Source organism: Saccharothrix sp. 6-C (genome assembly GCF_016695385.1).
Lineage (GTDB): Bacteria > Actinomycetota > Actinomycetes > Mycobacteriales > Pseudonocardiaceae > Actinosynnema > Actinosynnema texasense.
Window position 1 is genome coordinate 8,416,295 of sequence record NZ_CP064192.1, and the last position, 55,731, is coordinate 8,472,025.

A 55,731-nucleotide genomic window follows, 5' to 3' on the forward strand; every position below is an offset into this window, starting at 1 on the left:
CGCGGTCTTCCACCTCTGCGGCCATGTCTCCGTCCGGGACGTTTCACGTGAAACCACACCAGACGCCGGCGGCGGCCGGGTGTGGGCGATGGGGTTGGGCGTCTCGCCAAGGAGGCGGTGAGCCCCACGAGATGTGCCGGCCCCCACTATGACGGATCACCCCGGCGACACGCCAAATCCGAGTCGCGTTTCACGTGAAACTTTCAATCCGACCGTCCTTCGGCAGCACGCGCAGGAGTTCCAGCGCGTAGTCGACCGACTCGACGTGATCCAACCCGGGCACCTCGTCGAGCGGGAACCACGCCGCCCGGTCCGTGCTCCCGCCGATCTCGAACGTCAGCTCGCCTCCGACGACGTGCGCCTCGTACAGGATCCGGATGCGGTGGTAGTCGACCTCGACGCCGTCGCGCACCATCGGGCCGTAGACGTTCTGGATGCCGAGCAGCCGGTCGACCTCCGCCCGGTAGCCGGTCTCCTCGAACACCTCGCGGACCACCGCGTCGTACGGGTCCTCACCGTGATCGAGCCCACCGCCGGGCAGGATCCACCTCGGCCGGTCCGGACCGAGCCAGCGGGAGAGCAGCAACCGGTCGTCTTCGATGATCACGGCGTAGGCGGCGACGCGGAGTTTCCGGGTGTTCCCTGTCATCCCGCGACCGTTTCACGTGGAACATGACGAGGGGAAGAGGTGGCTCGTGTACACGATCAGGCCGGGCTCGCTGAGCACGATGGGACACCCGCACAGCCTCCGGCACATCGCCGACTTGGCGGCGTCCGGTGTGGAGGTGATCGTGTGCGCCCTCACCGAGACGGAGCTGGCCGAGCTCGACCTGGCCGGCGAACCCGTCGCCGCCCGCGCGGCCGGCCTCACCTTCCACTGGCTGCCGATCCCGGACTTCGGCGTCCCCGCGACCGCTCCGGACCTCGACCCCGTGCTGCGCGACCTGCGGGCCGGCCGGCACGTCGTGGTGCACTGCTGGGCCGGGATCGGCCGCTCGTCGTTGCTCGCCGGCGCGCTCCTCGTGCTGGACGGCGCGTCACCCGAGGCGGCGTGGCAGGCGATCTCCGCGGCACGTGGGCGACCGGTCCCGGAGACCGCCGAACAGCGAGCGTGGCTGACCACCTTCGCCCAAGCGCGGTTCTGGGACGACCAGGCCGCGACGTTCGACGAGGAGGCCGACCACGGGCTGCGCGACCCGGCCGTCCGGCAGGCGTGGGCCGACGTGCTCCTGCCGAGGCTCCCACCCGCCCCGGCCGCGGTGGTCGACCTCGGCTGCGGCACGGGCAGCCTCACCGCGCTGCTCGCCGAGGCCGGCCACCACGCGTGCGGCCTCGACCTCTCCGAGCGGATGCTCGCGGTGGCCCGCGCCAAGGCGCCCGGCGTCGACTTCCGCCGAGGCGACGCGGCGGACCCGCCGTACCCGCCGGGCAGCTTTGACGTCGTGCTCGCCCGGCACGTCCTCTGGGCGCTGCCCGACCCGGCCGCCGCGCTCGACCGGTGGCGCGCCCTCCTCAAGCCGGGCGGTCGCCTGGTCCTCGTCGAGGGTCGCTGGTCCACCGGCGCGGGTCTCACCGCCGCCGAGTGCGTGGCGCTGCTGGGGGAGGGGGACGTGCACCCGCTCACCGACCCGGCCCTCTGGGGGCGGGAGGTCACCGACGAGCGGTACCTGGTGCGGGCCTGACCGCCGGCCGACCGCGGGAACGCGAACGGCCCCGATCCCATCGGGACCGGGGCCGTTCGGACGTTCTGCTCGATCAGCCCGCTCAGGGCTTCGGCAGCACCACCACGCGGCGCTGGGGCTCCTCGCCCTCGCTCTCGCTGTGCACCCCCGCCACGGCGGCGACGGCATCGTGCACGACCTTCCGCTCGAACGGGGTCATCGGGTGCAGGCGCACCTTCTCGCCCGTCGCCACCACCTTCTCGGCCGTGGTCCGGCCGAGGTCGGCGAGCTCGGCACGCCGTCCGGCGCGCCAGCCGGCGATGTCGAGCATGAGGCGGCTGCGCACGCCCGTCTCCTGCTGGACGGCGAGCCGGGTCAGCTCCTGCAACGACTCCAGGACCGTGCCGCGGGGACCGACCAGCTTCTCCAGGTCGTCACCGCCGTCGATGCTCACGATCGCCCGACCCGCCTCGACGTCGAGGTCGATGTCGCCGTCGTAGTCGAGCAGGTCCAACAGCCGCTCGAGGTAGTCCCCGGCGATGTCGCCCTCCTGGACGAGCAGGTCCTCCGAACTCCCCGAGCGCGCCGGCGGAACCTTGTCGGCCTCCGGTGCGTCCACGTCGGCCGCCTGCAACGTCTCCGACACGATGTCTCCTCTCCAGGGTCAACGACGCTTCTTGTTGCCCTGCTTCTTGCCAGGGGATCGGTCTGGGCTCAGACCGGGAACCTCGGTGGACGGCTTCGCGGTCGAGGTCGACTCGCTCGCGTCCGGGGTGGCCTTGACCTCCGCGGCGTCGTCGGCGGCGGGCTGGGCGGGCTGGGCGCCCGCGGGCTTGCGCTGCGGCTGCGGCTTCTGGCCGGGCTTGGGTTTGGTCACGGGCTTCACGCCCGGCTTCGGGGCGAGCGCCGACCGCTGCGCGGTGGCCTCCACCTTCTTCGCCTCTTCCTCGCGGTCGATGCTGTGGTACACGACGTACTGCTGGCCCAGCGTCCACGCGTTGTTGCTCAGCCAGTAGAGCAGGATCGCGATGGGGAAGAAGAGACCACCGACGAGCACGCCCAGCGGGAAGATGTAGAGCGTCAGCTTGTTCATGATCGCGGTCTGCGGGTTGTCCGTCGCGGCCTGCGTCTGCCGGGCCACCGAGTGGCGCGCGGTGAAGTGGGTCGCGATCGACGCGATGATCATCAACGGGATGGCCACGTACAGCACCGCGCTGCGCTCGGTGCCGAAGTCCGTCAGCGACGGCTGGTTCGGGTCGTCCCACGGCATCGTGATGAACGTCGACAGGTTCGCGCCGAACAGCTTCGCGTTGACGAACGACTCCACGCCCTGGGCGTCGAAGAAGTAGACCTCGCCCCAGCCGGGCTTGAACGAGCGCAGCACGTGGAACAGGCCGATGAACACCGGGATCTGCACCAGCATCGGCAGGCAGCCGCCCAGCGGGTTGACGCCGTGCTCCGACTGGAGCTTCTGCATCTCCTGCGCCTGGCGCTGCTTGTCGTTCGCGTACTTCTTCTTGATCTTCTGGAGCTCGGGCGCGAACTCCTGCATCTTGCGCATCGAGCGGACCTGGCCGACGAACGGCTTGAACAGGATCGCGCGCAGGGTGAAGACGAGGAACACCACGGACAGTGCCCACGCGAACCCGCTCGACTCGCCGAAGACGTGGCCGAACACCCAGTGCCAACACCACAGGATGAAGGACACCGGGTAGTAGATGAAGTTGAGCACTAGCTACTCCTCGGCAGGAAGGTCGGGGACCGCGTTTCGCCTCGGCGGAACCGGGTCCAGGCCACCAGGGTGCCAGGGTCCGCAGCGACCCAGACGGCGGAGGGTCAGCCAGGAACCGCGCAGCGCACCGTGGACGGTCAACGCCTCCACCGCGTACGCGCTGCAACTCGGGTGGAAACGGCAGGTCGGGGGCAGCGCCGGTGAGATGAACTTCCGGTAGAAGCGCACCGGGAGCAGCAGCGCCCGCACGACGGGGCTCACCTGGACGGTCGTCATCGCAGCACCTTGTGCAGCGCCGCGTCGAGGTCACGGCCGAGCTCGGCGCTGTCCGCATCGGCTGACGGTGCCAACGCTCGCACGACCACCGAAGTTCCGGGCGGCAGCACGGCGAGCCGGTCCCGCACCAGGTGCCGGAGCTTGCGGCTCACCCGGTGGCGGACCACGGAGTTGCCCACGGCCTTGCTCACGACGAAGCCCACCTTGGACGGGTCCAAGGTGGGCTGCGCCGAGGTCCGTTGCTCCGCCGAGGCGCCGTTGGAGGCTGTGGAGGTGCGTTGCTCCGCCGAAGCTCCATCGGGGGCTGTCGGGGCACGTCGCTGCGCCGAGGCGCCGTCGGACGGCGTCGGTGTCAGGACGTGCACCACCAGCCGGGACCGGCCGGCCCGGCGGCCTCGGCGGACCACCAGGCCGAAGTCCTGGCTGCGGGTCAGCCGATTGGCCGCGGGCAGCACGGCGCTGCGGCGATCAGGCGGACAGCTGCGTGCGGCCCTTGCCCCGGCGCGCGGCCAGGATGGCGCGACCGGCGCGGGTGCGCATGCGCAGCCGGAACCCGTGCGTCTTCGCACGGCGACGGTTGTTGGGCTGGAAGGTGCGCTTACCCTTGCTCACGGTCGGACTCCCGGTGCTTAACTGCCAAGCAGGTCTGTGGTTGTCCCCAGCGATCAAGCCTTAGGCGCGCGAAAAGCACCCCACGCAAGCGGGAGACGGTTACGAGGGTACGCAGCCCCGGGGGCGCGGTTCAAATCGGGGTCGCACCCGGGGGCGTCCGGCGGCGTCGCAGCGGCGTCGCGCGCACGAAAAGGGCTTGCGCGGCCGTACGTCTTGTGGCAAGGCCCGCGCCTTGTTAGCGTGCTGCCTTCGCGGGTGGTGCGGGGTGACGCGGGCCGGGCTGACGAGGGACGACAGCCCCCGCCACGCCGGCCGCGGGTGCTCGGGGGCAACGGGGGGATCCGCTGCGCTCCGGGCCGCGTTCGTGCACAGTTGTGGATAACTCTGTGGATGCCTCTATCCTCCGTGTCCACGTCGTGGAAGTTCCCCGGGGACTGACCGCGAAGACGTCACCGAGGGGAGGGGAGCGCGGAGGTGTCCGACCACCAGACCGATCTGGGTCTCGTGTGGGAACAGGTCGTGCAGGAGCTCGCCGCCAGCACGTTGTCCCCCCAACAGCGCGCGTGGATGCGCGTGACCCGACCCATCGGGCTGCTCGACGGGACCGCGCTGCTCGCCGCGCCGAGTGACTTCGCCAAGGAAGCCATCGAGCGCGCGCTGCGCGAGCCCATCACCGCCGCCCTGTCCCGCAGGCTCGGCCGGGCCGTCTCGCTGGCCGTGAAGGTCGACTCGCCCGATCCGCCGACGGCGCAGATCCCGGTTCCGGTGCCCGTGCCTGTTCCCGGACCGCCGCCGGGCCTGGTCTCGATCAACGGCGGCCTCGCCGTCGAGGCGGAGGTCGAGGGCGACACCGAGGGCGAAGGCGACGAGGTCGACGAGGAGGGCGAGGCGCTCGCCGCCGTCACCGAGATCTGGCCGACGTTCAGCGGCGGGCACGCCGCGCCGAGCGGCACGCCCTACACCCGGCCGGCCAACCCGGCGTCCTCGCAGACCAGGCTGAACGAGAAGTACAACTTCGACACGTTCGTCATCGGCGCGTCCAACCGCTTCGCGCACGCCGCCGCGGTGGCCGTCGCCGAGGCGCCCGCCCGCGCGTACAACCCGCTGTTCATCTGGGGCGAGTCCGGGCTCGGCAAGACGCACCTGCTGCACGCGGTCGGGCACTACGCCCAGCGGCTGTTCCCCGGCATGCGGGTGCGGTACGTGTCGACCGAGGAGTTCACCAACGACTTCATCAACTCCCTGCGCGACGACCGCAAGGTCGCCTTCCAGCGCCGGTACCGGGACATCGACGTGCTGCTGGTCGACGACATCCAGTTCCTGGAGGGCAAGGAAGGCACACAGGAGGAGTTCTTCCACACCTTCAACACGCTGCACAACTCGAACAAGCAGATCGTGGTGTCCTCCGACCGGCCGCCCAAGCGGCTGGAGACGTTGGAGGACCGGCTGCGGACGCGGTTCGAGTGGGGCCTGATCACCGACATCCAGCCGCCCGAGCTGGAGACGCGGATCGCCATCCTGCGCAAGAAGGCCGCGCAGGACCGGCTGGCCGCGCCCGCCGAGGTGCTGGAGTTCATCGCGGCCCGGATCGAGCGGAACATCCGCGAGCTGGAGGGCGCGCTCATCCGCGTCACCGCGTTCGCCTCGCTCAACCGGCAGCCGGTCGACGTGCAGCTGGCCGAGATAGTGCTGCGCGACCTGATCCCGGACTCGCACGCCCCGGAGATCACCGCGCCCACGATCATGGCGGTCACCGCGGAGTTCTTCTCCGTGTCCATAGACGACCTGTGCGGCCCCGGCAAGACGAAGGTCCTGGCCCAGGCGCGGCAGATCTCCATGTACCTGTGCCGCGAGCTGACGGACCTGTCGCTGCCGAAGATCGGCCAGACGTTCGGCGGCCGCGACCACACGACGGTCATGCACGCGGACAAGAAGATCCGCAAGGAGATGGCCGAGCGCCGCCGGGTCTACGAGCAGGTGCAGGAGCTGACGTCGCGCATCAAGCAGCGCGCCCGCCACACCCCCTGACCCGCAAACGCTTGCGCTCTGCGTCCGCACCACCCGCACCACCCGCGCCGCGCCCGGCCACGTCCAGGCGCGGCGCCGGCTTTCTCCGCCCCGACCGGCCCGGCGCCTGAGCCGACGCCGACGCCAACGCCAACGCCGAGACCGCCACGCCCGCTGGTCGACCCGCTCGGCGACCCGGTGGCCCGCCTCCGGCACCCCTTGTCCCGGCACGCGTGCTCCAGCCGCCCGGCACCCGCACCCGGCCGCCCGCACCCGGCACGGCCGCGTGCGCACCCACAGCGCCCCGGCGCGCCGGCCGGCAGCCCACCCCCTGAACGGCCCCCGCGCGGAGCCGTCGTCGAAGCGCGCCTCCGGCCGGCCCGGCACCCGCCCCTCCCCGTCCCCGGGTGCCGCCGTCGCACCCGGGGACGGGCCGCACCGCACCCGGGTGCGAACCGGACCCACCGGCGGCACCCGGGTGCCGCGACCGCGCCGGCCCGCCCGCGCCTGCTCAGGCGGCCGCGTCACCCGGGCGTGGCGCCCAGGGCCGACGGGGGTCGTTTCATGTCACCCGTGTGAGGTACCCCCGCCCCACGAGGGCCGAGAAAAGGGCGTTCCCGGTGCGGCCCAACGACCTCGTCGCAGGTGCCGGCGCTGGTGAACCGCGGGCCACGGGTTGTCCACAGGCCCGGAAAAGCGGCCCCTCAGGGGAGATTCGGCCCACCATCACCCTGTGCAGCACCCGGGTACAACTCGGCCCACACCCGGGGATTAACCCGGGGACAACTCGGCCTTCCTGTGGACCGAACGGAGGAGCCCGCGAGTTCTCCCCGGGGACACCGACTTGTCCCCGGGTGACACCCCGTGTCCATCCACACCTCCAAGCGGGCGACACGCTGCGGAAACCGGGGTTGTCCACACAATCCACAGGCCCTACTGCTGTTGCTGTTGTCTTCCCTTGAAGAGAAGAACAAAGAAAAAACAGGCGGCGGTCGGGCCCGGGGACGGGCGCTCGGCAGCGCCTCGTCCCCGGGCAGCCCCGAGGTGACGAAGTCCGCCCCGACGCTCTACGGTGGGGAGCCTCCGCGCCGAGGGTCGGAAGATCCGGCGAGGGCCGCGGCTCCCCAACCCCCACCGCAACGCATGCTGTTGTTGGTCATGCCGACTTGAGGAAGGACGCCTCATGAAGATCCGCGTCGAGCGCGACGGCCTGGCCGACGCCGTCGCCTGGGTCGCCCGCAGCCTGCCGTCCAGGCCGCCTGTGGCGGTGCTCGGCGGCATCCTGCTCGACGCCGGGGCGGAGGACGGCTCCGGCGAGGCGCTGACCGTCTCCGGCTTCGACTACGAGGTGTCCGCCCAGTGCGGCGTCCCGGCCACGATCGCCGACGGCGGCAAGGCGCTCGTCAGCGGACGGCTGCTGGCCGACATCACCAAGGCGCTGCCGAACCACCCGGTCGAGATCGCGGTCGACGGCTCCCGGATGACGATCTCCTGCGGCAGCGCCCGGTTCAGCCTGCCGACCATGCCGGTCGAGGACTACCCGCAGCTGCCGTCCATGCCGCAGCTCGCCGGCGAGCTTCCCGGCGAGCTCTTCGCCGAGGCCGTCACCCAGGTCGCCGTCGCGGCGGGCAAGGACGACACGCTGCCGATGCTGACCGGCGTCCGGCTGGAGATCGGCGAGGGCAAGGTGACCCTGGTCGCCACCGACCGCTTCCGGCTCGCCATGCGCGAGTTCCCGTGGGAGCCGAACGAGTCCCTCGGCGAGGTCGCCGTGCTCGTGCCGGCCAAGACCCTCAACGACTCCGCGAAGACGCTCGGCGCGTCCGGCGCGAAGGTCGAGCTGTCCCTCGCCGCGAACGACGGCCTGCTCGGCCTGTCCGGCACGGGCCGCCGCACGACCACCCGCCTGCTCGACGCCGACTTCCCCAAGTACCGCCAGCTGCTGCCCACCGAGCACTCGGCCGCCGCGATCATCGAGGTCGACGCGCTGGTGCAGGCGATCAAGCGGGTGTCGCTGGTCGCCGAACGCGGCACGCAGGTCCGGCTGGAGTTCGTGGACAGCGGCCTGCGCCTGTCCGCCGGCGGCGACGACGAGGGCAGCGCCGAGGAGGAGCTGCCGGTCGACTACACCGGCGACGCGGTCACCATCGCGTTCAACCCGACCTACCTCCTCGAAGGGCTCCAGGCCGTCCGCACGCCGCGGGCGCACTTGTCCTTCACCACACCCAGTCGGCCCGCACTGCTCAAGCCGGTGGACGAGGATGGGAACGTGGCGCCGGGCTACCTCTACCTGCTGATGCCCGTGCGCCTGCCCGGCTGATCCACAACGCCATCCACAGACGCTAGGGAAGAGGAACGACCGTGCAGCTCGGACTCGTCGGCCTCGGCAAGATGGGCTTCAACATGCGCGAGCGGATCCGCCGCGCGGGGCACGAGGTGGTCGGCTACGACCGCAACCCCGAAGTCTCCGACGCCGACTCGCTCGCCGACATGGTCGGCAAGCTCTCCGCACCGCGCCTGGTGTGGGTGATGGTGCCCGCCGGTGACATCACCCGGCAGACGATCGCCGAGCTCGGCGACCTGCTCGAACCGGGCGACCTGGTGATCGACGGCGGCAACTCGCGCTTCACCGACGACGAGATCAACGCCAAGGCGCTGGGCGACAAGGGCGTCGGCTACCTGGACGCCGGCGTGTCCGGCGGCGTGTGGGGCCTGGAGAACGGCTACGGCCTGATGGTCGGCGGCGACGTCGAGCACGTCGAGCACGCCATGCCGATCTTCGACGCGCTGCGCCCGGAGGGGCCGCGCGAGGAGGGCTTCGCGCACGCGGGCCGCGTCGGCGCCGGCCACTTCGCGAAGATGGTCCACAACGGCATCGAGTACGGCCTCATGCAGGCCTACGCCGAGGGCTTCGAGCTGCTCGAGGCCTCCGAGCTGGTGGACGACGTGCCGGCCACGATCAAGGCGTGGCAGCGCGGCACGGTGGTCCGCTCGTGGCTGCTGGACCTCCTGGTCCGCGCGCTGGAGTCGGACCCCGAGCTGGACGACCTGCGCGGCCACGTCGAGGACTCCGGCGAGGGCCGGTGGACCGTCGAGGAGGCGATCAAGCACGCGGTGCCCGCGCCGGTGATCTCCGCCGCGCTGTTCGCCCGGTTCGCGTCCCGGCAGGACGACTCGCCGGCCATGCGCGCGGTCGCGGCGCTGCGCAACCAGTTCGGCGGCCACGCCGTGCAGACCGCGGGTCCTTCGTCCGGTTCCGGCTCGACCCAGAGCTGACGAGTTGTACGTCCGGCACCTGCAAGTCACGGACTTCAGGTCGTGGGAGCACGCGGACCTGGCGTTCGAGCCGGGCGTGAGCGTGCTGGTGGGGCGCAACGGCCAGGGCAAGACGAACCTGGTCGAGGCGCTGGGGTACGTGGCCACCCTCGGGTCGCACCGGGTGGCCACGGACGCGCCGCTGATCCGGCACGGCGCCTCGCGCGCGGTGGTCCGCACGGCCGTGGTCAACGAGGGGCGCGAGCTGCTGGTCGAGCTGGAGATCACGCCGGGCAAGGCGAACCGGGCGCGGATCAACCGCGGCCCGGTCCCTCGCCCGCGCGACGTGCTCGGCATCCTGCGCACGGTGCTGTTCGCGCCGGAGGACCTGGCGCTGGTGCGCGGCGACCCCGGTGAACGCCGGCGGTTCCTCGACGAGCTGCTGACGACGCGGGCCCCGAGGTACGCCGGGGTGCGCAGCGACTACGAACGCGTGCTCAAGCAGCGGGGCGCGTTGCTCAAGAGCGTGCGCGCCGCGCGCAACGCCGACATCAGCACGCTCGACGTGTGGGACGGGCACCTGGCCCGGCACGGCGCGGAGCTGCTGGCCGCGCGGCTGGACCTGGTCGCGGACATCGCACCGCACGTGGCCGCGGCGTACGCGGAGGTGGCGCCGGAGTCGCGGCCCGCGCGGATCGCGTACCGGTCGAGCCTCGGCGACGCGTTCCCGGGGCCGGCCGGCTCCGCCGGCGGCGAGCCGCACGACCGGGACGTGCTGGAGGACGCGTTGCTCGCCGAGCTGCACCGGGTGCGCGCGCAGGAGGTCGAGCGGGGCGTGTGCCTGGTCGGGCCGCACCGCGACGACCTCGACCTGGCGCTCGGCGACCTGCCCGCGAAGGGCTACGCCAGTCACGGAGAGTCATGGTCCTTCGCGTTGGCCCTGCGGCTCGGCGGGTACGAGCTGCTGCGTGTCGAGGGGGCCGAACCGGTCCTCGTGCTGGACGATGTGTTCGCCGAACTGGACCGCGGCAGGCGTCGCCAGTTGGCGAAGGTGGCCGCCGGCGCGGAGCAGGTCTTCATCACGGCGGCGGTCGCGGAGGACGTGCCCGAGGAGCTGGACGGGCTGCGGTTCGACGTTCGCCACGGGGAGGTGCACCGTGTCTGAGGAGATGCCCCGAATGGGTGTGACCCGACGCACAGCTGGGGACAACCCTGTGGATGGTGTGGATAACTCCCCTCGGGAACCGGACATATCCACAGCCGGGGCTCCCCAAGAGGGTGGTCTGCGGGGTTCGGACCTCGCCCGAGCCGCTCTGGAGGCCGCCCGCGCCTCCGCCAAGGAGCGCGGCGTGCGGGGTGTCCGCAAGGGTGCGACGGGCGCGACCGGCCGTCGTCGGCGTCGCCGCTGGTCCGGTCCCGGCCCCGACGACCGCGACCCGCAGCCGCTCGGCAGGCTCGCGTCGAGGATGGCCGCCGACCGCGGCTGGGTCGAGCGGCTGGCGGGTGGCCAGGTGTTCGCCCGGTGGCCGAAGCTGGTCGGCGAGGACGTGGCCGAGCACGCGAAGCCGGTAGCGCTCAGTGACGGCGAGTTGACCGTCCAGGCCGACTCCACGGCGTGGGCCACGCAGCTGCGGCTGCTCCAGCGCGACCTGCTCAAGCGGATCGCGGCGGGTGTCGGGCACGGCGTGGTGAAGCAGCTGAAGGTGCAGGGTCCGGCGGCGCCCAGTTGGCGCTACGGCCCCAGGCACGCTCCGGGCCGTGGACCACGTGACACCTACGGGTGATGGGCGTCAGGGCCGCAGCGGCGATCCTGTGGCGCGGTGAGCGCTCACCAGTCGATTTTGACCCCGTGAGCAGCGGTCCGGCCACGTCGGCGTTCACTTCGGGCCGCCTGTGAGCGAACCAGGGGTGTCCTAAGTGGGTTTCTGTCGGTCTGCCCCGGTAGAATCGTGGGGTAGCGCAACCCAGCGTCGCCCGGCGACGGTCCCAGTCGCGTGAAGTCCGAGGAGACACCAGGCCCGTGGCAGCCAAGAAGAATGAGTACAACGCGTCCTCGATCACCGTCCTGGAAGGTCTGGAAGCGGTCCGCAAGCGGCCAGGCATGTACATCGGTTCCACCGGCGAGCGCGGTCTGCACCACCTGATCCAGGAGGTCGTGGACAACTCGGTCGACGAGGCCATGGCCGGCTACGCGACGGTGGTGGACGTGACGCTGCTGGCCAACGGGGGCGTCCGCGTCATCGACGACGGCCGCGGCATCCCGGTCGGCATGCACCCGGTCGAGAAGCGGCCCACGCTGGAAGTGGTGCTGACCAAGCTGCACGCGGGCGGCAAGTTCGACAGCGACTCCTACGCGGTGTCCGGCGGTCTGCACGGCGTCGGCATCTCGGTGGTGAACGCGCTGTCGACCGCCGTCGACGTCGAGGTCAAGACCGAGGGTTTCACGTGGAACCAGCGGTTCGAGAACACCAAGCCGGCCCACGACCTGACCAAGGGCGAGCCGACCGACGAGACCGGCACGGCCATCACGTTCTGGGCCGACCCGACGATCTTCGAGACCACCGACTACAACATCGAGACGATCTCCCGCCGCCTGCAGGAGATGGCGTTCCTCAACAAGGGCCTGACGATCATCCTGCGCGACGAGCGCGTCCAGGCGGGTGACGAGGAGGCCGACGCCGAGGGTCACGTCGCGGCCGTGCGCGAGCGCACGTTCCACTACCCCGGCGGCCTGGAGGACTTCGTCCGCCACATCAACCACACCCGCGAGGCCGTGCACCAGAAGGTCGTCTCCTTCGAGGCCAAGGGCGAGGACCTCGAGGTCGAGGTGGCGATGCAGTGGAACACCGGGTACACGCCGTCGGTGTACACGTTCGCCAACACGATCAACACCCACGAGGGCGGCACGCACGAGGAAGGCTTCCGCGCCGCGCTGACCCGCGTGGTCAACGAGTACGCGCGCGAGAAGAAGCTGCTCAAGGAGAAGGACTCCAACCTCACCGGCGACGACATCCGCGAGGGCTTGGCCGCGATCGTCTCGGTCAAGCTGAAGGAACCGCAGTTCGAGGGCCAGACGAAGACCAAGCTGGGCAACAGCGAGGCCAAGTCGTTCGTGCAGAAGTCGACCAACGAGCACCTGGCCGACTGGTTCGAGCGCCACCCGAACGAGACGCGGACCATCGTCACCAAGGCGGTGTCGTCGGCGCAGGCCCGCATCGCCGCCCGCAAGGCGCGCGAGCTCGTCCGCCGCAAGGGCGCCCTCGACATCGGCGGCCTGCCCGGCAAGCTCAAGGACTGCCGCTCCACCAACCCCGAGGACTGCGAGATCTACGTCGTGGAGGGCGACTCGGCGGGCGGCTCGGCCAAGGAGGGCCGCGACTCCATGTTCCAGGCGATCCTGCCGATCCGCGGCAAGATCATCAACGTGGAGAAGGCGCGCATCGACCGCGTGCTGAAGAACAACGAGGTCCAGTCGCTGATCACCGCGTTCGGCACGGGCATCCACGAGGACTTCGACCTCTCCAAGCTGCGCTACCACAAGATCGTGCTGATGGCCGACGCCGACGTGGACGGCCAGCACATCCGGACGCTGCTGCTGACCCTGCTGTTCCGCTTCATGCGGCCGCTGATCGAGCACGGTCACGTGTACCTGGCGAACCCGCCGCTCTACAAGATCAAGTGGCAGCGCGCCGAGCCGGAGTACGCCTACTCCGACCGCGAGCGGGACGGCATCATCCAGGCCGGCCTCGCCGCGGGCAAGAAGATCGGCAAGGACGACAACATCCAGCGCTACAAGGGCCTCGGCGAGATGAACTCCTCCGAGCTGTGGGAGACGACCATGGACCCGGCCAACCGGGTGCTGACGCAGGTGACCATGGACGACGCCGCGACGGCCGACGAGCTGTTCAGCGTGCTGATGGGGGAGGACGTGGAGGCCCGCCGCGCGTTCATCACCCGCAACGCCAAGGGCGTCCGATTCCTCGACGTCTGACCTTTGTCGTTCCCGAACCCGCAGGCGTGCCCTTTAAGGAAGTAGAACTGTGAGCGAGACGACGCTGCCCCCGGCCGGTGGTGGAGACCGCACCGAGCCGCGCGACATCCAGCAGGAGATGCAGAACTCGTACATCGACTACGCGATGAGCGTGATCGTCGGACGAGCCCTGCCCGACGTGCGCGACGGCCTGAAGCCCGTGCACGTCCGCGTGCTGTACTCGATGTTCGACTCGGGCTTCCGCCCGGACCGCAGCTACAACAAGTGCGCCCGCGTGGTCGGCGACGTGATGGGCAACTACCACCCGCACGGCGACTCGGCCATCTACGACGCGCTCGTCCGCCTCGCCCAGCCGTGGTCGCAGCGCTACCCGCTGATCGACGGCCAGGGCAACTTCGGCTCCCCGGGCAACGACCCGGCGGCCGCCATGAGGTACTGCGTGTCACCGGACAGTCGCATTCGGTTGGCAAACGGCTCGACGCCGCGCATCGGCGACATCGTGCCGGACGCCAAGCCGAACAGCGACAACCCGATCGACCTCAAGGTGCTCGACCGCAACGGCAACCCGGTGCGCGCCGACATGCTGTTCCACTCCGGTGAGCACCCCACGCTGAAGCTGCGCACCAAGAACGGCTACGAGCTGACCGGCACGCACAACCACCCGGTCCTGTGCCTGGTGAACGTGCTCGGCGTGCCGACCCTCCTGTGGAAGCTGCTGGAGGAGATCCAGCCCGGCGACCGCGTGGTCGTGCAGCGCACACCGCAGGACGACGGCGTCCTGCCGGAGATCGGGCACTACTCGGCCGCGATCCTCGCCGGCGCCTTCGTCAGCGAGGGCTTCGTGTCCGAGAACCGCGCCGGGTTCAACAACGTCGACGCCGAGTACTTCCAGCGCGTGGTCGAGGCGTACGACGACGCCGTCGGCGGTCCGCGCTACGTGTACTCGCGCACCATCAAGTCCGGATCCGTCCTGCACGAGCTCGACGTGCAGGACCTGACCCAGCTCCGCGAGAGCGTGCTCGGCAAGATGGTGGGCCTGCGCAGCGCCGTCGAGCACGTGCCCGAGTTCGTCTGGTCGGCCGGCGAGGTGATCAAACGGGCGTTCCTGTCGTCGCTGTTCACCGGTGACGGCTCGGCCTCGGCGCTGCCGCGCAACTCCGTGCAGGTCAGCTACTCCACGCGCAGCGTGCAGCTGGCCCGTGAGGTGCAGCAGCTGCTGCTGGAGTTCGGCGTTGTCAGCACGCTGGTGGACTACGAGGACGGCGAGATCAAGGTCGTCATCACCAACCGGCGTGACGCGCGCCTGTTCGCCCGCAACGTGGGCTTCCTCGGCGCGAAGCAGGACAAGCTGAACGCGATCCTGGATGCCGTCCCGCTCGAGAGCCGGGCGATGAGCAGCGATCACGTGCCGTTCGTCGGCGACTACATCCGTGCCCACGGCGCGACCCGCTGGACCGAGCGCGACTGGCTGCGCAGGCACAACGTGGACCGCGTCGAGCGGTGGGAGCGGGACTACGAGGAGATCGCCGCGCGGATCACGAACCGCGAAGTGCTCGACGTGGTGGAGCCGCTGGTCGACGGCCGGTTCTACTACGCGTCCGTCGAGTCGGTCACCGATGCGGGCGTGCGGCCGGTGTTCAGCCTGCGGGTCGACACCGACGACCACGCGTTCATCACGGACGGCTTCGTCAGCCACAACACGGAGTGCCGGCTCACGCCGCTGGCCATGCAGATGCTGGCCGACATCGAGGAAGACACGGTCGACTTCCGCGACAACTACGACGGTCGCATCCAGGAGCCGACGGTGCTGCCGTCGCGCGTGCCGAACCTGCTGATCAACGGCAGCTCCGGCATCGCGGTCGGCATGGCGACCAACATCCCGCCGCACAACCTGCGCGAGGTCGCGGACGGCGTCGTGTGGGCGTTGGACAACTGGGACGCCTCCGACGAAGAGACCCTCGAAGCGATGATCCAGCGCATCAAGGGCCCCGACTTCCCGACCCACGGCCAGATCCTGGGCACGGCGGGCATCGAGGACGCCTACCGCACCGGGCGCGGCTCGGTGAAGATGCGCGCGGTCGTGGAGATCGACGAGGACGCCAAGGGTCGGACCATCCTGGTCGTCACCGAGCTGCCCTACCAGGTGAACCCGGACAACCTGGTGGAGAACATCGCCACCCTGGTCCGCGACCAGAAGCTCACCGGCATCGCGAACATCGCCGACGAGTCCAACCGCCGCTCGGGCATGCGCATCGTGGTCACGCTCAAGCGCGACGCGGTGGCCAAGGTCGTGCTGAACAACCTCTACAAGCACACCCAGCTGCAGTACTCGTTCGGCGTGAACATGCTGTCGCTGGTCGACGGCGTGCCGCGCACGTTGCGCCTGGACCAGATGATCCGGCACTACGTGAAGCACCAGATCGAGGTCATCGCCCGGCGCACGCGCTTCCGGCTGCGCAAGGCCGAGGAACGCGCCCACGTGCTGCGCGGCCTGGTCAAGGCGCTCGACCAGCTCGACGAGGTGATCGCGCTGATCCGCCGGTCGGACACGCCCGACGTGGCGCGCACCGGCCTGATGGAGCTGCTCGACGTCGACGAGATCCAGGCCAACGCGATCCTGGAGATGCAGCTGCGCCGGCTGGCCGCCCTGGAGCGGCAGAAGATCGTCGACCAGCTGGCCGAGATCGAGCTGGAGATCGCCGACTACAAGGACATCCTGGCCAAGCCGGAGCGGCAGCGCGCGATCGTGCGCGAGGAGCTGCTGGCGATCGTCGACAAGCACGGCGACGACCGGCGCACCAAGATCGTGCCGTTCGACGGCGACGTGTCGATGGAAGACCTGATCGCGGTCGAGGACGTCGTCGTCACGATCACCCGGACGGGTTACGCGAAGCGCACGAAGACCGACCTGTACCGCTCGCAGAAGCGCGGCGGCAAGGGCGTGCAGGGCGCCCAGCTCAAGCAGGACGACATCGTGCAGCACTTCTTCGTGTGCTCCACGCACGACTGGATCCTGTTCTTCACGAACAAGGGCCGCGTGTACCGGGCCAAGGCGTACGAGCTGCCCGAGGCCAACCGCAACGCGCGCGGCCAGCACGTGGCGAACCTCCTGGCGTTCCAGCCGGAGGAGGAGATCGCCCAGGTCATCCAGATCAAGAACTACGAGGTCGCGCCGTACCTGGTGCTCGCCACGAAGAAGGGCCTGGTCAAGAAGTCGAAGCTGTCCGACTTCGACTCCAACCGGTCCGGCGGCCTGATCGGCATCAACCTGCGCGACGACGACGAGCTGGTCGGCGCGGTGCTGTGCTCGGCGGAGGACGACCTCCAGCTGATCTCGGCCGACGGCCAGTCCATCCGGTTCCACGCCAGCGACGAGGCGCTGCGCCCGATGGGGCGCGCGACCTCGGGTGTGCTGGGCATGCGCTTCAACACCGGCGACGAGCTGCTGTCGGTGGGCGTCGTCCAAGAGGGTCTGTTTGTTTTGGTGGCCACTGACGGTGGGTACGCCAAGCGCACGCCGATCGAGGACTACCCCGTCCAAGGTCGTGGTGGCAAGGGTGTGCTCACCATCCAGCACGACCGCAGGCGTGGCAGGCTGGTCGGCGCGCTCATCGTCGACGTCGACGACGAGCTGTACGCGATCACCTCCTCGGGCGGGGTCATCAGGACCAGCGCCAAGGAGGTGCGCAAGGCAGGGCGGCAGACGAAGGGCGTCCGGTTGATGAACCTCGGTGAAGGGACCACCCTGATCGCGGTGGCGCGCAACGCCGACGAGCCCGCGGACGTCACCAGTGGTGACGGCGGTGTCGTGGTCGACCCCGTCGACGGTGTCCCGATCGCGGACTCCGCCGAGGTGGGTCAGGACGACTCCGCCGAGGCGGGTTCGGTCGTCGACCCCGCCGACGGTGATCGGATCGTCGACTCCGCCGACGGTGATCGGACTGTCGACTCCGCCGACGGGGACCAGGCCGAACCCGCCAACTAGCGCGAACGAGAGGTTGAGGACTGCTCGTGACTCCACCCGAGAAGCCAGAGGACAAGACCGCGGTGATCACCCGGCCCGGCGCCGAGCCGACACCGACGGCCGGCGATGAGCCCACCGGCGCCGAGAAGCCGGCGGTCGACGCCTCGGGGGCGTCCGAGCAGCCCGAGACGCCCGCGGCCGAGGCGGCGCCGGCCGACGGCAAGACCGAGAAGGTCGAGCGGCCGGCCGCCGACAGCGACAGCCACCACGCCGCGCCGCCGCCGTGGCAGCGGGTGACCAGCGACACCCAGTACGGCGAGGCGCAGCAGGTCGGACCGGCGGACCTGATGTCCCCGCCGGAACCGGCCGAGGGGTCGCAGCCCGCGTACCCGGCCAGCGACCCGGACACGGTGGCGGTGGCCCGTCCCGTGGTGCCGGGCGTGACCCCGTCGGGCGCGGCCCGCACGCAGGTGAACCTGGGCGCGGCGAACGGCCGGCCGGCGGCCTCCGCGCCGTCGGCCCGGCGTCCCGGGCGCGGACCGCGCCGGGCGAGCCTGCAGGTGAAGCGGGTCGACCCGTGGTCGGTGCTCAAGCTCGCCCTGGTGCTGAGCGTGGCGCTGTTCTTCGTGTGGCTCGTGGCGGTCGGCGTGCTGTACGGCGTGCTCAATGGCATGGGCGTGTGGGACAAGATCAACAACACCGCCAGCGACCTGCTGCAGGGCAACGAGACCGGCAGCGACCCGCTGATCAGCGCCGGTCGCGTGTTCGGCGTGGCGGCGATCGTGGGCGCGGTGAACATCGTGCTCTTCACCGCCCTGGCGACCGTCGGGTCGTTCGTCTACAACGTCTCGGCCGATCTTGCCGGGGGCCTGGAAGTGACCTTGTCCGAGCGCGAGTGATCCACGACCAGCCGATTTGGGGCGGCGACGGGAGGTGCTGTAGTCTTGCCGTCGTTGCCCCGAGGGCCTATAGCTCAGACGGTTAGAGCGCTTCGCTGATAACGAAGAGGTCGGAGGTTCGAGTCCTCCTAGGCCCACCGGAAGTTCACAGGTGTTGCAGAGGGGAATCGCCGTGAAGAAGATCATCGCACTTGTCGCAGTCGCTGGTGCGGTTCTGTTCTTCGTCAAGCGCAACCGCTCGGCCAAGGCCGACGCGGACCTGTGGCGCGAGGCCACCGCCCCGACCGACTGACCCGCGAGGGCGGTGGGTCTGCCGCCCCGCGAGGGGACGTAGCTCAATTGGCAGAGCACCGCCTTTGCAAGGCGGGGGTTAGGGGTTCGATTCCCCTCGTCTCCATCCGCTTCAGAACGAGGTGTGCCGACAGACGTCGGCACACCTCGTTTCTCGTTGAGGGGGAAACGCCCCCCTCCCGGTCCGCGGTGTCGACTCCCGAACCGGAGAAGTCCGTATTGTCGGATTTCGGCGTGGAGGCGCAAGAGTTTCGCTTTTCGTGTTTTACTGGGTGCGCGACGGCCGGAGCGTCCCGTTCGTGAGGCAGGTCATCCGATGGGTGCTCCGGCGGTGGCTTTCGCGGTACGGCGACAAGTGAGGGCCCGCACCCAATGCCGCTGGGTGCGGGCCCTCGTCTTGCCCACTGCTATGCGTTGACGAGCGCTTGTTCGTGCTTGCGTGCGGCGAGCACCCTGTCCACGGCCCAAGCGCCGGGACCGGTGAACGCCAACAGCAGGAACACCCACGCGTACACCGCGGCCAGCTCACCCTTGTTCTGGATGGGCAGCAGCCCGGCGGGCTGGTGGACCACGAAGTACGCGTAGGCCATCGCACCGGAGGAGATCAGCGCGGCGATCCGGGTGCCGAGGCCGATGATGATCAGCACACCACCGACGAACTCGATCAGACCGGCCGGGCCGGCTGGCCAGTCGGTGATCGACACGGCACCCTTGGAGCCCAGCACGCCGAACAGCTTCTGCGCGCCGTGGCAGACGAACAACACGCCGATGACAATCCGGAACACAGCGATGGCATGGTCTCGACCGCGGTCAAAGATGTTCATCTTGACTCAGTCCTCACATTGCAGGGGCGGCCGGCAGGGTGAGGACAACCGTAATGTGGATTACGGTGGGTGCCTAGGTGGTCACCGTGTCGATTCGCTGTCTGTCATCTGATTGACTGGCGGCCCTATGAACCGTGTGCTGCTCACCGCCCTGCCCTCCCTGCTGGTCCTCGGCGCGCTGACCGCCTGCGCCGCCGCCGAACCCACGTCGGCGCCCACCGCCGGGACCACCACCAGCGCAGTGGCGAAGACGACGACGACCACGCCCGCCGGGCCGCCGCCCGTGCCGGAGCCCGCCACCGACGGCCAGTGCCCGTACCTGGCGTCCTCGGTGGTGCAGGAGGCGAACGGGCAGCTGGTGCGGAAGGTTCGGCTGTCCGCAGACCAGCCCGACCCCGCCTGCTTCTTCTACGCCAACGCCTCGGACGTGCAGCTGTCCGTCTGGGTGTTCCAGGGCGAGCCGGCGACCGCGAAGGCGGTGGTCGACCGGGCCGCGCCGGTGGCCGACTCGAGCCCGGCGACCGTGCCTGCCGGGTGGAGCGGCGGCTCGCTGACCACGGAGACGGGCGCGGTGTACGCCGTGGCCAAGGGCGGCAGCGCGGTGGTCGTGACCAGCAACCAGAAGCAGACGATCAAGACCCGTCGGATCGCCGAGACGGTGGTCGGCAACCTCGGGCTGTGAGCGCGCACGACTTCGCGCCCGTCCCCTGGCGGGGCGGGCGCGAAGCACCTCTTCCGGTCAGCTGCGGCTGTGCTGGTCGGAGACCTGGCCGTTGCGGGCCGCGTGCGGGCGGACGGACTCGGGGGTGCCGGTCTTGGTGGACTCCGACGTGATCTCCACGTCCTCCTCCTCCAAGTGCACCTCCTGCGGCCGCTTGGTCAGCGCGATGTACCCCGCCACCGCGGCGGCGGCGAACACGCCGAGCACCCACGGCCAGCGGCTCCGCTTGGGCTGCCGGGCCGCGGCCATCTCCTTGCGCGCCTGCTTCGCGCGCACCTTGGCCTCCTTGCGAGCCCGCTCGGCGGCCTTCAGCACGTCCTTGCGGACGCCCTTGGCCCTCTTCGCGAGCTCCTTGCGACCACGCCTGGTGGACTTCTCGTACTCCTCGGCCTTCTCCACCAGCGCGCCCGCCTTGTCGGCGACGATGCCCCGGACGTAGTCCCTGGTCACGCCACGCTCGGCGAGCTTGCCCTCCGCGCGTCCCGCGAGCTGAACGGCGGCGTCCGCACCGGCGTGACCAGCGCGGACGGCACCGATGCGAGCAGCGCGCACCGCCTTGCCGACCGACTCCCCGGCCCGGGTCATGGCGTCTACCTCATCCATATCGCGCTCCAGAAGCTGTCGGTCAGTCACGTTCCAGGCAATACCCATCGTGCCCCTTCCCCAACCACCCCGCGCGGTGATGGCACGATGGGAGGCGTGGCAGACAGCAACGAATCGTTCGTCGGGACCAAGGTGACGGCGACCCTGCACACCTCGCAGGGCGACATCCGCATCAACCTCTTCCCCGACCACGCACCCAAGACGGTGGCCAACTTCGTCGGCCTCGCCGAGGGCACGAAGAGCTACTCCGAGGCCAACGCGAAGGGCGAGCCGACCGGTCCGTTCTACGACGGCGCGATCTTCCACCGGGTGATCCCGGGCTTCATGCTCCAGGGCGGTGACCCCACCGGCACCGGGCGCGGCGGCCCGGGCTACAAGTTCGCCGACGAGTTCCACCCGGAGCTGCAGTTCAACAAGCCCTACCTGCTGGCGATGGCCAACGCCGGACCCAACAGCAACGGCTCGCAGTTCTTCATCACGGTCGCGCCGACCACCTGGCTGAACTTCAAGCACACGATCTTCGGCGAGGTCGCCGACCAGGAGTCGCGCAACGTGGTGGACGCGATCGGCGCCGCACCCACCGGCGCCGGCGACCGCCCGGTCACCGACGTGGTGATCCAGAAGGTCTCGGTGGAGCGGGCCTGAGTGGCCGACTCGCCGATCTCCCCGCCGCCCGGTGAGCCGATCGGGGCGCGAGCGGACCTGCCGGTCTGCGTGCGCCACCCGGATCGGGCCACCGGGCTGCGGTGCGTCCGCTGCGACCGGCCGGCGTGCCCGGAGTGCCTGCGCGAGGCGTCCGTCGGCTACCAGTGCGTCGACTGCGTGAACGAGGGCCGGGCCGCGGTGCGCCGGCCGCGCACGTTTGTGGGCGCGGAGTTCTCCCAGCGCATGGTGGTCACACCGGTGCTGATCGCGGTGAACGTGCTGATGTTCGCGATCACCGCGGTCCAGGCGGGCAGCGTGTCGACCAACCAGCGGTCGGCGCTGTTCCTCGACCTCGTGATGTACACGCCGTCGGTCGCCCTGGACGGCGAGTGGTGGCGGCTGGTGACGTCGGGGTTCCTGCACTTCGGGCCCCTGCACCTGGCGCTGAACATGATCGCGCTGTACGTGCTCGGCCGTGACCTGGAACCCGTGTTCGGCAAGCTGCGGTTCTCCGCGGTGTACGGGGTGTCGCTGCTCGGCGGCGGTCTCGCGGTGTACCTGTTCGGCGGGATCGACACCGTGGTGGCCGGCGCTTCGGGCGCGGTCTACGGCCTGATGGGCGCGATGCTGGTGGCGGTGCTGCGGCTCAAGCTCAACCCCGGCCCGGCGCTGGGCGTGATCGGCTTGAACGTCGTGCTCAGCTTCACCCTGCCGGGTATCTCGCTGCTCGGGCACATCGGCGGGCTGGTGGTCGGCGCGGCGCTGACGGCCGGCCTGGTCTACGCGCCGGCCGCGAAGCGGAACAACTGGCAGCTGGCGGCCGTGATCGGCGCGGTCGTGCTGCTGGTGGTGCTGGCGGTCGTGCGGACGGGTCAGCTGGTCTGACCGCGCGGTCGGCCGTCCCGGGCGGCGTCGGCACGTGGCCGACGGCCGCCCGGACCACCGCGCCGGCCTCGGCGGCCCGTTGCTTCGGGCCCGCGCGCCCGGTCCTTCGGTGCTCTACGCCGGTGGACGTCCGGGGCAGGGCCGTTCAGGGCCTGGCGGTCGGCCTCCGGCGGCTCGTCACGGGCGCAGGGCGTGCAGGACGTCCACCACGTCTCGCGGGTCCGTGCCGAGGTCCAGCGGGGTGAAGACGAACAGCTGCTCGTCCTCGCCGCGGTGCCAGTCCAGCTCCAGCGTGGCCGTCTCGCGGCCCAGCCTGCGGGTGCGGGCCAGGCGCACCTTCACCTCGTGCCACGGCAGCTGCCGCGCGCCGTTGAGGGTGCGCACGGTGAGCCCTGAGTCGTCCACCAGCAGCCTGGGGCGCACGAAGGTGCCGTAAGCGCCCAGCGCGAGCTGGACGAGCGTGGCGAGGCCCAGGAAGGCCCGGCTCACCGGGTCCGAACTGAGGATCGTGACCAGCAGGAACACGGCGGCCAGCCCCCAGGCGAGACCGACGAGGCCGGGCTGGGGCGACCAGGTGCGCGGTGGGTTCACGCTTTCGAGTCTGCCGCACTTGTGGACAACTAGGGCCTCCGACCGGGGCTTGTGCAAATTGGCGCAAAGTTGTCCACAGGAGTTGTCCCCATTGGGGATGACTTACAGCCGTGTGCTTCGGTGACCGCCCGGTGAACCCGGTGAACTACCGGGTGACGCGGAACGGCCCGGACGTGGAGCACGTCCGGGCCGTCGGCCACTTGGCGTAGCGCGTGGTCAGCGCCATTTCATGGTCATCAGCAAGCCGACGATCATCAGGGCGAATCCGATGCCGAAGTTCCAGGACCCGAGGTCCATCATCACCGGGACCTTCTCGCCCGCGATGTAGTTGACCACCAGCCACGCCAGCCCCAACAGCATCATGCCGAGCATCACGGCGACGTAGACGGGGTGCGACGGCCCCGCTGCCTTGACCTTGACCGGGGTGCGGCGATCGGCAGGCGCCGTGTAGACGGCCTTCTTGCGGACCTTGGACTTGGGCATGCTGTCCTCGCCTGACGGGTGGATAGGCCTCCAGTGGCCGCGAGTTCACGTCCACTGCTGGATGAACACGTTAACGTAACCGAGCAGGTCCCTGAAGCACCGTGTAGTCCTGGAACGTTCGGCTTGGGAGGTTTTCCGGTGAGCTACGACCCGCCCCCGCCGCAAGGCGGCCCGCCGGGCCGACCGCCACGACCCAGGCCACAACCGCCCCAGGTCACCGGCGAACCGCCGCTCACCGGCCACCGACCGCCCACGCCGGCAGGCGGTTTCAGCAGGCCACCGACCCCGCCGGGGGGTTTCGACCGCCCCGCGGGCCCCGACCGGCTCGGCACGCCGCCCGGCGGCGCCGACCGCCCGCCGACGCCACCGGGCGGGTTCGACCGCCCCGCGGGCCATGCCGGCGACCCCGACCGGCCGGCGACCCCGGCCGCGGGTTTCAGCCGTCCGGGGGAGTCCTACCCGCCCCGCGCAGAGCCACCGCCGACCGGTCGTCGGGCGCGTCGCGACGACGTCCCGCCGCCGGTCGAGCCGCCGCACGCCGAGCCGTACCGGCCCGGGCCCCGCCCGGCCGAGCCGTACCCCGGCGAGCCGTACGCGGCCGAGCCCTACGGGTCCGAGCCGCCGCCGACCGGCCGTCGGGCCCGCCGGGACGAGGTCCCGCCGCCCGTCGAACCACCGCCCACCGGCCGCCGGGCGCGCCGGGACGAGGTCCCGCCGCCCGCCGAGCCCCGGGTCGAGCCGCCCGTCGCGCGTCGCGCGCGCCGTGACGACGTCGCGCCACCGGTCGAGCCGCCGCCGGTCGAGCCCCCGGTCGCGCGCCGTGCGCTCCGGGACGACGTCGCCCCGCCGGTGGAACCCCCCTACACCGAGCCGCCGGTGGTCCGCCGGGCCCGCCGTGACGACGTCCCGCCGCACGCCGGGCCCCAGGCCGCGCCGCCGTACGCCGCGCCGCCGGTCGAGCCGCCGGCCGCCGGTCGCCGTGCGCGCCGCGACGAGATGGGGCCGCGCGTCGAACCGGCCGCCGCCGAACCTCCCGCCGGCCGCCGTGCCCGCCGCGACGACCTCCCGCCGCCCGTGCCGCCCGTGCCGACGCACGCCGAGGAGACCTCGTACGTCGAACCGGTCCGAGTCGGTCCGTCACCCGGCCGCCGCGCCCGGCGTGACGACGCGCCGCCCGTGCCACCCGGCCCCCGCCCGCCGCCGGCCGTCGTCCCGTCGACGACCCGTCGATCCGGCCCGCGCCCTCCGTCGTGGCCGCCCGCCTCGGCGGCGCCGCGCCGCCGCCCGGCGCGCAGCGCCCCCGGCCCGCGCCGCCGGAAGCCGACGCCACCCGCTACACCAACGCGTTCTCCGGCAGCCTCCCGCCGCCTCCGGGGGGACGCCCGCCCGCGCCGCCGCGCCGTCCCCGCCCGGTCGACCCGCCCACCGAGGTCATCGCACCCGTGGACGACTACGACGACGAGTACGAGGACTACGAAGACGAGTACTACGCGGACGAGGACGACCACTACGACGAGGACGACCAGCCCGCGCCGCCGCCCGACAGCACGGCGCGCAAGGCGGTCCGCACGGTCGGCGAGCTGCTGATCACGGCCGGCCTGGTCATCCTGCTGTTCGTGGTCTACGAGGTGTACGTCACCGACCTCATCTCGGCCGGCAAGCAGGACGACGCCACCCAGGCGCTGGACGACCAGTGGAACTCGAACACCGTCGAGGCCGACGAGCAGCGCGAGGTCCAGTACGACCTGCTGGACGGCCAGGCGTTCGCCAAGATGTACATCCCGGTGTTCGGCCCGGACTACAAGTTCTCCATCGTCGAGGGCACCACCGACAAGGACCTGGAGATCGGCCCCGGCCACTACAAGGGCACCGCGCTGCCGGGCGACCCGGGCAACTTCGCCGTGGCGGGCCACCGGGTCGGCAAGGGCGCGCCGTTCAACGACCTCGACCTGCTCAACTCGTGCGACGCGATCGTGGTCGAGACGCAGACCCAGTGGTTCGTCTACCGGGTGCTGCCGAAGTCCGGCGAGGTGGCGGGCTGGGCGGGGCGGCAGTCCCAACCCCAGTGCGCCAAGGTCTCGCCGCTGGGCGCGCCGTACGACAAGACGGTCGGCCAGGAGGTCGTGCTGCCGACCCAGGGCGAGGTGATCAGCCCGGTGCCGCACTTCGAGGGCGAGGTGCCCGCGGCGCAGCAGGCGGCGCTGATGACGCTGACCACCTGCCACCCGCGGTTCTCCGACAAGCAGCGGCTCATCGTGCACTCGGTGCTGACGATGAGCTACCCGAAGGCCCCCGGCTTCGTGCCCGAAGAGATGAAGGAGCAGTGATGTACGGGTGGATCTGGCGGCACCTGCCCGGCCCGCTGCCCGTGCGCGTCCTCGAAGCGCTGGTGCTGGTGGCCGGCGTGGTGGCGCTGCTGATGTTCGTGGTGTTCCCGTGGGCGGAGCCGAAGCTGCCGTTCAACAACGTGACGACGCCCCAGTGACCCGCCCGCCCGGTAGCCCGGACGCCCGGCGGCCCTAGGACCGGCAGATGCCGGTCATCTCCGCCCGGTCCACGACCTTCACCCGGTCGCGGCCCCGCGCGGCGCCGAGGGCCAGCTCGTGCGCGTCCAGCTTGCGCCACCCGTCCACGGTGGTGAACGGCACGGCGCGCTGCTCCAGGAACCGGACCACCGCGTCGGGCGCGCGGCTCGGCGCGACCGGCAGCAGCGGCGCGTCCGCAAGCAGGCTGGTCACGGTCTCCAGCGCGTCGCCCTTGGTGTGGCCGATGAGCCCGATCGGGCCGCGCTTGATCCAGCCGGTGACGTAGACGCCGGTCATCGCCTGCTCGTCCAGGTCGAGCACCCGCCCCGCCTGGTGCGGCACGGTGCCGGAGGTGTGGTCGAACGGCAGGTCGACCAGGGGCGTGGACAGGTAGCCGATGGCCCGGTACACCGCCTGCACGGGCCAGTCGGTGAACTCGCCCGTGCCGCGCACGCCGCCGTCGCCGGTCAGCTCCATCCGCTCGGTGCGCAGGCCGCTGACCGAGGACGACCCCAGCACCTCGACGGGCGCTTCGAGGAAGTGCAGGTGCAGCCGGCGGGCGCGGGAGCGGACGTCGCGGATCGCCCAGTCCTGCAACGTCCTGACCACCATCTCGACCTGCTTGTTCGACCGGATCGCCGCCAGGCCGGCCGCGTCGAAGTCGATGCCCTCGGGGTGCACGACGACCTCGACGTCGGGCGAGTGGTCGAGTTCGCGCAGCTCCAGCGGGGTGAACTTGGCCTGCGCCGGGCCACGCCGGCCGAACACGTGCACGTCGGTGACCGGGCTCCCCGCCAGGCCCGCGTGCACATTGTCCGGGATGTCGGTGCTCAGCAGCTCGTCGGCGGTCTTGGCCAGCACGCGGGCGACGTCGAGGGCGACGTTGCCGACGCCGAGGACGGCGACCTCGCGGGCCCGCAGCGGCCAGGTGCGCGGCACGTCGGGGTGGCCGTCGTACCAGGACACGAACTCGGCCGCGCCGTAGGAGCCGTCCAGGTCGATGCCGGGGATGTCCAACGGCCGGTCCTTCTCCGCGCCGGTGGAGAAGATCACCGCGTCGTAGAAGTGCCTGAGGTCGTCGAGCTTGAGGTCCACGCCGTACTCGACGTTGCCGAAGAACCTGATCCCCGGCCGGTCCAGCACGCGTTGCAGGGCGGTGACGATGCCCTTGATGCGCGGGTGGTCCGGTGCGACGCCGTACCTGATCAAGCCGTACGGCGCGGGCATCCGCTCGAAGAGGTCGACGGCCACCTCGGCGCCCGACTCGGCCGCGGACTTGGTCAGGGTGTCGGCCGCGTAGATGCCGGCGGGGCCGGCGCCGACGACGGCGACGCGCAGGGAACGGGTCATACCACCAGGTTAGGTGAGCCTAAGCTCACTTCTGGCGAGAGGTTCGTCACGACTACGCTGGCGGCATGCGCGTGCTCGTGGTCGACAACTACGACAGCTTCGTCTACAACCTCGTCCAGTACCTGGCCCAGCTCGGCGTCGAGTGCGTCGTGCGGCGCAACGACGCCGTCGAGCTGGACGAGGTCGCCGAGGTCGGTGGCGTCCTGGTCAGCCCTGGTCCCAGCACGCCGGACAAGGCGGGCCGGAGCATGGACGTCATCCGCCACTGCGCGGACCGGGGCGTCCCCGTGTTCGGGGTGTGCCTCGGCCACCAGGCCATCGGCGCGGTGTGGGGCGGCACGGTCGACCTCGCCCCCGAGCTGCGGCACGGCAAGACCAGCGTCGTGCACCACAACGGCGCCGGCGTGCTCAAGGGCGTGCCGAGCCCGTTCACCGCGACCCGCTACCACTCCCTGACCGTGCTGCCGGACACCATCCCGGCCGAGTTCGAGGTGACCGGGCGCACCGAGTCCGGCGTGGTCATGGCCATGCGCCACCGCGAGCTGCCGGTGGAGGGCGTCCAGTTCCACCCGGAGTCGGTGCTGACCGACGGCGGTCACCGGATGCTGGCGAACTGGCTCGCGGTGTGCGGTTTCGAGGTGCCCGAGGGGACCGTCTCGCAGCTGGAGAACGGCATGCGCGAACTCGCCGCGGCGGCCCACCGGGTCTGAGCGCGCGACCGGATCGAAAAAGGCCCCCTCCGGCGTGGAGGGGGCCTTTTTCGGTGTCCGGCTACCTGGTGGACGTCGGTGCGCCGACCTTGAACTCGGCCAGGATCACGTTGATCCGCGCGTTCTTGCCCGCCGGCGCGTTCGGCTTGATCTCCTGGTCCACGATCTTGTTGTTCTGGCTGATCTCGGAGACCGTCTCCCGGTCGGTGACGGTGAGGTCGTTGCCGGTCCACCCGGCCTGGCTGAGCTTGGTGCGCGCCTGGTTCTCGGTGAGCCCGCGCAGGTCGGGCATGAGGAACTGGTTGTTCTTGGACACGCTCAACGTCACCAGCGTGCCCTTCTCCAACCGGCCCGGCCCCGGGTTCTGGGCGATGACCTCGTTCAGCGGCTCGGCGCTGTCGACGTCCTTGGTCTGCACCTTGAACCCGTTGCCCTCGAGCGTGGCGCGCGCGTTGTCCAGCGTCTGGCCGGTCACGTCGGGCAGCTGCACGGTGTCCGGCGCCTTGCCCAGCGACACCGTGACCACGCTGCCCCTGGCCGCGGAGACACCGGGACCCGGCGTCTGCGACAGGACCTTGCCGACCATGTTCGGGTCATCGGTCTCGACGGTCTCGGTGGACTGCTGGTAGATCCAGCCCTCGGCTTCCAGCTTCTTCTGCGCCTCCGCCGGGGACAGCCCGGTGACGCCGGGCACCGGCGCGGGCTCGGCGGCCTTGCCGATCACCAGCTTGACGTCGGTGCGCTTGGCCACTTCCTGGTTCGCCGGCGGGTCGGTCGAGACGACCTTGCCGATCTGGTCGGCGGTGCAGGGCGGCTGCTGGCCCGGCTGCGGCTGGCAGGCGATCAGCTCGATCGTCGTGCCCAGGCCCTGGGCCTCCAGCTCGGCCCGCGCCGCGCCCTGCTCCTTGCCGATCAGGGACGGCACCTTGACCTTGTCCGAGGCCGCGGTGTTCTCGTCGTCGCCGAGCAGCGTGGTGGTGATCCACGTGGCGAGCGCGAGCACGGCGATGCACAGCAGGACGACCAGGGTGACCATGATCGTCTTCTTGCGCCGGGCGCGCCGCTCCTCCTCTTCCTCGGCCAGCGGGTCGTACTCGGCGGGCTCGTCGCGCTGGGCCGACGGGCGGTGCCGGCCACCCGCGACCGGGGCGACCTCGGTGCGCGGCGACGACGTCTGGTTGAGCACCGCGGTGCGGTCCTCCGCCGTCATCACGGCGGGCGCCGAGGGCCGCTGGCCGGACAGCACGCGCACCAGGTCCGCGCGCATCTCCGCGGCCGACTGGTAGCGGTTGGCCGGTCCCTTGGCCATCGCCTTGAGCACGATCGCGTCCAGCGCGGGCGTCACCTTCGGGTTCAGCGCCGACGGCGGCTTGGGGTCCTCCCGCACGTGCTGGTAGGCCACGGCCACGGGGGAGTCGCCGGTGAACGGCGGCTCGCCGGTCAGCAGCTCGAACAGCACGCAACCCGACGCGTACACGTCGGACCGGCCGTCGACGGCCTCACCGCGGGCCTGCTCCGGTGACAGGTACTGGGCGGTCCCTATCACGGCGGCCGTCTGGGTGACCGCGGCCTGGCCGTCGTGCACCGCGCGCGCGATGCCGAAGTCCATCACCTTCACCGCGCCCGCCCGGGTGATCATGACGTTCGCGGGCTTCACGTCCCGGTGCACGATGCCGTGCCGGTGGCTGAAGTCCAGCGCGGCCGACACGTCGGCCATGACCTCCATCGCCCGCTTGCCCGACAGCGGTCCCTGCGTCTTCACGATGTCGCGCAGCGTGCGACCGTCGACGAACTCCATGACGATGTAGGGCAGCGGGCCGTACTCGGTCTGGGTCTCACCGGTGTCGTAGACCGCGACGATGGCGGGGTGGTTCAGCGCCGCCGAGTTCTGGGCCTCGCGACGGAACCTTTCCTGGAACTGGGTGTCACGGGCGAGGTCGGCGCGCAGGACTTTGATGGCGACGTCCCGGCCGAGCCGGACGTCCCGGCCCTTGTGCACCTCCGACATGCCGCCGTAGCCGAGGGTCTCACCCAGTTCGTAGCGGTTGGAGAGCAGTCGCGGAGTGCTCATCAGTGCTTCGTCCCGCTCCTCGTCAACGGTCTCACCATCAAGCCTTGCGTTCGCTGTCGTACCGTTTCGGCGTTAAGTCGGCACACACGTCACCGTGACCCGTGAGCCGATCGCCACCTCACCGGTCGGCGCGAGGTCCGACACCAGGCACCGCCCGGGATCCAGCGGCGCGCCCCCGTCCTCGGAGTGCACCTCGGGTTCCAGGCCGTGCCCGGAGAGCTTCTTCGCGACTTCGTCCACCGGGTGGTCGACGTAGTCGGACTTCGTGATCGTCACCTTCGGCTTGCCGGGGAGGCGATCGGTCGAGTCGTCCAACGGGCGGGCGCTCGTGGTGCCAGTGCCCTGCTGGTTCGCACCACCGGGCACCTCGTCGCCCTTCAGCGCCCAGCGCAAGATGACCACGCCGAGCACCAGCAGCGCGACCAGCAGCACAGCGACCATAACCCACAGCACGGCGCGGTTGCGCCCCGGCGGCCGCGGGCCGGGTGGCAACGGACGGAAAGCGCCCGTGTGCGGAGTGTTCATGGCTGGTGGCACGGGTTGCATGGCCGGGCGCGACCCGGGATGGGTCACCGGGCTGCCCAGATGGGGGTGCTGCGCGTGCGGCGTGGGCGGTGTCATCGGACCGGCCATCGGCGTGCCGACCGCCATCGCGAGGCCGGACGGCGCGGGCAGCGGCTGGCCGGCGCGCACCGCGCCCACCGCCGACGCGAACTCGCCGCCGTTGCGGTAGCGCTGGCGCGGGTCCTTCACGAGGGTCGTCTCGATCAGCGCGCGCGGGCCCGGCGGCACGTCCGGCGGCAACGGCGGCGCGATGTCCCGGATGTGCATCATCGCGACCGTCACCGCGTTCTCCGACAGGAACGGCCGGTGCCCGGTCAGGCACTCGTAGCCGCACACCGCCAGCGCGTACACGTCCGACGCGGGCTCGGCGGCGTGCCCGAGGGCCTGCTCCGGCGCGATGTAGTGGGCCGTGCCCATGACCATGCCGCTGTGCGTGACCGGCGCCGCGTCGGCGGCCTTCGCGATGCCGAAGTCGGTGATCTTCACCCGGCCGGTCGGGGTCACCAGGATGTTGCCCGGCTTCACGTCCCGGTGCACCAGCCCGCGCTCGTGCGCCGCCTGCAACGCGTTGCCGGCCTGCTCCAGCAGGTCGAGCGTGCGGTCCGCGTTCAGCCTGCCGCGCGAGATGATCGCGGCCAGCGGCTCGCCCTCGACCAGCTCCATCACCAGGTAGGCGGTGTCCTCCGGCCCGTCCGGGATCGACGCGGTCTCGCCGTAGTCGTGCACCGCGGCGATGCCGGGGTGGTTGAGCGACGCGGTGGTGCGCGCCTCGATGCGGAACCGGTTCAGGAACTCGGCGTCGCCGCTGAGCTCCGCCTTGAGCACCTTCACCGCGACCTTGCGGTCGAGCCGGGTGTCGTCGGCCTCCCAGACCTCGCCCATGCCGCCGACGGCGATCCGCTTGCTGAGGCGGTACCGGTCGGCGAGCAACTGGCCGGAGGTCAGCATCATCGTCCCCCGAGGTAGGCGCCGATGACCGCGCGGCCGATCGGGGCCGCGACCCGGCCGCCGGTCGCCGACAGGCCCTGCTGGCCGCCGTTCTCCACGATCACCGCGATCGCGATCTCCGGCTTCTCGGCCGGCGCGAACGCCACGTACCAGGCGTGCGGGTTGGTCGAGCGCACGTCCTCGCCGTGCTCGGCGGTGCCCGTCTTGGACGCGATCGTCACGCCGCTGAGCTTGCCGCCGCCACCGGTGTTGTTCTCCGAGGCGATCATCATGTCGCGCAGGGCCTGGGCCTGGTCGGCCTCCATGGCCTCGTCGACCTCGTCCGGCTTGGTCTCGCTGATCACCTGGAGGTCGGGCGCCAGGATCTTGCCGACCAGGTGCGGCTGCATCCGCACGCCGCCGTTCGCGATGGTCGCCGCCATCACCGCGTTGACCAGCGGCGTCACCCGGACGTCCTTCTGGCCGATGCCGGTCTGGTAGATCGACGGCTTGTCCGACATCGGGCCGAGCGTCGAGGGCACCACGGACAGCGGGATCGACAGGTCCTGCTCGCCGATGCCGAACTTGGCCGCCTGGTCGCGCAGCTTGTCCGCGCCCAGCTCGGCGGCCAGCACCGCGAACGCCGTGTTGCACGACTTGGCCAGCGCCTCCTGGAGCGTGGCGACGACGCCGTTGCCGCACTGGGTGTCGTTGAAGTTCGGCAGCGGGGTGTTCGTGCCGGGCAGCGTGATCACCGGGCGGCCGTCGACCTCGGTGTCCTTGGTCTTGCCCTCGGCCAGCGCCGCCGCCGACACGACCAGCTTGAACGTCGAGCCGGGCGGGTAGTTCTCGTGCACCGCGCGGTTGAGCATCGGCTTGGACTCGTCGGCGTCGTAGCCCGTCCAGGCCTCTTCCTGCACGTCCACGTCGTGGCTGGCGAGCACGTTCGGGTCGTAGGACGGGGTGCTGGCCATGGCCAGGATCTCCCCGGTCTGCGGCCTGATCGCGACCACCGTGCCGGTCACGCCCTGCAGCCGTTCGAACGCCGCCTGCTGGAGCTTCGCGTCGATGGTCAGCTGTAGGCTGCCGCCCTTGGGGTCGCGGCCGGTGATCAGGTCCGACACCCGGCGGGCGAACAGCCGGTCGTCCGAGCCGTTGAGCAGGTCGTCCTCGGCGCGCTCCATGCCGCCCGCGCCGTACAGCGTGGAGAAGTAGCCGGTCACCGGCGCGAACGCCGGGCCGTTCGCGTAGGTCCGCAGGTAGCGCAGCCGGTCGTCGACCCGCTGCACGCTGGCCAGCGGCGTGCCGTCGGCGGCGATGATCTGGCCGCGTTCGCGCGAGTACTGGTCCAGGACCACCCGGCGGTTCAGCGGGTTCTTGCGGTAGTCGTCGGCCTTGATGACCTGCACGTACGTGGCGTTGCCCAACAGCAGGAGCATCATCGCCATCATGGCGAGGCCGACCCGGCGGAGCGGTGTGTTCATTTCGGACGCTCCACCATGACTGTGAACTGGTCGGCGATGGCCGGTTGCTGCGGGCGCGGCTTCGGCGTGGTCTTCGGCGCGCGCGCCGCGTCCGAGATCCGCAGCAGCAACGCGACCAGGATGTAGTTGGCCAGCAGCGACGAACCGCCCTTGGACAGGAACGGCGCGGTGATGCCCGTCATCGGGATCAGCTTCGTCACGCCGCCGACGACGATGAAGATCTGGAACGCCACGGCGAACGCCAGGCCACCGCCGAGCAGCTTGCCGAACGTGTCCCGGACCGACAGCGCGGTGCGCAGGCCCCGCATCGCGAACACGGTGTAGATCAGCAGCACCGCGGCCAGCCCGACGAAGCCCAGCTCCTCGCCGATCACGGCGGTGATGAAGTCGGTGTTGGCCTCCGGGATCTGGTCCGGCCGCCCGCCGCCCAGGCCCGCGCCGAACAGCCCGCCCGTGCCGAGCCCGAACAACGACTGCACGATCTGGTAGCCCGTGCCCGACGGGTCGGCGAACGGGTCCAGCCAGTTCTGCACCCGGATCTGGACGTGCCCGAACAGCTTCCACGCCACGACCGCGCCGACGCAGAACATCATCACGCCCAGCACGACCCACGCGGCCCGCTCGGTCGCCACGTACAGCAGCACCAGCACGATGCCGAAGAACAGCAGCGAGCTGCCCAGGTCCTTCTGGAGCACCATGATGCTCACGCCGACCGCCCACGCGGCGATCAGCGGGCCCAGGTCGCGGGCGCGGGGCAGGTCCAGGCCGATGACCCGGCGGCCCGCGATGGTGAACAGGTCCCGCTTCGACACCAGGAACGCGGCGAAGAACACCATCAGCAGGATCTTCGCGAACTCGCCCGGCTGGATGGAGAACGCGCCGAAGCTCAACCAGATCTTCGCGCCGTTGATCTCCGGCGCGATGAAGCTCGGCAGCACGCCGGGCAGCACCAGCGCGACCAGGCCCAGCAAGCCGGCCGTGTAGCCGTAGCGCGCCAGCGTGCGGTGGTCGGACAGCACCTTCAGCACGGTGCAGAACAGCGTCAGCGCGATCGCCGTCCACAGCACCTGCTTCGGCGCGGCCGAGGACCACACCTGGTTGTTCGGCAGCTTCACGTCCGCCATGGCCAGGTCGATCCGGTGGATCATGACCAGGCCCAGGCCGTTGAGCAGCGCGACGCACGGGAGGATCACCGGGTCGGCGTAGGGCGCCCACTTGCGCACCGCGAGGTGCGCCACGGTCAGCAGCCCCAGGTACGCCAGGCCCAGCCACAGGATCCTCATGCTGAGCTCCTGCTCCTGGTTGGCCTCCACCAGGATCAGCGCGCCGGTCACCAGGGTGGCGGCGAACGCGAGCATGAACAGTTCGGTGCTTCGTCGCGTGGGCGGCCTCAACCCGGGCGACGTGCTGCTCGCCGCCGCGAGCGGTGTGCCCTCAGCGCCGGTGACCGGCGAACCCATGCGACTACTGACCCTTTCGGCAATCCGTGCCCGGCTGCTGCACGGGCGTGGTGAGGGGGGTTCCCTCCACCGTGGTGGACGCCGGCGCCTCGGTCGAGGTCGCCGTCGGTGGTGCGGCGGTGGTGGACGTGCCGGTGCTGGCCGACCCGGGGTTGTTCTCGGCGGTGCCCTTCGGGCAGAACGGCAGCGTCTGCTCGGTGCGCAGCCTGCGGATCGCCTCCCGGGCGCCCTCCAGGCCGTCCACGTCGGTGATGCCGTTGCGCACCACGTCCCGGGTGGCGACCTTCAGGTCCTCCACCGTGATCGCCTCGCACGCCTGCGAGCCCGGCGGGCACGAGCCCTCCACCTTGCGGTGCAGGTCGAAGCCGAACACGCTGCCGGTGACGCCGCGGAACACCGACACCTCGCCGTTGTCGCCCTCGCCGACGTAGTACTGGCGCAGGACGTACCAGCGGGTGCCCAGGCCGGCCGCGACGACCAGCAGGAGCAGGAAGACCACCAGCGCGAGCGCCTTGAGCCGGCTGCCGCGCGACCGCCGGGGGTCCGGCGGCGGCATCGGCTCGACCCGCGGCGGGATCGGCCGGGGCCCGGTGATGGAACTCGCCCGCGAGGCGGGCGAGTCGGGTGGTGGCGGGTCTTCGCTGCCGTCGCCGGCCGCGCCGCCCACTATGGGCGCGTCCTCCCCGAAGTCGACGTCGACCACGTCGGCGACGACGACCGTCACGTTGTCGGGGCCGCCGCCCTTGAGCGCCAGCTCGATCATCCGGTCCGCGCACGCCTGCGGGTCCGGGATGCGGATCGCCTCGTCCAGCGTCTCCATGCTGACCACGCCGGACAGGCCGTCCGAGCACAGCAGGTAGCGGTCGCCCGGCCGGGCTTCCCGCACCATCAGCCTCGGCTCCACCTCGTGGCCGGTCAACGCGCGCAGCAGCAGCGAGCGCTGCGGGTGCGTGGCCGCTTCCTCTTCGGTGATCCGTCCCTCGTCGATCAACGACTGCACGAACGTGTCGTCGTGCGTGATCTGCGTGAACGTGCCGTTGCGGAGCATGTAGGCGCGGGAGTCGCCGATGTGCACCATGCCCAGCCGCGAGCCCGCGAACAGCACGGCGGTGAGCGTGGTGCCCATGCCGTCGAGGTCCGGGTCGCTCTGCACGAGCTCGGAGATGGCGCCGTTGCCGGCGATCACCGCGTCGCGCAGCTGGCCGAGCAGGTCGTCGCCCGGCTCGTCGTCGTCGAGCGGCGCCAGGGCGGCGATGACCACCTTGCTGGCCACCTCGCCCGCGGCGTGGCCGCCCATGCCGTCGGCGAGCGCGAGCAGGCGTGGGCCCGCGTACACGGAGTCCTGGTTGTTCGAGCGGACCAGGCCCCGGTCGCTGCGGGCCGCGTATCGGAGGACGAGAGTCATGAGCGCAGCTCGATCACCGTTTTGCCGATTCGGATCGGGGAGCCGAGCGGAACCCGGAGTGGGGCCGTGACCTTCGCCCGGTCGAGATAAGTGCCGTTCGTGGAGCCGAGGTCCTCCACGTACCAGTCGGTGCCGCGCATCGACAGCCGCGCGTGCCTGGTCGACGCGAAGTCGTCGTCCAGCACGAGCGTGGAGTCGTCGGCGCGGCCGATCATGATCGGCCTGCCGTCCAGGGAGATCCGCGTGCCCGCCAGCGCGCCGTGCGTCACGACGAGCTGTCGGGCCGCCTTGTTGCCCCGGGCGGCCTTGCTAGCCCCTCTGCCGAACTTGGGCGTCGGGACACGGAGCCCCGACGCCGCGTACAGGTCGGAGCGGACCACTCGAAGCGCAGCCAATACGAACAACCAGAGCAGGACGAGGAAACCCGCTCTGGTCAGCTGCATCACCAGCTCTGGCACCGGTTGTAACCGCTCCTGACTTGAGTGCCGTCACGCCTTCGCCCGGATCGACCGCTCAGCCCTGGGTGCGGTAGACCAGCGAGGAGTGGCCGATGCGGACGACGTCGCCTTCCGCGAGCTGCCAAGTCTGCACTGGTGTGCCGTTCACCGTGGTGCCGTTTGTCGAACCGAGATCAGCGAGCATGGCACTGTGCCCGTCCCACGTGATCTCCAGGTGCCTCCTGGAGACCCCGGTGTCGGGCAGGCGGAAGTCCGCTTCCTGGCCGCGGCCGACCACGTTGCCGCCCTGCTTGAGGTTGTAAGTGCGGTTGGAGCCGTCGTCCAGGTGCAGCGTCGCGTTCAGCTGCCGGGGACCGGACTGGACCGCCGGCGGCGCGTAACCGCCCTGCGCCGGGTCGCCGTAGCCCTGCTGCCCGTAACCCTGCTGGCCGTAGCCCTGGTCGTAGCCGGGCTGCTGGCCGTAACCCTGGTCGTAGCCGGGCTGCTGCCCGTAGCCCTGGTCGTAGCCGGGCTGGCCGTAACCGGGCTGCTGCTGCCCGTAACCCTGGTCGTAGCCCTGCTGCTGGCCGTAGCCCTGCTCGTAGCCGGGCTGCTGCTGGCCGTAGCCCTGGTCATAGCCGGGCTGCTGGCCGTAACCCTGGTCGTAACCGGGTTGCTGCTGGCCGTAGCCCTGCTCGTAGCCGGGTTGCTGCTGACCGTACCCCTGCTGGTCGTAGCCCTGCTGCTGCTGGCCGTAGCCGCCCTGTGCATAGGGGTCGTAGGCGGGCTGGCCCTGTCCTTGTCCGTAGCCGGGAGGCTGGCTCATGGATCCGTCTCCTGCAGTGCGAGGTGGTGCTGACCGTCGGCTGGCAACTTTCACGTCGGGGTCGACGGACGAGCTGGTTCGGAACTGTCCCGTGTGCAGCGCGTCGGAGCGCTCCAGGGAGACTACGACCTCACCATAGGTATCCCATCCGCTCTCTTCGAGGTGCTCCCGGATGGAGTCCCCCAGGAGCTGGGTGATGCGTAGTTCATCCTGACCGTCCCCGGCAAGCCGATCGTGGTCCTGCGGACCCAGCAGGACCTTGAAGTGGTTCGGAGCGAGCAACCTGCCACCCGCCAACTCGCGGATGCTGCTCTCCGCCTCCCGCTGCAGTGCCTGGGCCACTTCCTGCGGTACGACGTTGCCACCGAACACCCGCGCGAAGGTGTTCCCGACGATGCCTTCGAGACGGCGCTCGAAGCGCTGTACGAGGCCCACGGCAACCCTCCGACCCGGTCGACTTCCATGACCGATCGTATCCGGGCTGACGTGGCGGTACACGGGGCAATTGGTAACCCGGACGGGGACCATGCTAGTGTTCTCCACGTCGCTCCGGGCGAGTGGCGGAATGGCAGACGCGCACGGTTCAGGTCCGTGTGTCCGAAAGGACGTGGGGGTTCAACTCCCCCCTCGCCCACCAAAACCATGAAGTCCCATCCACAGTCGTGGATGGGACTTCATGGTTTTTCTGCTTTTTCGCGCCAGCGAACGCGTGATGTCTGTCACCCGCACAGCCGCGGCCGAACGTGGTGGCTCGGGGGCGGTCGGTCGATTTCGCGCGGCGAGCGGTCGGTGATGCGGTGGTCGGGGTGGCCGGCGGGCCGGGTCCGGCGGTCGTTCCAGGCGAGCGAGGCACACGCTGAGCAGACTTCCGGCCTTCGCGGAGCACCGGGGTCACCCAGACGGCAGCACCGCCGGACCGAAGTCCCCCCGGCGGTCGCCGACCGGTTACCGACCGCTCGACGCCGTCGATCGCAGGACGCCTTTTGCCCCGGGGGTGCGACCGGTCCCACCTGGTACGCCTTACCCAGAGCACGAGTCGAAACGCGGCGGACAGCCCGTCGTGGTTGCCGAGGAGGCCCTGGCGTGAGCAGCACACCAGCACGGATCGCGGACACCGACGACACCAGGGCGCTGTCGGCGACCGCTGTTCCGGTTCCCGAACTGCCCGGTTCCGTCGAGGAGCTGGCCGCCTCCGCGGCGGTGCGCCTCGGCTGGCACGGCGTGGTGCTGCCCGAGATGGTCCTCATGGGGCGCAAGGTGATCGTGGTGGCGGAGCTGCTGGCCGACGCGCACGCCGAGCGGCTGTGCCTCGGCGCGGCGCCGGAGACGGACCGCGCCACGGTGTCGACCTGGGTGTGGCCGGAGATGGACGGCCGCGTGCCGCCGTCCGCGGTGCGGATCGTGGGCGTCCTGGCGGTGGCCCGGCACTGGCGGACCGCGCTGGCCTCGGCGGTGCCGTTCGCCCGCTTCGGCAACGCCGCCGCCGTCCTGCCCACGTCGGTCGTCTTCACGCACGACTACCTGGCCAACTGCCTGCCGCGGGTGCGCCGCTACGGCGTCTCGGTCCTGCTGGCCGACGAGGAGCTCCAGCTGAGCACGGACGTCGCCGGCCGCAACGAGACCGTGCCGGTCGAGGACACCGCGACCACCCGTTGGGTGAATGAACTCGTGTACGAGCGGGTGCTGGCGACCGCGTCCTGACCTACGGTCGGACCATGCGGGTAGTGATCGCGGGCGGACACGGCAAGATCGCGTTGCGGGTGGAGCGGCTGTTGGCCGCGAGGGGTGACAGCGCCACGGCGCTGGTGCGCAACCCCGACCACCACGCGGACGTGCTGGACGCGGGCGGTGTCCCCGTCCACTGCGACCTGGAGGCGGCCGACGTCGCTTCGGTCGCGGAACTGCTGACCGGCGCGGGCGCGGCGCTCTTCGCCGCCGGCGCCGGACCGGGCAGCGGGGTGGCGCGCAAGGACACCGTGGACCGGGCCGCGGCGGTGTTGTTCGCGGAGGCGGCGGAACGGGCGGGTGTGCGCCGGTTCATCCAGATCAGCGCCACCGGCATCGGCCGGACCACCGGCGACGAGGTGTTCGACGCCTACCTGGCGGCCAAGGGCGCCGCCGAGGACGACCTGCGCGAGCGCGACCTGGACTGGACGATCCTGCGGCCGGGCCGGCTGACCGACGACGAGCCGACCGGCCACGTGGAGCTCGCCGAGAAACCGCTACGGGGTTCCGTACCGCGAGCCGACGTGGCGGCCGTCGTCGTGGCCCTCCTGGACCGCCCCGGCACGGTCCGCCGGACCTACGAGCTGATCTCCGGGGACACCCCGATCGCGGACGCCTTCTGACCGTCCGGCGCGCCCGGCCGCGAGCGGGTGGCGATCCAGACGACCAGGACGAACGCGGCCAGCGCGGTGAGGGTGCGCACGAGGTTGAACGCCTCCCACCGCCTCAGGACCTCGGCGTGGTCGGCCGGCGGGGTCGTCACGGCCCACTGCTTGATCAGGCCGTTGATGGGCACGTTGCCGAACCGCGTCACCAGGAACGAGGTCACGACGAGCGCGCTCGCGGCCGCGGCGGCCCGGCGCGCCCCGCCGCGGGTCAGGACGGCCAGGGCGATCGAGCCGATCACGGCCAGCGCCATGGTGGTCTGCACGACCGGTCCGTTCACCCGCATGAGGGCCGAGTGGAACGTCAGCCGCACGTCGAGGGGCACGACGTTGAACGTGGTGACGAGGTTGACGGCGCCGTAGCCGAAGGTCCCGGCGAGCAGGCCGGTGCACAGCAGCGCCAGTCGGGTGGTGAACCGGGTGGCGCGGGCGGTCCCTAATTGCTGAGTAGTCACTCAGTAAATGTAGCGCGCGTGGCCGCGGTCCGTCCGCGACGAGCGGTCAGCGGGCGAGCAGGGCGGGCAGGAGCGCGTCGGCGACCCGGGCGCCGGCCACCGCCGGCGCGTCGGCCCCGCTCAGGTGCCGGAACACCGCCCGCTGGTAGGCGGCGCCGACGATGAGCAGGGCGGCCGGTTCCAGGTCCAGGTCGGCGCGCACGCGGCCGAGCCGCTGCTCCTCGGCGAGGTAGTCGACGACGGGCAGCAGGGCGCGCTGCGGCCCGACCGCGCCGTCGGCGCCCCGTTCCGCGAAACGCGCGCGCAGGTCGCCGTCGGCCTGCACGGCCGCGAGGATCGGCGCGATCCGGCGGTAGTACGCGTCGAGCCCGTCGAGCAGCCGGGTGAGGTTGTCGCGCAGGCTGCCCGCGCCGGCGTCGCGCACGACCGCTTCCGCCACGTCCCGGTACAGCGGCAGGTGCAGGCGCACCACGGCCTGGAGCAGCCCGAGGCGGTCGGTGAAGTGGTAGAAGATGCTCGACTCGGCCGCACCCGCCCGCCGGGCGATCTCCTTGGTCGACAACCGGGCGACGCCCGCCTCGGCGAGGATCGCCTCGGCCGCCGCCAGGATCGCCTCGCGCACGCCCGTCCCGGGGCGCCCGCGCCCCCTGTTGCCGCCGGTCACCCCGTCATCCTGCCCGAGGCGGCCGGCGGCCCGGTCAGCCGAGCACGCGGTCGAGGTAGGCGTTGGTGAACTTGCCGGTCGGGTCGACCTCGCCGCGGACCCGGCGGAAGTCGTCGAAGTGCGGGTAGCGGTCGCGGAGGGCGTCGGCGGAGAGGGAGTGCATCTTGCCCCAGTGCGGTCGCCCGCCGACCGCGCCCGCGATCCGCTCGAAGGCGTCGAAGTACCGCCGGTACGGCATCCCGAGGTACTGGTGCACGGCGATGTAAGCCGTGTCGCGCCCGTGGGCCGTGGACAGCCAGATGTCGTCGCCCTGGGCCACCCGCACCTCGACCGGCACGATCACCCCGTGCTCCAGGCCGCCGACGGCCGACCGCAGCTCCCGCAGCACGTCGTGCAGCGCCGCCCGCGGCACCGCGTACTCGGACTCGACGAACCGCACCCGCCGGGGCGTGACGAAGACGCGGTGCGACACGTCCCGGTAGTCGCGCTCCGACACCAGCGACCCGCACACCCGGTTGAGCGTCCTGGTGGTCGTCGGCACGGCCTTCGCCAGCTTGCAGACCAGCCCGAACGCGCCGTTCTCCATCACCTCGTACTCGTAGAACCGGCGCAGCGCCGACAGCGGCGCGGCCGGCTCGTCGACCCGGTTGTTCCGCTTCACGATCACCCGGTCGGAGTGCGGGAACCAGTGGAACTCCACGTGGTCCTCGACCGCCGTCAGGTGGTCGAACTCCTCCAGCACCGCGTCCAGCCGGCCGGGGAACTCGCGGGCGTGCAGCACGAACGAGGGCACGCACCGCAACGTGACCGTGCTGATCACGCCCAGCGCGCCGAGCCCGACCCTGGCCGCGTGGAACAGCTCGGGCCGTTCGTCGGCGGAGCACCGCGCCACCGACCCGTCGGCGAGCACCAGCTCCAGCGCCACGACCTGCGTGGCGAGGCCGCCGAGCTTCGCGCCGGTGCCGTGCGTCCCGGTCGAGATCGCGCCCGCCACGGTCTGCGCGTCGATGTCCCCGAGGTTCGCCATGGCCAGCCCGAGCACGTCCAGCAGCGCGTTGAGCTGGTGCAGCGTCGTGCCGGACCGGACCGTCACCAGGGAACCGGCCACGTCCACGATGCCGGTCCACGCGTCGAGGTCGATCGCCACGCCGGGCGCGACCGCGATGCCGGTGAACGAGTGCCCGCTGCCGCGCGGGCGGACACTGGGAGCGCCCACCACGACGGAGGCGAGCTCGTCGACGCTCGCCGGGTGCTCGACCCGGTGTGGGGTCGCGGACGCCGTTCGCGCCCAGTTCGTCCACGGGGTCGCCATGCCCACCTCCGGATGTGACGCGTTCCACGAACCGTAGGTGAAAGCTATTCACCTTTCAAGTACGGTGAGGCCCATGCAGCACCGCACGCGCCTGGACGTCGCGACGGAGGAGCACGACCCCCCGTTCGCGATCGTCGACCTGGACGCCTTCGACAGCAACGCGGCCGACCTCGTGCGCCGCGCGGGCGGGCGGCCGATCCGGGTGGCGAGCAAGTCCGTCCGGGTCCGCGCGCTGCTGGAGCGGGTGCTCGCCCGGCCCGGTTTCGCGGGCGTCATGTGCTACTCGCTGGCCGAGGCGCTGTGGCTGTCGTCGGTCGACCTCGCCGAGGACCTGCTGGTCGCGTACCCGACCGTCGACCAGGCGGCGCTGGCCGAGCTCGTCAAGGACGACCGGGCGCGGGCGCGGATCACCATCGTGGTCGACTCGACCGCGCACCTCGACCTGGTCCACGCCGTGCTCGGCCCCGACCACCCCGAGATCCGGGTCTGCCTGGAGCTGGACGTGTCGTGGCGACCGGTGCCCGGCCTGCACATCGGTCCACGCCGGTCACCCGTGCACACGGCCCGTGAAGCGCGCGCTCTGGCCGAGGCGATCGTGCGCCGGCCGGGGTTCCGGCTGGTCGGCGTGATGGGGTACGAGGGGCAGATCGCGGGCCTGGGCGACCAGCCGCCGGGCAAGCCGCTGCGCGGCGCGGCCCTGCGCTGGATGCAACGGCACTCCGCGGCCGAGCTGGTCGAGCGCCGCGCCACCGCCATCGCCGCCGTGCGCCAGGTCGCCGAGCTGGAGTTCGTCAACGGCGGCGGCACGGGCAGCCTGGAGATCACCGCCGCCGACCCGTCGGTCACCGAGCTCGCGGCCGGGTCCGGGCTCATCGGCCCGACCCTGTTCGACGGCTACCGCGGCTTCCGGCCCAAGCCGGCCGTGCTGTTCGCGCTGCCGGTGGTGCGCCGGCCCAAGCGGCACGTGGCCACGCTGTTCTCCGGCGGCTACATCGCCTCCGGCACCGCGACCCCCGACCGTCAGCCCAGCCCGTACCTGCCGGTCGGGCTGAAGCTGCTGCCGATGGAGGGCGCCGGCGAGGTGCAGACCCCGGTGGTGGGTCGGGCGGCCGACTCGCTGCGCCTCGGCGACCGCGTGTGGCTGCGGCACGCCAAGGCGGGCGAGCTGGCCGAGCGGTTCACCCACTACCACGTCGTGCGTGGCGACGTGGTGGAGCGGACCGTGCCCACCTACCGGGGCGAAGGGCACTCCTTCGGCTGAACCGGCCTAGCTGGGAAGCCGGGTCGACAGGTACCCGCGGACGAGGGCCTTGGCCTCGTCCAGGATGCGCTGGTCGCCGGCCGGGTCGCGGCGGAACGCCAGGTTCAGCACGCCGTCCGCGGCCTCGACCGCGATCGAGATCGGCAGCTGCAGCTCGGTGAGCGGGATGTCGAACTTGGCCGAGATCATCTCCGCGAGCCGGTCGGAGATGACCGTGTTGTTGTCGCGCCGGTCGTCGAGCAGCCGCATGTCGACCACGTCGCCGAAGTGCAGCTTCGAGAACGCCGGCACCTCGCGGTGCATCGAGACGTACACGTCGAAGATCGAGTCGACGGCGTCCCACCAGTGCGCGAGGGTCGTCGAGGTGAACCGGCCGTCCACCGTCTGGATGAACTTCTCCAGGTTGCGCAGGGTCAGCGCCTGCACGACCGCCCGTTTGTCGGGGAAGAACTGGTAGAGCGAGCCGACCGCGACCCCGGCGCGCTCGGCGATCAACGTCGTGGTGACTCCGTCGTAGCCGACCTCCTCGATGAGCTGTGCGCAGGCCTCGAGCATCCGCTCGACGCGCTTGGCGCTGCGCTGCTGCACCGGCTGACGGCGCAGCGGGGTCGTACTGGTCACGGCGACTCCTGCTGAGTGGGTGGCGGGCCTCCATAGTGCCCGGTAATGGACCTTTCCACTTCACTTCACGGCGCAACACGCCTACGATCCGAATCACTTTCATGTTCTGGGAGGTTCGCGTGAGCGTGTCCGATGACTTCCTGGGCGCCGACGACCTGCTCTGGGGCGTGTCGACCTCCGCCTTCCAGATCGAGGGCTCGTTCACCGCCGCCGGCCGGCGACCGTCCACCTGGGACGGGTTCCCGGCGTTCGGGGGTGACGACGCGTCCGTGGCGTGCGACCACTACCGCCGCTACCGCGAGGACGTCGGCCTGATGAGGTCCCTAGGCGTGGGCGCCTACCGGTTCTCCGTGTCGTGGCCGCGGGTGCTTGCGGGCGACCTCGCGTTCTACGACCGGCTGGTGGACGAGCTGCTCGCCGCCGGCATCGCGCCCGTCGCCACGCTGTACCACTGGGACACGCCGCTGGCCGTGGAGCAGGCGGGCGGCTGGCTCGACCGCGACACCGCGCACCGGTTCGCCGAGTACGCCGAGCGGGTCGCCGCGCGCCTGGCCGACCGGGTCGCGATGTGGATCCCGATCAACGAGCCCGCGATGGTGACGCTGCTCGGCTACGCCACCGGGCAGCACGCGCCGGGCAAGGCGCTGCTCTTCGACGCCCTGCCGACCGCCCACCACCTCAACCTGGCCCACGGGCTCGCCGTGCAGGCGCTGCGTTCCGCCGGAGCGCGCGCTGTGGGCACGGCCAACAACCACACGCCCACCTGGCCCGCCTCCCCGGCCGACGCGCCCGCCGCCGAGGCCTACGCCGATCTGCACAACTGGCTCTACGCCGACGCGCAGCTGGCCGGCCGCTACCCGGACTCGCTGGCCGACCGCTTGCCGATCGTGGACGGCGACCTGGCGATCACCTCCGCGCCGCTCGACTTCTACGGCGTGAACTACTACAACCCGACCCGGCTGCGGCTGCCGTCGGAGGGCAACCCGCTGCCGTTCGAGCTGGTGGACGTCGACGAGTACCCGAAGACCGGCTTCGGCTGGCCGGTCGTGCCGTCCGGGCTGTCGGAGATGGTCTCCCTGCTGCGGGATCGCTTCGCCGACCTGCCGCCGGTGTACGTGACGGAGAGCGGGTGCAGCTACCCGCACTCGCTCCAGGACACCGAGCGGATCGCCTACCTGGACGCGCACATCGCGGAAGCCCTGAAGGCGGGCGTGCGCGGGTACTTCGTGTGGTCCTTGATGGACAACTTCGAGTGGGACTCGGGGTACTCGCAGCGGTTCGGCCTCGTCCACGTCGACTACGCGACGCAGGAACGCACCCCGCGTGCCTCGTACGAGTGGTACCGCGATCGGATCAGGCGATGACCGCGGAGGCGTTGGCGGAACCGGTCGTCCCGGTCCGCCGGGCGTGGATGACCTGGCTGTTCCTGGCCAACCTCGGCCTCTGGCTGGCCATCTACGCGCCCATCCAGGTGCTGCTGCCGCAGCAGGCCGAACTGCTCGACTCCACCGCCAAGGAAGCCGTGTTCGGCCTGGTCACCGGCGTCGGCGCGCTCGCCGCACTGGTCGCGAACCCGCTGATCGGGCTGGCGTCGGACCGCACCACGTCCCGGTTCGGCCGGCGGCACCCGTGGACCCTCGCGGGCGCGCTCCTCGGCGCGGTCGGCCTGGTGGTGCTGTCGTCCGCGTCCTCCGTCGGCGTGATGGTCGTCGGGTGGTGCCTGGTGCAGGCCGGGCTCAACGGCATGCTCGCCAGCCTCACCTCCGCCGTGCCCGACCGGGTGCCCGTGCGGCAGCGGGCCAAGGTGGGCGGGCTGGTCGGCGTCTCCCAGATGCTCGGCACCGTGCTCGGCGCGATCGTGGTGACCGTGCTGGTCAGCGGCCTGGCGAACGGGTACCTGGCGTGCGCGGCGCTGGTCGTGGCGGGCGCGCTGGCGTTCGTGCTGATCACCCCGGACGCCCGCCTGCCGCTCACCGCCCGGCCGGCGCTGCGGTGGCGCGAGCTGTGGGTGTCGCCGAGGCGGCACCCGGATTTCGCCTGGGCCTGGTGCGCGCACTTCATGATCAACCTGGGCAACGCGTTCGGCACGCTCTACCTGCTGTACTTCCTCGGCGACGTGGTCCGGCACCCGGCGCCCGAGGACGGCCTGCTGGTGCTGATGCTGCTCTACGGCGTGGCGCTGGCGATCGGCGCGTTCGCCGTCGGCGCCCACTCCGACCGCACCGGCCGGCGCAAGCCGTACGTGCTGGTGGCGGCCGCCGTGATGGCCGTCGCGGCGTTGCTGCTGGTCGCGTGGCCGACCTGGCCGGCCGCGCTGGTCGCCGCGCCGCTGCTCGGGTTCGGCTTCGGCGCGTACTGGGCGGTGGCGCTGGCCCTGCTGACCCAGGTGCTGCCCGCCGCGTCGGACCGGGCCAAGGACCTCGGCGTGCTCAACATCGCCAACTCGCTGCCCCAGGTGATCGCGCCGCTGCTGACGACGTTCGTGCTGGCGTCACTCGGCGGGTACCGGGGGTTGTTCGCCGTGTCGGCGGTCGCCACGCTGTGCGCGGCGGTGTTCGTGACCAGGGTCCGCTCGGTGGCTTGACGCGTTCGACGGCTTGGAGGAGTTCCGGTGCGGTTGGCGGGTAGGACGGTCGTGGTGACCGGGGCGTCGCAGGGCATCGGCGCGGCGACGGCCGCGACGCTCGCGAGGCGCGGTTCGGTTGTCGTGCTCGTGGCACGCAGCGGTGAAGCGCTCGACGAGCAGGTCGAGCGGATCACCGCGACCGGCGGGCGTGCGGTCGCCCTGACGGCCGACCTCGCGGACGTCGACCGGATCGGCACGCTCGCCGAACGGGTGATCGCCGAGGTCGGCGTGCCGGACGTGCTGGTCAACAACGCGGGCGTCGGCCGCTGGCTGTTCCTCGACGAGACGCCGACCGCCGAGCTGGCCGGCATGATCGCCCTGCCGTTCACCGCCGCGCTGCACCTGACCAGGGAGTTCCTGCCCGGCATGCGGGCGCGCGGCTCGGGCCGGGTGGTCAACGTCAACTCGCCGGTGTCCCGCCTGCCGATCCCCGGCGCCACCGGGTACGCGGCGTCCCGCTACGCGCTGCGCGGGATGACCGCGGCGCTGCGGATGGACCTGCGCGGCACCGGCATCGGGGTGAGCGAGGTCGTGCCGGGCAAGGTGAGCAGCCGCTACTTCGCCAACAACCCCGGCGCCGAGGAGCGGATCCCGAGGCTGGCCAGGGTGATCCCGACCGTGACGCCGGAAGCCGTCGCGGCCCGGATCGCCGACGTGGTGGAGCGGGAGCGGGACGAGGCGGTGTTCCCGTGGCAGCTCAAGGCGTTCGACGTGGCCGGCCGGCTGTTCCCCGGCGTGACCGGGTACCTCACCTGGCTGACCGGCACCCACCGCTGAGCGCCGGACCCGACCGGACGGGCCGGAACGTGCCGACGGCCCCGATGTCCGCGCGGGAGGTGCGGACATCGGGGCCGAAGTGGTGCCCGCGGACCAGTGTCGGTCGGGGAGGGAAGGTGTGCACAACACCGGCCCGCGGATGTCTGTGTGGTTGTCGAGCTGCGGTCGTCGAACTGGTGGGGCTTTCAGCTGGCCGGCGATCCGTTCGTCGCGGTCGGGGGTTCGCACGTCCCGGACCGCCGGCCAGTAGGCGGGTGCTCGACCTGGTCGCGTCGGGGGAACGACAGGTCGGGGCCGCCCGTTAGTGGGCTCGAACCACCATTCCCCGGCGCGAACGCGTGACAGGAGGCGTCACCGGCGCCGATCGGAGGTGTCGAGCCGGGCGCGGGGCCAGTCCGCCCGCGACCAGGTGTTCGTACGCGGCGCGCCACACCGAGCAAGGGCTCTTCTGCTGCCGCCACCGTCCGGAGCACTCGGGGCAGTTGCCCTTCTCGTCCGGTTCGTGCGCGGCGAGCAGGGCCCGCCACCCCTCGGTCAGCCGAGGGAGCTCGGAACGTGCCACCGACAGGAGGGACGGGGCGTCGGCCTCGTTGGCCAGCTCCGTGAGCAGGTCCAACCGCTCCCACACCGCGTTGCGAAGAACTTGTCCGAGGATCTCGTCCACCGAAACGTCACCGTCACCTTTCCGCCTGCTCGGCGGCCTCACGTAGCGCGGCCCTGAGTTGTACGAGTTGGTCGGCCGAAAGGACCGCCGTCTCACCGGGAGGACCGACCAGGACCACGCGGCCCCGGTCGACCATCACGGTGAGGCAGCGCTCCCGGTCGACCACGTCGCTGCAGCGAATCCGCCACCAGCGACGTTGCCCGGTCGTGCCGCGCCATCCGGAGCCGAGGTCGGTCGACTCCCGGACAGACAGGGTTGCGGGAGAGGGGGGCGTGGCGACGGCAGGCGCTGCCGGCCCACCCGGGGTGGTCACCGCCCGCTCGATCAGGTCCACGACCATGTTCCTCTCCGTGCTCACTCGCTTACCGGAACCCAGATTGCGATGATTCAACCCGGATCGGGACGTCATAGCGCTGGCCGGTGGTCGTTCCACGGTAAGCGGTCAGTGGAGTTCGGCAGGGCCGATCAGCCTCGCCGATCGGTACTTCTCGCAGTCGGGGGAGTGCCCCTACTCTGCCGTTGACGCCCAAAGGACTGTGAGGGGGCGCAATTGAACACCATCGGTTCGCCAAGCTCTCCTGTTACCCCAGACGTCTGGGACCAGCAGGAGATGCGCGACGCACTGGCCAGACGAGAGATCAGCGCGGTCTACCGGCTGCTCCGACGGCACGGTGTGTCGCAGCGCCAGATCGCGGCGCTGACGGGCCAGTCGCAGTCCGAAGTCTCGGAGATCCTCAAGGGACGCCAGGTCATGGCCTACGACGTCCTCGCGCGGATCGCCGCGGGCTTGGGCGTGCCCAGGGGGTACATGGGCCTCGCTTACGACGAGGCCACGGCAGTGAGGGTGGCCGCCACGGCGGAGTCACCCCATTCTGAGGAGGACGAGTCGGTGAAGCGAAGGAAGTTCCTCGCGCACGCCGCCGCCATCACCGTCGGCGCGGCCGTGTTCGGTACGGACTCCGGGTCTTGGGCTTCGTCGCCCGCGCAGACTCCGGCCCCTGGCCGCATCGGCATGACCGACGTCCGACAGGTCGAAGCGGCCACCAGGGCGTTGCGCACGCTCGACTACCAGTACGGCGGCGGCTCGTGCCGCGACGCGGTGGTCGCCCAGCTCTCGTGGGGCCAGCAGATGCTCGGCGCGAACGCGACCGACCTGGTCAAGGAGCGCCTCTACGTCGCGCTCGCCGACCTGCACAACCTGGCCGGGTGGACCTCGTTCGACACCGGCCTGTACGACTCGGCCCGCAACCACTTCGGCCAGGCGCTCGGCCTGGCGAAGCAGGGGCGCAAGGAAGAGCTCGTGGCCAACATCCTGTACCGGATGGGTCGCGTCTACCTGCACCAGAACGCGCCGGACGACGCGTTGAAGGTGTTCCAGCTCGGCCAGCTGGCCGCGCAGAACTCCGGCTCGGAGCTCGCCGTCGGCATCCTGTGCGCCAACGAGGCGTGGGCCTACGCGAAGATGGGCTCCGACGACCAGGCGCTGAAGCTGCTCGGCCGGGCGCGCGACGAGTTCGCCCGCGCCAACATCGGCGAGGCGCCCGCGTGGGCGAAGTTCTTCGACGCCAACGACCTGTCCGCGATGATCGGCACCGTGCACACGGAGCTGGCGCAGACCGTGGACTCGAAGTACACGCGCACCGCGGTGCCCGCGCTGACCAAGGCCATCGGCGGCTACGGCGAGGACATGACCCGCAGCCGGTCGTTCAACCTCACGTCCCTGTCGATCAACCACCTGCTCGACGGCGACATCGACCACGGCGCCCGGCTCGGCCGGCAGGCGATCGAGCTGTCCGAGGGCCTGAAGTCGGTCCGCACGAAGGACCGGATGAAGCCGTTGCAGCACGAAGCCGAGAAGCGCCGGAACAACCCGGACGCCCGCGAGCTGGCCGAACGCCTTGCCAAGTTCACCGGCAACGACAGCGCGGCCTGAGCCGCGGGGCGTCGGCGTCCTGGACGGCAGGTTCACCTCCGCCGCGTTGACCGCCGTGCTGGAGCGGCTGTGCGCCGAACTGGGGTTGGCGCACCGGGGCGCGCGGCTGGTCAAGTTCACCAGCAACGCCGTGTTCGACCTGCCCGTCGACCGGGTGGTGGTGCGGATCGTCGGCTCGACGACGCTGCGCCACCGCGCGGCCAAGGTGGTCGAGGTCGCGCGGTGGCTGGCCGAGCACGACGTGCCCGCCGTGCGGCTGGTCGAGGACGTGCCGCAGCCGTTGGCGATCGGCGACCACCTGGCCACCGTGTGGCACGCGGTGCCCTCCGGCGGCAGGCCCGTCGACGGCCGTGACCTGGGCCGGGTGCTGCGGCAGGTGCACTCGCTGCCCGCGCCGGGGTTCGAGCTGCCGCGCTGGACGCCGCTGGACGACGTGCGCCGTCGCCTCGCCGATGCCGAGGAGCTGTCCGCGCCGGACCGCCGGTTCCTGGAGGACCGGTGCGCCGAGGCCGACGACCGCCTGGCCGGGCTGCGGTTCGCGCTGCCGCCGGGCGTGGTGCACGGCGACGCGCACCTGGGCAACCTGATCCCCAGCCCCGACGGCCCGGTGATCTGCGACTTCGACTCCACCAGCTTCGGACCGCGCGAGTGGGACCTGAGCACCCTGCCGGTCGGCGTCGCCCGCTTCGGCCACTCCGCCGAGTGGTACCGGCAGCTGGCCGACGAGTACGGCTTCGACGTCGTGCGGTGGCCCGGGTTCCCGGTGTTGCGCGAGGTCAGGGAGTTGAAGCTGACCACGAGCGTGCTGCCGATCATGCGCAGCCACCCGGGTGTGCGCGACGAGCTGCACAGCCGGCTCAAAGCGTTGCGCGCGGGCGACACCACGACCCCCTGGACCCCATACCGCTGACGCGGGGGGCGTGGGGGAACGAATCGGTAACACCCGGCGCGCGTTGGACGACTGAGGCATCGAGGGATGGCGTGACGGGGTCGGCGAGGTGTGCGAGTGGTCGGGAAGCTGCCGGTGTTGCGGCGAAGGCGTGCCCTGCGGGCCGCCCGCATGTTGGACGAGGTCGTGGACACCCAGTTGCCGTTCCTGGCGTCGTTCGACGAGCAGCGGCGGCGCCGCTCGGCGACCTACCTGGCCGAGCTGGTGAAGCTCGCGCGTGACTACCGGTACTTCGCCAACGGCTGGATCGACGCCAAGGAGCTCGAACGGCGTGGCCAGGACGCGATGGCGGCGCTGACCCGGCTGCGCGAGGACACTTCCGCCCGACCGATCACCGACTAGGGCGTTCGGCGCAGCTCGTCGCACCGAACGGACCACTCGTCGACGATCAGTCGCGCCATGCGCCCCCTTCCCAGGCCTGGACCGCGTAGTCGTGGAAGCTCTTGGGTTCGCGTCCGGCGACCCGCGCGACGGTGTCGGTCGGCGCGCCGTCCCCCAGCGCGTCCCACGCCCGGATCTGCTCCTCCGCCACGTCGGCGGGCACGACGGCCCGGTAGTCGTCGGGGGTGCCGCGGAACCGGACCCGCCGGCCGGTGACCCGGGCGAGCACGGCCAGCGCGTCCGGGAACGACAGCGACTCGGGGCCGGTGACCTCGTACACCTCGCCCTCGTGCCCGTCCTCGGTCAACGCGGCGACGGCCACCGCGGCGATGTCGTCCGCGTCCACGAACGCCTGCTGCTTGTCGCCCAGGGGCAGCACCAGCTCGCCGGCGAGCACCGCGGGGCGGAAGAAGCCCTCGTCGAAGTTCTGGTCGAACCAGTCCGGCCGCAGCACGGTCCACCCGACGCCGGAGCCGCGCACCAGCCGTTCGGCGGCGAGCAGCCGTTCGTCCCGCATCTCCGCCACGCCCCGGGTGGACAGCAGCACGAACCGCCGCACGCCCCGCGCCACGGCCTCGGCCACGAAGCCCGGGTCGACCGGCAGCTCGTGCGGCGCCATCAGGTAGACCCGCTCGACACCGGTCAGCGCGCCCGCCCACGTGCCGGGGTCGGACCAGTCGAAGCGCACCTCGCCCCGGCGTGAGGCCCGGCGCACGGCGTGGCCCGCCGCGGTGAGCCGCGCGGCCACCCGCCTGCCCGTCGAGCCGGTGGCTCCCAGCACCAGGATCGTCGAATCAGCCATGGGCGGACCCAACCACAGGGGTCCGACAATCGCCCCGGTCAGGCGACCGGGGCCCGGGAGAGCACGACCGCCAGGCCGAAGGCGATGCCCATGATCGCCAGTTCGACCGCGGCCCAGCCGACGATCGCCGTCGTCTTGTGCTGCGCGATGTGCGGCAGGAACCGCCACCGGATGTTCGCGCCCAGCACGGCCAGCAGCGCGGCGCACGCGACCTTGCCGATCAGGACCAGGCCGTACGAGGTGGTGAAGAGCGAGCCCGGCAGGCCGGTGACCGGGTTGAGCGCCAGTTCCAGCAGCCCGTTGAACAACCCGGTCACCGTGACCAGGACCAGCGCGATCGTGGCCAGCTTCGAGAACTTCGGCAGCGCCTCGGCCAACAGCCCGCGGCGGTGCGCGACCAGCACCACCAGCGCCGCCAGGCCGCCGGTCCACGCCGCCGCGCCGAGCACGTGCAGCTCCATCGAGATCATGGAGTAGTCGTGGTACTTCCAGTTCGACGCGTGGCCGGTGACCGGCAGCGGCAGCAGGCCGAACATGGCGATCAGGATGCGCAGCTCCGCCGGCACCGACTCGCCCCGGCGCACGGCCATCACGCCGATCCACAGGTACACCAGCGCGCACACCGCGCTGAACAGCAGACCCTGGCCGGCGCCGATGCGCTGCACGTAGTCCACGACCATCGGCATGGTCAGCTCCGCGTCCGGGCGCGTCTCGTACGCCCGGATCACGATGGACAGCAACGCGGTGAACGCCCACACCGCCGCCGCGACGACGGCGGCGGGCCGGGCGACGCGCATCACCGGTTCGGTGATGGCGGGCCGGCTGAACCCGAGCAGCTTCGGCAGCAGCGAGAGGCCGACGACGATGGTCGCGGACAGGTCCAGCAGGGTCCGCACCAACGGGTGCGCGAACCGGAACACCACCCCCGGCTCGGCCACGCCCACCGCTTCCGGTGTGGTGGACAGGCCCAGGCCCAGGAAGACGCCGACGGCTCCGCCGGCGAGCAGGCCGCCGACGACCCAGTGCCGGTTCGCGGTGGTGGTGGTCCGGTTCGCGGTCATCGCCCGCTGCGCCCCTCGGCGTCGTCCGCCGAGCCGCCGCGCAGCGCCAGGAACGCGCCGCCGCCCAGCAGCACCGCCGCGCCGACGATCCACACCCAGATCGGCACGCCGCCCCCGCCGGACGACGTGGAGCCGGAGCCCTCGGCGTCCGACGCGGCGGGCGCGGGCGTGCCGCTGCCCGCCGTCGTCAGGGTGAACTTGAGCGACCCCGTCACCGGGTGCCCGTCCGCGGAGAGGACCCGGTAGCCGACGGTGTACTCGGCGGCCGGGCCCAGCGGGCGGACCGGGAAGACGACGCTGTTGTCCTTGACCGTCGGCTCGCCGTCCGCTTCCCAGCGCGTGCCCTCGGGCCCGGTGACGGTGACGGTGTTGAACTTCTCACCGGCCTGCACGGGCTGGTCGAAGGTCAACGTGATCGTCGCGGGCCCGGCCGCCAGCTGCGACCCGTCCTTGGGGTCGCTGCCGACCAGCACGTTGTGCGCGAACGCCGGTGCGGCCGTGCCGAGCGCGACCGCGCCCGCGACCAGGCCGGTCAGCAGCAGCGAGACGACGCGCCTCATGCCGTCGGCTTGCCCGCGCGGCGGGACCGCAGCACGGCGCCCGCGCCCAACCCGAGGCCCAGCGCGCCGACCACCAGGCCGGCGCCGCCCAGCCAGCGGGCGGTGTCGTCGGTCGCGCCGGCCGCCGTGGCGTCGTGGTCGTCGGCGACCGCCGTCGCGGTGGCCGTGCCGTGCTCGTCGCCGCCGGTCTTGGCGACGAGCTTCAGCACGGGCGCGGGGCGTTCCGGCTCGTCGGCGCCCTCGGCGGGCGGCGGGGTGCTCCAGTCGACGACCTCGCCGCTGTCGTAGGTCTGCTTGGTGGGCAGGACCAGCTGGTCGGTGTTGTCCGGCAGCGGCCCGATCGACAGGTCGAACTCGTTGAACTGGCCGGGCTCGATGCGGCTGCCCGGGTCGGCGGTCCAGGTGACCGTGCGGACGGCCTCGGTGACCTCGCGGCCGTGGCTCTTGACCGGCGTGGCCAGCTTCTCCTTGACCGCCTCGACCTTCCAGCCGGGCGTCGGCCTGGTGCTGACCGAGGCCAGCGGGTACTCGGCGGGCAGGGTCAGCTCCAGCTTGACCGTGCCCGAGTCGGGGCGTTCGTTGGGCACGCGCAGCGTGACCTTGGTGTACCCGCCCTGCACGGCGTCCTTGGGCGTGGACGCGGTGACGTGGGCGGACGCCAGGCCCGCGGTGGTCAGCGCCAGGATCGCGGCGGCGCCGAGCACGGCGCCGCCCTTGGCGAGCGAGCGCGCGCCAAATCGCTTTGTCGACATGAAGTTGTGGCTCCTGAGACCTGAGGTGGTGTGCTGGGGACCCGGGTGATCAGGAACGAGGGGGGCCGCGGCGGCCGTGCACCCGTCGCAGCAGCACGTCGACCAGCATGTCCGCCGTCGACGAGGGGGTGGGCGCCCACAACGCCCCGGCCGGCACGACCGGCGTGTGCGGCGGCGGCAGCAGGCGGGTGACCACGCCGGCGAGCGCGTGCAGCGCCGCGTCGGCACGGGCCAGCAGCAGGCCGGTGAGCAGCGCGGCGACCACGTGCGCGGCGGTCATGGTGGTCGGGCTGAACCCGAGGCCGGGACCGTCGGCGACGTGGTGGCCGAGGTTGAGCAGCGCGTGCTGCCCGACCTGCGCGACGCCCAGGGTGGCCAGGACCGACCAGGGGCGGCGGCCGCGGTCGGCGACCGCCGTGCCCGCGAACGCGACCAGCAGCGTCAGCGGCAGCGCCGGCGCGAACTCGGCGACCGAGCCGCCCGCCGCGCCGTGCGCGGTCACGCTGAGCGCGGCGGAGGTCACGGCCAGCAGAACGGCCCGCGCGAGGCGGGGCGGTGCGGGCCGGTCGGTCACACCACAGAGAGTAGGAGGTCGCCCCGCCCCGGCGGCAGCCCCCACGGTCGGGGATGAGTTTGTGCTACTCCGAACGGTGGTATGGGTTACCCGTGACGACTGAGCGCAAACCTGTCGAAGAGCCTCTGCCCGGTGAGCCGAAAGCGGATCGACCGGGCGGCACGGACCGCGTGGTGTTCGGTGTCGCCGCAGTTGTCACGCTCGCGTTCGTCGCGTGGGGCACCTTCGGCACGGCCTCGCTGGCCACCGCGTCGAAAACGGCCCTGACCTGGGTCATCGGCAACCTGGGCTGGGCCTTCGTGCTCAGCGCCTCGGGCTTCGTGCTGTTCGCCCTGTGGCTCGCGGCGAGCCGCTACGGCCGCATCCCGCTCGGCCGCGACGACGAGCCGCCGGAATTCCGCACGATCTCGTGGGTCGCGATGATGTTCAGCGCGGGCATGGGCATCGGGCTGATGTTCTACGGCGTGAACGAGCCGTTGTCGCACTTCGTGCAGCCGCCGCCCGGCACCGTCGAGGCAGGCTCCGACCAGGCGTTGCAGACCGCGATGGCCACCACCCTGTTCCACTGGACGCTGCACCCGTGGGCGATCTACGCCGTCGTCGGCCTGGCCATCGCCTACGGCAGCTTCCGGCGCGGTCGCAGCCAGCTGATCAGCGCGGCGTTCGCGCCGCTGCTCGGGAAGCGGCGCGCCGAGGGGCCCGCCGGGCGGGCGATCGACGTGCTGGCGATCTTCGCCACCCTGTTCGGCT

The 55,731-nt window shown here is 71.5% G+C and carries 55 protein-coding genes, 3 tRNA genes and 1 pseudogene (2 of these 59 only partly in view); 29 read left to right on the plus strand and 30 right to left on the minus strand.

Going from position 1 to position 55,731, the window contains the following annotated elements; genetic code table 11:
- Positions 1-25, minus strand: partial view of a 16S rRNA (guanine(527)-N(7))-methyltransferase RsmG gene (gene rsmG, locus IOD16_RS36715; protein WP_123744829.1) — the beginning only. Its footprint begins 653 nt before the window's first position; the window shows 25 of its 678 coding nt (coding positions 1-25); it begins with the start codon at positions 23-25; its stop codon lies beyond the left edge, outside the window.
- Between the two features lie 165 nt (positions 26-190).
- Complete coding sequence (locus IOD16_RS36720; RefSeq protein ID WP_201438024.1) at positions 191-649, minus strand: NUDIX hydrolase; 459 nt, start codon at positions 647-649, stop codon at positions 191-193.
- Between the two features lie 46 nt (positions 650-695).
- On the opposite strand from IOD16_RS36720, the gene IOD16_RS36725 reads away from it, so the two are divergent.
- The gene (locus IOD16_RS36725) at positions 696-1,682 is read left to right on the plus strand and encodes a methyltransferase domain-containing protein (protein ID WP_201438025.1); all 987 of its coding nucleotides are present in this window, start codon (positions 696-698) and stop codon (positions 1,680-1,682) included.
- An 82-nt stretch (positions 1,683-1,764) separates the two neighbouring features.
- Here IOD16_RS36725 and IOD16_RS36730 read toward each other — a convergent pair whose 3' ends face one another.
- From IOD16_RS36730 to rpmH, 5 genes are read right to left on the minus strand one after another with little or no spacing between them, the layout of a single operon-like run.
- The gene (locus tag IOD16_RS36730; RefSeq protein WP_053714548.1) at positions 1,765-2,307 is read right to left on the minus strand and encodes a Jag family protein; all 543 of its coding nucleotides are present in this window, start codon (positions 2,305-2,307) and stop codon (positions 1,765-1,767) included.
- An 18-nt stretch (positions 2,308-2,325) separates the two neighbouring features.
- Positions 2,326-3,393 (minus strand): membrane protein insertase YidC, encoded by a 1,068-nt coding sequence (gene yidC, locus IOD16_RS36735; protein ID WP_201438026.1) that lies wholly within the window; start codon positions 3,391-3,393, stop codon positions 2,326-2,328.
- 3 nt (positions 3,394-3,396) lie between these two features.
- On the minus strand, positions 3,397-3,669 hold the full coding sequence (yidD, locus tag IOD16_RS36740) for a membrane protein insertion efficiency factor YidD (protein ID WP_053714550.1): 273 nt from the start codon (positions 3,667-3,669) through the stop codon (positions 3,397-3,399).
- Positions 3,666-4,124 carry a ribonuclease P protein component gene (rnpA, locus tag IOD16_RS36745; protein WP_201438027.1) on the minus strand — a complete coding sequence of 153 codons (459 nt, stop codon included), beginning with the start codon at positions 4,122-4,124 and terminating at the stop codon, positions 3,666-3,668. Before rnpA ends, yidD begins: the two co-directional genes overlap by 4 nt.
- Before the next feature lie 13 nt (positions 4,125-4,137).
- Complete coding sequence (gene rpmH / locus IOD16_RS36750; protein WP_053714552.1) at positions 4,138-4,281, minus strand: 50S ribosomal protein L34; 144 nt, start codon at positions 4,279-4,281, stop codon at positions 4,138-4,140.
- 474 nt (positions 4,282-4,755) lie between these two features.
- Here rpmH and dnaA point away from each other — a divergent pair, with 474 nt between their 5' ends.
- The 11 genes and pseudogenes from dnaA to IOD16_RS36800 all read left to right on the plus strand — a co-directional run bounded on the left by dnaA (position 4,756) and on the right by IOD16_RS36800 (position 18,794).
- The gene (dnaA, locus tag IOD16_RS36755; RefSeq protein WP_201438028.1) at positions 4,756-6,309 is read left to right on the plus strand and encodes a chromosomal replication initiator protein DnaA; all 1,554 of its coding nucleotides are present in this window, start codon (positions 4,756-4,758) and stop codon (positions 6,307-6,309) included.
- A gap of 1,162 nt (positions 6,310-7,471) precedes the next feature.
- The gene (gene dnaN, locus IOD16_RS36760) at positions 7,472-8,608 is read left to right on the plus strand and encodes a DNA polymerase III subunit beta (protein WP_123744824.1); all 1,137 of its coding nucleotides are present in this window, start codon (positions 7,472-7,474) and stop codon (positions 8,606-8,608) included.
- Positions 8,609-8,649: 41 nt separating this feature from the next.
- Positions 8,650-9,564: a phosphogluconate dehydrogenase (NAD(+)-dependent, decarboxylating) gene (gnd, locus tag IOD16_RS36765; protein ID WP_123744823.1), complete on the plus strand. Its 915-nt coding sequence runs from the start codon at positions 8,650-8,652 to the stop codon at positions 9,562-9,564.
- Positions 9,565-9,568: 4 nt separating this feature from the next.
- Positions 9,569-10,708 carry a DNA replication/repair protein RecF gene (recF, locus tag IOD16_RS36770; RefSeq protein WP_201438029.1) on the plus strand — a complete coding sequence of 380 codons (1,140 nt, stop codon included), beginning with the start codon at positions 9,569-9,571 and terminating at the stop codon, positions 10,706-10,708.
- A 118-nt stretch (positions 10,709-10,826) separates the two neighbouring features.
- Entirely contained in the window at positions 10,827-11,327 is a 501-nt protein-coding gene (locus IOD16_RS36775; protein WP_442978143.1) for a DciA family protein, read from the plus strand.
- A 236-nt stretch (positions 11,328-11,563) separates the two neighbouring features.
- Positions 11,564-13,534, plus strand: a complete 1,971-nt coding sequence (gyrB, locus tag IOD16_RS36780; protein ID WP_123744821.1) for a DNA topoisomerase (ATP-hydrolyzing) subunit B — start codon at positions 11,564-11,566, stop codon at positions 13,532-13,534.
- 118 nt (positions 13,535-13,652) lie between these two features.
- The gene (gyrA, locus tag IOD16_RS36785) at positions 13,653-17,519 is read left to right on the plus strand and encodes an intein-containing DNA gyrase subunit A (protein ID WP_236595271.1); all 3,867 of its coding nucleotides are present in this window, start codon (positions 13,653-13,655) and stop codon (positions 17,517-17,519) included.
- 26 nt (positions 17,520-17,545) lie between these two features.
- On the plus strand, positions 17,546-18,397 hold the full coding sequence (locus IOD16_RS36790; RefSeq protein ID WP_123744820.1) for a DUF3566 domain-containing protein: 852 nt from the start codon (positions 17,546-17,548) through the stop codon (positions 18,395-18,397).
- 63 nt (positions 18,398-18,460) lie between these two features.
- A tRNA-Ile gene (locus tag IOD16_RS36795) sits at positions 18,461-18,534 on the plus strand.
- Between the two features lie 35 nt (positions 18,535-18,569).
- Positions 18,570-18,686 (plus strand): annotated as a pseudogene (locus IOD16_RS40780) (DLW-39 family protein); the annotation flags it as partial.
- A gap of 35 nt (positions 18,687-18,721) precedes the next feature.
- A tRNA-Ala gene (locus IOD16_RS36800) sits at positions 18,722-18,794 on the plus strand.
- Between the two features lie 301 nt (positions 18,795-19,095).
- On the opposite strand, the gene IOD16_RS36805 is transcribed toward IOD16_RS36800, so the two are convergent.
- Positions 19,096-19,512, minus strand: coding sequence for a DoxX family protein (locus IOD16_RS36805; protein ID WP_123744819.1), 417 nt, complete (start codon positions 19,510-19,512; stop codon positions 19,096-19,098).
- Between the two features lie 127 nt (positions 19,513-19,639).
- Between IOD16_RS36805 and IOD16_RS36810 the strand changes: the two genes are divergently transcribed.
- Positions 19,640-20,194 carry a DUF2020 domain-containing protein gene (locus IOD16_RS36810; RefSeq protein ID WP_201438031.1) on the plus strand — a complete coding sequence of 185 codons (555 nt, stop codon included), beginning with the start codon at positions 19,640-19,642 and terminating at the stop codon, positions 20,192-20,194.
- A gap of 57 nt (positions 20,195-20,251) precedes the next feature.
- Here IOD16_RS36810 and IOD16_RS36815 read toward each other — a convergent pair whose 3' ends face one another.
- Positions 20,252-20,836: a hypothetical protein gene (locus tag IOD16_RS36815; RefSeq protein ID WP_201438032.1), complete on the minus strand. Its 585-nt coding sequence runs from the start codon at positions 20,834-20,836 to the stop codon at positions 20,252-20,254.
- 96 nt (positions 20,837-20,932) lie between these two features.
- On the opposite strand from IOD16_RS36815, the gene IOD16_RS36820 reads away from it, so the two are divergent.
- Both IOD16_RS36820 and IOD16_RS36825 read left to right on the plus strand, forming a co-directional pair.
- The gene (locus tag IOD16_RS36820; protein WP_123744816.1) at positions 20,933-21,481 is read left to right on the plus strand and encodes a peptidylprolyl isomerase; all 549 of its coding nucleotides are present in this window, start codon (positions 20,933-20,935) and stop codon (positions 21,479-21,481) included.
- Positions 21,482-22,366 (plus strand): rhomboid family intramembrane serine protease, encoded by an 885-nt coding sequence (locus IOD16_RS36825; RefSeq protein ID WP_201438033.1) that lies wholly within the window; start codon positions 21,482-21,484, stop codon positions 22,364-22,366. It abuts the gene before it with no gap.
- 177 nt (positions 22,367-22,543) lie between these two features.
- Here the strand turns inward: IOD16_RS36825 and IOD16_RS36830 are convergent, their stop codons facing one another.
- Positions 22,544-22,957, minus strand: a complete 414-nt coding sequence (locus IOD16_RS36830) for a PH domain-containing protein (protein ID WP_123744814.1) — start codon at positions 22,955-22,957, stop codon at positions 22,544-22,546.
- A 216-nt stretch (positions 22,958-23,173) separates the two neighbouring features.
- Complete coding sequence (gene crgA, locus IOD16_RS36835) at positions 23,174-23,440, minus strand: cell division protein CrgA (RefSeq protein ID WP_053714567.1); 267 nt, start codon at positions 23,438-23,440, stop codon at positions 23,174-23,176.
- Positions 23,441-24,690: 1,250 nt separating this feature from the next.
- Here crgA and IOD16_RS36840 point away from each other — a divergent pair.
- Positions 24,691-25,767, plus strand: coding sequence for a class E sortase (locus IOD16_RS36840; RefSeq protein ID WP_442978080.1), 1,077 nt, complete (start codon positions 24,691-24,693; stop codon positions 25,765-25,767).
- Positions 25,767-25,925 (plus strand): hypothetical protein, encoded by a 159-nt coding sequence (locus IOD16_RS36845; protein ID WP_170185175.1) that lies wholly within the window; start codon positions 25,767-25,769, stop codon positions 25,923-25,925. Before IOD16_RS36840 ends, IOD16_RS36845 begins: the two co-directional genes overlap by 1 nt.
- Positions 25,926-25,959: 34 nt before the next feature.
- Here the strand turns inward: IOD16_RS36845 and IOD16_RS36850 are convergent, their stop codons facing one another.
- Positions 25,960-27,315 (minus strand): FAD-dependent oxidoreductase, encoded by a 1,356-nt coding sequence (locus tag IOD16_RS36850; protein WP_201438034.1) that lies wholly within the window; start codon positions 27,313-27,315, stop codon positions 25,960-25,962.
- 65 nt (positions 27,316-27,380) lie between these two features.
- Between IOD16_RS36850 and IOD16_RS36855 the strand changes: the two genes are divergently transcribed.
- Positions 27,381-28,025: an aminodeoxychorismate/anthranilate synthase component II gene (locus IOD16_RS36855; RefSeq protein ID WP_123744812.1), complete on the plus strand. Its 645-nt coding sequence runs from the start codon at positions 27,381-27,383 to the stop codon at positions 28,023-28,025.
- A 61-nt stretch (positions 28,026-28,086) separates the two neighbouring features.
- On the opposite strand, the gene pknB is transcribed toward IOD16_RS36855, so the two are convergent.
- The 7 genes from pknB to IOD16_RS36890 form a co-directional block, all read right to left on the minus strand.
- Positions 28,087-30,096 (minus strand): Stk1 family PASTA domain-containing Ser/Thr kinase, encoded by a 2,010-nt coding sequence (pknB, locus tag IOD16_RS36860; RefSeq protein ID WP_201438035.1) that lies wholly within the window; start codon positions 30,094-30,096, stop codon positions 28,087-28,089.
- Between the two features lie 72 nt (positions 30,097-30,168).
- Positions 30,169-31,608: a serine/threonine-protein kinase gene (locus IOD16_RS36865; RefSeq protein ID WP_201441725.1), complete on the minus strand. Its 1,440-nt coding sequence runs from the start codon at positions 31,606-31,608 to the stop codon at positions 30,169-30,171.
- The gene (locus tag IOD16_RS36870) at positions 31,608-33,071 is read right to left on the minus strand and encodes a peptidoglycan D,D-transpeptidase FtsI family protein (RefSeq protein ID WP_123744809.1); all 1,464 of its coding nucleotides are present in this window, start codon (positions 33,069-33,071) and stop codon (positions 31,608-31,610) included. The genes IOD16_RS36865 and IOD16_RS36870 overlap by 1 nt, the downstream gene beginning before the upstream one ends.
- A complete protein-coding gene (locus IOD16_RS36875) occupies positions 33,068-34,531 on the minus strand; it encodes an FtsW/RodA/SpoVE family cell cycle protein (RefSeq protein WP_123744808.1) in 1,464 nt (487 codons plus the stop codon). The genes IOD16_RS36870 and IOD16_RS36875 overlap by 4 nt, the downstream gene beginning before the upstream one ends.
- Before the next feature lie 4 nt (positions 34,532-34,535).
- Positions 34,536-35,936, minus strand: a complete 1,401-nt coding sequence (locus IOD16_RS36880; protein WP_123744807.1) for a PP2C family protein-serine/threonine phosphatase — start codon at positions 35,934-35,936, stop codon at positions 34,536-34,538.
- On the minus strand, positions 35,933-36,394 hold the full coding sequence (locus IOD16_RS36885; RefSeq protein ID WP_073897742.1) for an FHA domain-containing protein FhaB/FipA: 462 nt from the start codon (positions 36,392-36,394) through the stop codon (positions 35,933-35,935). The genes IOD16_RS36880 and IOD16_RS36885 overlap by 4 nt, the downstream gene beginning before the upstream one ends.
- Before the next feature lie 55 nt (positions 36,395-36,449).
- Positions 36,450-37,634, minus strand: coding sequence for a DUF3662 and FHA domain-containing protein (locus tag IOD16_RS36890; RefSeq protein ID WP_123744806.1), 1,185 nt, complete (start codon positions 37,632-37,634; stop codon positions 36,450-36,452).
- Positions 37,635-37,750: 116 nt separating this feature from the next.
- Here IOD16_RS36890 and IOD16_RS36895 point away from each other — a divergent pair.
- The 3 genes from IOD16_RS36895 (at position 37,751) to IOD16_RS36905 (ending at position 39,547) form a co-directional block, all read left to right on the plus strand.
- A tRNA-Leu gene (locus IOD16_RS36895) sits at positions 37,751-37,836 on the plus strand.
- Positions 37,837-38,282: 446 nt separating this feature from the next.
- The gene (locus IOD16_RS36900; RefSeq protein ID WP_123744805.1) at positions 38,283-38,900 is read left to right on the plus strand and encodes a hypothetical protein; all 618 of its coding nucleotides are present in this window, start codon (positions 38,283-38,285) and stop codon (positions 38,898-38,900) included.
- Between the two features lie 14 nt (positions 38,901-38,914).
- Positions 38,915-39,547: an NAD(P)-binding oxidoreductase gene (locus IOD16_RS36905; RefSeq protein ID WP_123744804.1), complete on the plus strand. Its 633-nt coding sequence runs from the start codon at positions 38,915-38,917 to the stop codon at positions 39,545-39,547.
- Here IOD16_RS36905 and IOD16_RS36910 read toward each other — a convergent pair.
- The 3 genes from IOD16_RS36910 to IOD16_RS36920 are packed head-to-tail and all read right to left on the minus strand — an operon-like array spanning position 39,502 to position 42,020.
- On the minus strand, positions 39,502-40,044 hold the full coding sequence (locus IOD16_RS36910; protein ID WP_201438036.1) for a DUF1772 domain-containing protein: 543 nt from the start codon (positions 40,042-40,044) through the stop codon (positions 39,502-39,504). The two genes, IOD16_RS36905 and IOD16_RS36910, sit on opposite strands and share 46 nt — an antisense overlap.
- Before the next feature lie 46 nt (positions 40,045-40,090).
- Complete coding sequence (locus IOD16_RS36915; protein WP_236594595.1) at positions 40,091-40,708, minus strand: TetR/AcrR family transcriptional regulator; 618 nt, start codon at positions 40,706-40,708, stop codon at positions 40,091-40,093.
- 34 nt (positions 40,709-40,742) lie between these two features.
- Positions 40,743-42,020 (minus strand): D-arabinono-1,4-lactone oxidase, encoded by a 1,278-nt coding sequence (locus tag IOD16_RS36920; protein WP_201438037.1) that lies wholly within the window; start codon positions 42,018-42,020, stop codon positions 40,743-40,745.
- 73 nt (positions 42,021-42,093) lie between these two features.
- Between IOD16_RS36920 and IOD16_RS36925 the strand changes: the two genes are divergently transcribed.
- Positions 42,094-43,281 carry an amino acid deaminase/aldolase gene (locus IOD16_RS36925; protein WP_201438038.1) on the plus strand — a complete coding sequence of 396 codons (1,188 nt, stop codon included), beginning with the start codon at positions 42,094-42,096 and terminating at the stop codon, positions 43,279-43,281.
- Positions 43,282-43,287: 6 nt separating this feature from the next.
- Here IOD16_RS36925 and IOD16_RS36930 read toward each other — a convergent pair whose 3' ends face one another.
- The gene (locus IOD16_RS36930; protein ID WP_123744801.1) at positions 43,288-43,902 is read right to left on the minus strand and encodes a TetR/AcrR family transcriptional regulator; all 615 of its coding nucleotides are present in this window, start codon (positions 43,900-43,902) and stop codon (positions 43,288-43,290) included.
- Positions 43,903-44,021: 119 nt separating this feature from the next.
- Between IOD16_RS36930 and IOD16_RS36935 the strand changes: the two genes are divergently transcribed.
- From IOD16_RS36935 to IOD16_RS36945, 3 genes are read left to right on the plus strand one after another with little or no spacing between them, the layout of a single operon-like run.
- Complete coding sequence (locus IOD16_RS36935; RefSeq protein WP_236594596.1) at positions 44,022-45,266, plus strand: glycoside hydrolase family 1 protein; 1,245 nt, start codon at positions 44,022-44,024, stop codon at positions 45,264-45,266.
- Entirely contained in the window at positions 45,263-46,486 is a 1,224-nt protein-coding gene (locus IOD16_RS36940; protein WP_201438040.1) for an MFS transporter, read from the plus strand. Before IOD16_RS36935 ends, IOD16_RS36940 begins: the two co-directional genes overlap by 4 nt.
- Positions 46,487-46,513: 27 nt before the next feature.
- Complete coding sequence (locus tag IOD16_RS36945) at positions 46,514-47,305, plus strand: SDR family NAD(P)-dependent oxidoreductase (RefSeq protein ID WP_123744798.1); 792 nt, start codon at positions 46,514-46,516, stop codon at positions 47,303-47,305.
- A gap of 301 nt (positions 47,306-47,606) precedes the next feature.
- On the opposite strand, the gene IOD16_RS36950 is transcribed toward IOD16_RS36945, so the two are convergent.
- Positions 47,607-47,969, minus strand: a complete 363-nt coding sequence (locus IOD16_RS36950) for a hypothetical protein (protein WP_053714584.1) — start codon at positions 47,967-47,969, stop codon at positions 47,607-47,609.
- 13 nt (positions 47,970-47,982) lie between these two features.
- Positions 47,983-48,309: a hypothetical protein gene (locus IOD16_RS36955; protein WP_236594597.1), complete on the minus strand. Its 327-nt coding sequence runs from the start codon at positions 48,307-48,309 to the stop codon at positions 47,983-47,985.
- Between the two features lie 270 nt (positions 48,310-48,579).
- On the opposite strand from IOD16_RS36955, the gene IOD16_RS36960 reads away from it, so the two are divergent.
- From IOD16_RS36960 to IOD16_RS36970, 3 genes are all read left to right on the plus strand, one after another.
- The gene (locus tag IOD16_RS36960; protein ID WP_231647967.1) at positions 48,580-49,902 is read left to right on the plus strand and encodes a helix-turn-helix domain-containing protein; all 1,323 of its coding nucleotides are present in this window, start codon (positions 48,580-48,582) and stop codon (positions 49,900-49,902) included.
- Between the two features lie 19 nt (positions 49,903-49,921).
- Positions 49,922-50,812 carry an aminoglycoside phosphotransferase family protein gene (locus IOD16_RS36965; RefSeq protein ID WP_123748219.1) on the plus strand — a complete coding sequence of 297 codons (891 nt, stop codon included), beginning with the start codon at positions 49,922-49,924 and terminating at the stop codon, positions 50,810-50,812.
- Positions 50,813-50,908: 96 nt separating this feature from the next.
- Positions 50,909-51,193 (plus strand): hypothetical protein, encoded by a 285-nt coding sequence (locus tag IOD16_RS36970; RefSeq protein ID WP_201438042.1) that lies wholly within the window; start codon positions 50,909-50,911, stop codon positions 51,191-51,193.
- 46 nt (positions 51,194-51,239) lie between these two features.
- Here the strand turns inward: IOD16_RS36970 and IOD16_RS36975 are convergent, their stop codons facing one another.
- The 5 genes from IOD16_RS36975 to IOD16_RS36995 are packed head-to-tail and all read right to left on the minus strand — an operon-like array spanning position 51,240 to position 54,981.
- Positions 51,240-52,034 (minus strand): NmrA family NAD(P)-binding protein, encoded by a 795-nt coding sequence (locus IOD16_RS36975; protein WP_123744795.1) that lies wholly within the window; start codon positions 52,032-52,034, stop codon positions 51,240-51,242.
- A gap of 38 nt (positions 52,035-52,072) precedes the next feature.
- On the minus strand, positions 52,073-53,095 hold the full coding sequence (locus IOD16_RS36980) for a copper resistance D family protein (protein WP_201438043.1): 1,023 nt from the start codon (positions 53,093-53,095) through the stop codon (positions 52,073-52,075).
- Complete coding sequence (locus IOD16_RS36985; RefSeq protein ID WP_201438044.1) at positions 53,092-53,655, minus strand: copper resistance CopC family protein; 564 nt, start codon at positions 53,653-53,655, stop codon at positions 53,092-53,094. Before IOD16_RS36985 ends, IOD16_RS36980 begins: the two co-directional genes overlap by 4 nt.
- Positions 53,652-54,407, minus strand: coding sequence for a YcnI family copper-binding membrane protein (locus IOD16_RS36990; RefSeq protein ID WP_201438045.1), 756 nt, complete (start codon positions 54,405-54,407; stop codon positions 53,652-53,654). The genes IOD16_RS36985 and IOD16_RS36990 overlap by 4 nt, the downstream gene beginning before the upstream one ends.
- 49 nt (positions 54,408-54,456) lie before the next feature.
- A complete protein-coding gene (locus IOD16_RS36995) occupies positions 54,457-54,981 on the minus strand; it encodes a hypothetical protein (RefSeq protein ID WP_201438046.1) in 525 nt (174 codons plus the stop codon).
- A 53-nt stretch (positions 54,982-55,034) separates the two neighbouring features.
- Between IOD16_RS36995 and IOD16_RS37000 the strand changes: the two genes are divergently transcribed.
- A protein-coding gene (locus IOD16_RS37000; protein ID WP_201438047.1) for a BCCT family transporter crosses the window boundary here: on the plus strand, positions 55,035-55,731 show its beginning. Its footprint extends 1,025 nt past the window's final position; only the first 697 of its 1,722 coding nucleotides appear in the window; its start codon is at positions 55,035-55,037; the stop codon falls past the right edge of the window.

Excerpts from the sequence above, each read along its gene's own strand:
- IOD16_RS36720 (WP_201438024.1), bottom strand. The coding sequence starts at position 649 with ATGACAGGGAACACCCGGAAACTCCGCGTCGCCGCCTACGCCGTGATC.
- yidD (WP_053714550.1), bottom strand. The coding sequence starts at position 3,669 with ATGACGACCGTCCAGGTGAGCCCCGTCGTGCGGGCGCTGCTGCTCCCG.
- dnaN (WP_123744824.1), top strand. The coding sequence starts at position 7,472 with ATGAAGATCCGCGTCGAGCGCGACGGCCTGGCCGACGCCGTCGCCTGG.
- gyrA (WP_236595271.1), top strand. The coding sequence starts at position 13,653 with ATGCAGAACTCGTACATCGACTACGCGATGAGCGTGATCGTCGGACGA.
- IOD16_RS36805 (WP_123744819.1), bottom strand. The coding sequence starts at position 19,512 with ATGAACATCTTTGACCGCGGTCGAGACCATGCCATCGCTGTGTTCCGG.
- IOD16_RS36810 (WP_201438031.1), top strand. The coding sequence starts at position 19,640 with ATGAACCGTGTGCTGCTCACCGCCCTGCCCTCCCTGCTGGTCCTCGGC.
- IOD16_RS36815 (WP_201438032.1), bottom strand. The coding sequence starts at position 20,836 with ATGGATGAGGTAGACGCCATGACCCGGGCCGGGGAGTCGGTCGGCAAG.
- crgA (WP_053714567.1), bottom strand. The coding sequence starts at position 23,440 with ATGCCCAAGTCCAAGGTCCGCAAGAAGGCCGTCTACACGGCGCCTGCC.
- IOD16_RS36845 (WP_170185175.1), top strand. The coding sequence starts at position 25,767 with ATGTACGGGTGGATCTGGCGGCACCTGCCCGGCCCGCTGCCCGTGCGC.
- IOD16_RS36850 (WP_201438034.1), bottom strand. The coding sequence starts at position 27,315 with ATGACCCGTTCCCTGCGCGTCGCCGTCGTCGGCGCCGGCCCCGCCGGC.
- IOD16_RS36855 (WP_123744812.1), top strand. The coding sequence starts at position 27,381 with ATGCGCGTGCTCGTGGTCGACAACTACGACAGCTTCGTCTACAACCTC.
- pknB (WP_201438035.1), bottom strand. The coding sequence starts at position 30,096 with ATGAGCACTCCGCGACTGCTCTCCAACCGCTACGAACTGGGTGAGACC.
- IOD16_RS36865 (WP_201441725.1), bottom strand. The coding sequence starts at position 31,608 with ATGCTGACCTCCGGCCAGTTGCTCGCCGACCGGTACCGCCTCAGCAAG.
- IOD16_RS36870 (WP_123744809.1), bottom strand. The coding sequence starts at position 33,071 with ATGAACACACCGCTCCGCCGGGTCGGCCTCGCCATGATGGCGATGATG.
- IOD16_RS36875 (WP_123744808.1), bottom strand. The coding sequence starts at position 34,531 with ATGGGTTCGCCGGTCACCGGCGCTGAGGGCACACCGCTCGCGGCGGCG.
- IOD16_RS36880 (WP_123744807.1), bottom strand. The coding sequence starts at position 35,936 with ATGACTCTCGTCCTCCGATACGCGGCCCGCAGCGACCGGGGCCTGGTC.
- IOD16_RS36905 (WP_123744804.1), top strand. The coding sequence starts at position 38,915 with ATGCGGGTAGTGATCGCGGGCGGACACGGCAAGATCGCGTTGCGGGTG.
- IOD16_RS36920 (WP_201438037.1), bottom strand. The coding sequence starts at position 42,020 with ATGGCGACCCCGTGGACGAACTGGGCGCGAACGGCGTCCGCGACCCCA.
- IOD16_RS36925 (WP_201438038.1), top strand. The coding sequence starts at position 42,094 with ATGCAGCACCGCACGCGCCTGGACGTCGCGACGGAGGAGCACGACCCC.
- IOD16_RS36940 (WP_201438040.1), top strand. The coding sequence starts at position 45,263 with ATGACCGCGGAGGCGTTGGCGGAACCGGTCGTCCCGGTCCGCCGGGCG.
- IOD16_RS36955 (WP_236594597.1), bottom strand. The coding sequence starts at position 48,309 with ATGGTCGTGGACCTGATCGAGCGGGCGGTGACCACCCCGGGTGGGCCG.
- IOD16_RS36960 (WP_231647967.1), top strand. The coding sequence starts at position 48,580 with ATGCGCGACGCACTGGCCAGACGAGAGATCAGCGCGGTCTACCGGCTG.
- IOD16_RS36975 (WP_123744795.1), bottom strand. The coding sequence starts at position 52,034 with ATGGCTGATTCGACGATCCTGGTGCTGGGAGCCACCGGCTCGACGGGC.
- IOD16_RS36980 (WP_201438043.1), bottom strand. The coding sequence starts at position 53,095 with ATGACCGCGAACCGGACCACCACCACCGCGAACCGGCACTGGGTCGTC.
- IOD16_RS36985 (WP_201438044.1), bottom strand. The coding sequence starts at position 53,655 with ATGAGGCGCGTCGTCTCGCTGCTGCTGACCGGCCTGGTCGCGGGCGCG.
- IOD16_RS36990 (WP_201438045.1), bottom strand. The coding sequence starts at position 54,407 with ATGTCGACAAAGCGATTTGGCGCGCGCTCGCTCGCCAAGGGCGGCGCC.